This window comes from Hyphomonas sp. NPDC076881, assembly GCF_050269995.1.
GTDB lineage: Bacteria > Pseudomonadota > Alphaproteobacteria > Caulobacterales > Hyphomonadaceae > Hyphomonas.
On record NZ_JBNNJJ010000007.1, the window covers coordinates 173,014 to 217,842 of the forward strand.

The 44,829-nt window shown below is 62.1% G+C and carries 46 protein-coding genes (1 of these 46 only partly in view); 25 read left to right on the forward strand and 21 right to left on the reverse strand.

What is annotated here, in order from left to right:
- Both ACQKI2_RS09650 and ACQKI2_RS09655 read left to right on the forward strand, forming a co-directional pair.
- Positions 1–1,238, forward strand: the 3' portion of a protein-coding gene (locus tag ACQKI2_RS09650; RefSeq protein ID WP_427379480.1) for a Tex family protein. It extends 1,078 nt beyond the left edge of the window; the window shows 1,238 of its 2,316 coding nt (coding positions 1,079–2,316); the start codon falls outside the window, past its left edge; its stop codon occupies positions 1,236–1,238.
- Between the two features lie 112 nt (positions 1,239–1,350).
- The gene (locus ACQKI2_RS09655) at positions 1,351–1,947 is read left to right on the forward strand and encodes a DedA family protein (protein ID WP_427379481.1); all 597 of its coding nucleotides are present in this window, start codon (positions 1,351–1,353) and stop codon (positions 1,945–1,947) included.
- Here the strand turns inward: ACQKI2_RS09655 and ACQKI2_RS09660 are convergent.
- Genes ACQKI2_RS09660 through ACQKI2_RS09680 form a run of 5 tightly spaced genes read right to left on the reverse strand, consistent with a single transcriptional unit; the run spans position 1,889 to position 7,158 of the window.
- The gene (locus ACQKI2_RS09660) at positions 1,889–3,166 is read right to left on the reverse strand and encodes a glycosyltransferase (protein WP_427379482.1); all 1,278 of its coding nucleotides are present in this window, start codon (positions 3,164–3,166) and stop codon (positions 1,889–1,891) included. The genes ACQKI2_RS09655 and ACQKI2_RS09660 overlap by 59 nt on opposite strands.
- Positions 3,163–4,428, reverse strand: a complete 1,266-nt coding sequence (locus ACQKI2_RS09665) for a F390 synthetase-related protein (RefSeq protein WP_427379483.1) — start codon at positions 4,426–4,428, stop codon at positions 3,163–3,165. The genes ACQKI2_RS09660 and ACQKI2_RS09665 overlap by 4 nt, the downstream gene beginning before the upstream one ends.
- A complete protein-coding gene (locus ACQKI2_RS09670; protein WP_427379484.1) occupies positions 4,425–5,201 on the reverse strand; it encodes an MBL fold metallo-hydrolase in 777 nt (258 codons plus the stop codon). The genes ACQKI2_RS09665 and ACQKI2_RS09670 overlap by 4 nt, the downstream gene beginning before the upstream one ends.
- Positions 5,198–6,166: an NAD-dependent epimerase/dehydratase family protein gene (locus ACQKI2_RS09675; RefSeq protein WP_427379485.1), complete on the reverse strand. Its 969-nt coding sequence runs from the start codon at positions 6,164–6,166 to the stop codon at positions 5,198–5,200. The genes ACQKI2_RS09670 and ACQKI2_RS09675 overlap by 4 nt, the downstream gene beginning before the upstream one ends.
- Complete coding sequence (locus ACQKI2_RS09680) at positions 6,163–7,158, reverse strand: 3-oxoacyl-ACP synthase III family protein (protein WP_427379486.1); 996 nt, start codon at positions 7,156–7,158, stop codon at positions 6,163–6,165. Before ACQKI2_RS09680 ends, ACQKI2_RS09675 begins: the two co-directional genes overlap by 4 nt.
- Positions 7,159–7,393: 235 nt before the next feature.
- On the opposite strand from ACQKI2_RS09680, the gene ACQKI2_RS09685 reads away from it, so the two are divergent.
- The 12 genes from ACQKI2_RS09685 to folK all read left to right on the forward strand — a co-directional run bounded on the left by ACQKI2_RS09685 (position 7,394) and on the right by folK (position 20,841).
- Positions 7,394–7,780 carry a hypothetical protein gene (locus tag ACQKI2_RS09685; protein ID WP_427379487.1) on the forward strand — a complete coding sequence of 129 codons (387 nt, stop codon included), beginning with the start codon at positions 7,394–7,396 and terminating at the stop codon, positions 7,778–7,780.
- A 301-nt stretch (positions 7,781–8,081) separates the two neighbouring features.
- Entirely contained in the window at positions 8,082–10,604 is a 2,523-nt protein-coding gene (gene secD, locus ACQKI2_RS09690) for a protein translocase subunit SecD (protein ID WP_427379488.1), read from the forward strand.
- 454 nt (positions 10,605–11,058) lie between these two features.
- Entirely contained in the window at positions 11,059–12,708 is a 1,650-nt protein-coding gene (locus tag ACQKI2_RS09695; RefSeq protein WP_427379489.1) for a glucan biosynthesis protein G, read from the forward strand.
- The gene (gene mdoH / locus ACQKI2_RS09700) at positions 12,705–14,879 is read left to right on the forward strand and encodes a glucans biosynthesis glucosyltransferase MdoH (RefSeq protein WP_427379490.1); all 2,175 of its coding nucleotides are present in this window, start codon (positions 12,705–12,707) and stop codon (positions 14,877–14,879) included. Before ACQKI2_RS09695 ends, mdoH begins: the two co-directional genes overlap by 4 nt.
- A gap of 163 nt (positions 14,880–15,042) precedes the next feature.
- On the forward strand, positions 15,043–15,438 hold the full coding sequence (locus ACQKI2_RS09705) for a RidA family protein (protein WP_427379491.1): 396 nt from the start codon (positions 15,043–15,045) through the stop codon (positions 15,436–15,438).
- A 43-nt stretch (positions 15,439–15,481) separates the two neighbouring features.
- The gene (locus ACQKI2_RS09710) at positions 15,482–16,231 is read left to right on the forward strand and encodes a TIGR00730 family Rossman fold protein (RefSeq protein WP_427379492.1); all 750 of its coding nucleotides are present in this window, start codon (positions 15,482–15,484) and stop codon (positions 16,229–16,231) included.
- 166 nt (positions 16,232–16,397) lie between these two features.
- A complete protein-coding gene (locus ACQKI2_RS09715; RefSeq protein WP_427379493.1) occupies positions 16,398–17,756 on the forward strand; it encodes an anthranilate synthase component I family protein in 1,359 nt (452 codons plus the stop codon).
- The gene (locus ACQKI2_RS09720) at positions 17,753–18,337 is read left to right on the forward strand and encodes an anthranilate synthase component II (protein ID WP_427379494.1); all 585 of its coding nucleotides are present in this window, start codon (positions 17,753–17,755) and stop codon (positions 18,335–18,337) included. Before ACQKI2_RS09715 ends, ACQKI2_RS09720 begins: the two co-directional genes overlap by 4 nt.
- Positions 18,334–19,161 (forward strand): aminotransferase class IV, encoded by an 828-nt coding sequence (locus tag ACQKI2_RS09725; RefSeq protein WP_427379495.1) that lies wholly within the window; start codon positions 18,334–18,336, stop codon positions 19,159–19,161. The genes ACQKI2_RS09720 and ACQKI2_RS09725 overlap by 4 nt, the downstream gene beginning before the upstream one ends.
- A complete protein-coding gene (gene folP, locus ACQKI2_RS09730; protein WP_427379496.1) occupies positions 19,154–19,987 on the forward strand; it encodes a dihydropteroate synthase in 834 nt (277 codons plus the stop codon). Before ACQKI2_RS09725 ends, folP begins: the two co-directional genes overlap by 8 nt.
- Entirely contained in the window at positions 19,977–20,342 is a 366-nt protein-coding gene (folB, locus tag ACQKI2_RS09735; protein ID WP_427379497.1) for a dihydroneopterin aldolase, read from the forward strand. The genes folP and folB overlap by 11 nt, the downstream gene beginning before the upstream one ends.
- The gene (gene folK / locus ACQKI2_RS09740; protein ID WP_427379498.1) at positions 20,335–20,841 is read left to right on the forward strand and encodes a 2-amino-4-hydroxy-6-hydroxymethyldihydropteridine diphosphokinase; all 507 of its coding nucleotides are present in this window, start codon (positions 20,335–20,337) and stop codon (positions 20,839–20,841) included. Before folB ends, folK begins: the two co-directional genes overlap by 8 nt.
- Here the strand turns inward: folK and ACQKI2_RS09745 are convergent.
- Genes ACQKI2_RS09745 through ACQKI2_RS09755 form a run of 3 tightly spaced genes read right to left on the reverse strand, consistent with a single transcriptional unit; the run spans position 20,830 to position 23,197 of the window.
- Entirely contained in the window at positions 20,830–22,152 is a 1,323-nt protein-coding gene (locus tag ACQKI2_RS09745; RefSeq protein WP_427379499.1) for an ATP-binding protein, read from the reverse strand. The genes folK and ACQKI2_RS09745 overlap by 12 nt on opposite strands.
- On the reverse strand, positions 22,149–22,811 hold the full coding sequence (locus ACQKI2_RS09750; protein WP_427379500.1) for a response regulator transcription factor: 663 nt from the start codon (positions 22,809–22,811) through the stop codon (positions 22,149–22,151). The genes ACQKI2_RS09745 and ACQKI2_RS09750 overlap by 4 nt, the downstream gene beginning before the upstream one ends.
- A complete protein-coding gene (locus tag ACQKI2_RS09755) occupies positions 22,811–23,197 on the reverse strand; it encodes a PepSY domain-containing protein (RefSeq protein WP_427379501.1) in 387 nt (128 codons plus the stop codon). The genes ACQKI2_RS09750 and ACQKI2_RS09755 overlap by 1 nt, the downstream gene beginning before the upstream one ends.
- Before the next feature lie 129 nt (positions 23,198–23,326).
- On the opposite strand from ACQKI2_RS09755, the gene ACQKI2_RS09760 reads away from it, so the two are divergent.
- A complete protein-coding gene (locus tag ACQKI2_RS09760) occupies positions 23,327–23,674 on the forward strand; it encodes a hypothetical protein (protein ID WP_427379502.1) in 348 nt (115 codons plus the stop codon).
- 9 nt (positions 23,675–23,683) lie between these two features.
- Here ACQKI2_RS09760 and ACQKI2_RS09765 read toward each other — a convergent pair whose 3' ends face one another.
- The 6 genes from ACQKI2_RS09765 to ACQKI2_RS09790 all read right to left on the reverse strand — a co-directional run bounded on the left by ACQKI2_RS09765 (position 23,684) and on the right by ACQKI2_RS09790 (position 31,008).
- Complete coding sequence (locus ACQKI2_RS09765) at positions 23,684–24,787, reverse strand: diguanylate cyclase (RefSeq protein ID WP_427379503.1); 1,104 nt, start codon at positions 24,785–24,787, stop codon at positions 23,684–23,686.
- Positions 24,788–24,967: 180 nt separating this feature from the next.
- Positions 24,968–26,137, reverse strand: coding sequence for a pyridoxal phosphate-dependent aminotransferase (locus ACQKI2_RS09770; protein ID WP_427379504.1), 1,170 nt, complete (start codon positions 26,135–26,137; stop codon positions 24,968–24,970).
- Positions 26,127–27,074 carry a sulfite exporter TauE/SafE family protein gene (locus ACQKI2_RS09775; protein ID WP_427379505.1) on the reverse strand — a complete coding sequence of 316 codons (948 nt, stop codon included), beginning with the start codon at positions 27,072–27,074 and terminating at the stop codon, positions 26,127–26,129. Before ACQKI2_RS09775 ends, ACQKI2_RS09770 begins: the two co-directional genes overlap by 11 nt.
- Before the next feature lie 31 nt (positions 27,075–27,105).
- Positions 27,106–29,475: a TonB-dependent receptor gene (locus tag ACQKI2_RS09780; RefSeq protein WP_427379506.1), complete on the reverse strand. Its 2,370-nt coding sequence runs from the start codon at positions 29,473–29,475 to the stop codon at positions 27,106–27,108.
- Positions 29,476–29,668: 193 nt separating this feature from the next.
- Positions 29,669–30,265: a 2-hydroxychromene-2-carboxylate isomerase gene (locus tag ACQKI2_RS09785; RefSeq protein WP_427379507.1), complete on the reverse strand. Its 597-nt coding sequence runs from the start codon at positions 30,263–30,265 to the stop codon at positions 29,669–29,671.
- A complete protein-coding gene (locus tag ACQKI2_RS09790) occupies positions 30,265–31,008 on the reverse strand; it encodes an SDR family NAD(P)-dependent oxidoreductase (protein ID WP_427379534.1) in 744 nt (247 codons plus the stop codon). Before ACQKI2_RS09790 ends, ACQKI2_RS09785 begins: the two co-directional genes overlap by 1 nt.
- An 83-nt stretch (positions 31,009–31,091) precedes the next feature.
- Here ACQKI2_RS09790 and ACQKI2_RS09795 point away from each other — a divergent pair, with 83 nt between their 5' ends.
- The 3 genes from ACQKI2_RS09795 (at position 31,092) to ACQKI2_RS09805 (ending at position 33,622) form a co-directional block, all read left to right on the forward strand.
- Positions 31,092–31,574, forward strand: a complete 483-nt coding sequence (locus tag ACQKI2_RS09795) for a winged helix-turn-helix transcriptional regulator (protein WP_427379508.1) — start codon at positions 31,092–31,094, stop codon at positions 31,572–31,574.
- 218 nt (positions 31,575–31,792) lie between these two features.
- Positions 31,793–32,179, forward strand: coding sequence for a nucleoside diphosphate kinase regulator (rnk, locus tag ACQKI2_RS09800; RefSeq protein ID WP_427379509.1), 387 nt, complete (start codon positions 31,793–31,795; stop codon positions 32,177–32,179).
- A gap of 408 nt (positions 32,180–32,587) precedes the next feature.
- Complete coding sequence (locus tag ACQKI2_RS09805) at positions 32,588–33,622, forward strand: sensor histidine kinase (RefSeq protein WP_427379510.1); 1,035 nt, start codon at positions 32,588–32,590, stop codon at positions 33,620–33,622.
- 160 nt (positions 33,623–33,782) lie between these two features.
- On the opposite strand, the gene ACQKI2_RS09810 is transcribed toward ACQKI2_RS09805, so the two are convergent.
- From ACQKI2_RS09810 to ACQKI2_RS09835, 6 genes are all read right to left on the reverse strand, one after another.
- Positions 33,783–33,977: a CsbD family protein gene (locus ACQKI2_RS09810; protein ID WP_427379511.1), complete on the reverse strand. Its 195-nt coding sequence runs from the start codon at positions 33,975–33,977 to the stop codon at positions 33,783–33,785.
- A 190-nt stretch (positions 33,978–34,167) separates the two neighbouring features.
- Positions 34,168–34,341 carry a DUF1328 domain-containing protein gene (locus ACQKI2_RS09815; protein WP_035596789.1) on the reverse strand — a complete coding sequence of 58 codons (174 nt, stop codon included), beginning with the start codon at positions 34,339–34,341 and terminating at the stop codon, positions 34,168–34,170.
- A 99-nt stretch (positions 34,342–34,440) separates the two neighbouring features.
- Positions 34,441–36,276: an SLC13 family permease gene (locus tag ACQKI2_RS09820; protein ID WP_427379512.1), complete on the reverse strand. Its 1,836-nt coding sequence runs from the start codon at positions 36,274–36,276 to the stop codon at positions 34,441–34,443.
- 26 nt (positions 36,277–36,302) lie between these two features.
- Positions 36,303–36,737: a hypothetical protein gene (locus ACQKI2_RS09825; RefSeq protein ID WP_427379513.1), complete on the reverse strand. Its 435-nt coding sequence runs from the start codon at positions 36,735–36,737 to the stop codon at positions 36,303–36,305.
- Positions 36,738–36,739: 2 nt separating this feature from the next.
- The gene (locus ACQKI2_RS09830; RefSeq protein ID WP_427379514.1) at positions 36,740–37,087 is read right to left on the reverse strand and encodes a hypothetical protein; all 348 of its coding nucleotides are present in this window, start codon (positions 37,085–37,087) and stop codon (positions 36,740–36,742) included.
- Between the two features lie 66 nt (positions 37,088–37,153).
- On the reverse strand, positions 37,154–37,942 hold the full coding sequence (locus ACQKI2_RS09835) for a response regulator (protein ID WP_427379515.1): 789 nt from the start codon (positions 37,940–37,942) through the stop codon (positions 37,154–37,156).
- Positions 37,943–38,134: 192 nt separating this feature from the next.
- On the opposite strand from ACQKI2_RS09835, the gene ACQKI2_RS09840 reads away from it, so the two are divergent.
- The 3 genes from ACQKI2_RS09840 to ACQKI2_RS09850 all read left to right on the forward strand — a co-directional run bounded on the left by ACQKI2_RS09840 (position 38,135) and on the right by ACQKI2_RS09850 (position 40,631).
- The gene (locus ACQKI2_RS09840; RefSeq protein WP_427379535.1) at positions 38,135–38,344 is read left to right on the forward strand and encodes a NepR family anti-sigma factor; all 210 of its coding nucleotides are present in this window, start codon (positions 38,135–38,137) and stop codon (positions 38,342–38,344) included.
- The gene (locus ACQKI2_RS09845) at positions 38,341–38,946 is read left to right on the forward strand and encodes a sigma-70 family RNA polymerase sigma factor (RefSeq protein WP_427379516.1); all 606 of its coding nucleotides are present in this window, start codon (positions 38,341–38,343) and stop codon (positions 38,944–38,946) included. The genes ACQKI2_RS09840 and ACQKI2_RS09845 overlap by 4 nt, the downstream gene beginning before the upstream one ends.
- Before the next feature lie 68 nt (positions 38,947–39,014).
- Positions 39,015–40,631: a sensor histidine kinase gene (locus ACQKI2_RS09850; RefSeq protein WP_427379517.1), complete on the forward strand. Its 1,617-nt coding sequence runs from the start codon at positions 39,015–39,017 to the stop codon at positions 40,629–40,631.
- A gap of 86 nt (positions 40,632–40,717) precedes the next feature.
- Here ACQKI2_RS09850 and ACQKI2_RS09855 read toward each other — a convergent pair whose 3' ends face one another.
- Positions 40,718–40,858, reverse strand: coding sequence for an entericidin A/B family lipoprotein (locus tag ACQKI2_RS09855; RefSeq protein ID WP_427379518.1), 141 nt, complete (start codon positions 40,856–40,858; stop codon positions 40,718–40,720).
- 155 nt (positions 40,859–41,013) lie between these two features.
- On the opposite strand from ACQKI2_RS09855, the gene ACQKI2_RS09860 reads away from it, so the two are divergent.
- The 4 genes from ACQKI2_RS09860 to ACQKI2_RS09875 all read left to right on the forward strand — a co-directional run bounded on the left by ACQKI2_RS09860 (position 41,014) and on the right by ACQKI2_RS09875 (position 44,608).
- Positions 41,014–41,859 carry a diacylglycerol/lipid kinase family protein gene (locus tag ACQKI2_RS09860; protein WP_427379519.1) on the forward strand — a complete coding sequence of 282 codons (846 nt, stop codon included), beginning with the start codon at positions 41,014–41,016 and terminating at the stop codon, positions 41,857–41,859.
- The gene (locus ACQKI2_RS09865; RefSeq protein WP_427379520.1) at positions 41,856–42,659 is read left to right on the forward strand and encodes a metallophosphoesterase family protein; all 804 of its coding nucleotides are present in this window, start codon (positions 41,856–41,858) and stop codon (positions 42,657–42,659) included. The genes ACQKI2_RS09860 and ACQKI2_RS09865 overlap by 4 nt, the downstream gene beginning before the upstream one ends.
- 19 nt (positions 42,660–42,678) lie before the next feature.
- Positions 42,679–43,014: a hypothetical protein gene (locus ACQKI2_RS09870; protein ID WP_427379521.1), complete on the forward strand. Its 336-nt coding sequence runs from the start codon at positions 42,679–42,681 to the stop codon at positions 43,012–43,014.
- A 181-nt stretch (positions 43,015–43,195) separates the two neighbouring features.
- On the forward strand, positions 43,196–44,608 hold the full coding sequence (locus ACQKI2_RS09875) for an aldehyde dehydrogenase family protein (protein ID WP_427379522.1): 1,413 nt from the start codon (positions 43,196–43,198) through the stop codon (positions 44,606–44,608).
- Positions 44,609–44,829: the final 221 nt, after the last annotated feature.

Genomic DNA, 44,829 nt, shown 5'->3' on the forward strand with positions numbered 1-44,829 from the left:
AAACGGCCACCATCTATCCGCATGAGCCCAAGAAAGACTGGGCCGGATCGCTGATGACGCTGGCCACTCTCTGCAAGCGCCACAAGGTAGAACTGGTCAGCGTGGGCAATGGCACGGCGGGACGCGAGACCGAGAAGCTGGTGGGTGAGCTCAATACCAAGCTGCCCGACCTGAAGCTCACCAAGATCATGGTGTCGGAAGCAGGTGCGTCGGTGTATTCGGCTTCGGAACTGGCGGCGAAAGAATTCCCACAGCTGGATGTGAGCCTGCGCGGGGCGGTGTCGATTGCGCGGCGCCTGCAGGATCCGCTCGCGGAGCTTGTGAAGATCGAGCCCAAGGCGATTGGCGTGGGCCAGTATCAGCATGACGTGGACCAGACGGGCCTTGCCCGCTCGCTGGACGGCGTGGTTGAGGATTGCGTGAACGCGGTGGGCGTGGATGTGAACACGGCATCGGTGGCGCTGCTCTCCCGCGTGGCGGGCCTCAATGCGACGATTGCGGCAAACATCGTGGCCTACCGGGAGCAGAATGGCCCGTTCAAGGCGCGCACGGAACTCAAGAAGGTGCCCCGCTTCGGGCCGAAAGCGTTCGAGCAGGCCGCTGGCTTCCTGCGCATCATGAATGGCAAGAACCCGCTGGACGCTTCCGCGGTTCACCCGGAAGCCTATCCGGTGGTGGAGCGCATCGCCAAGGCGGCGGGCCGCAAGGTTGAGACGATTATTGGCGACAAGGGCTTTATCGCCAGGCTGAAACCGGAAGACTATGCCGATGAAACATTCGGTGTGCCGACGGTGAAGGATATCCTGAAAGAGCTGGAAAAGCCGGGACGTGACCCGCGCCCGGAATTCAAGACGGCAACCTTCCAGGAGGGCATCGAGAAGGTGACGGACCTCAAGCCGGGCATGCGCCTTGAGGGCGTGGTGACGAATGTGACAGCGTTTGGCGCGTTCGTGGATGTCGGCGTCAAACAGGATGGCCTGGTGCATATCTCCGAGATGTCGGACACGTTCATCAAGGACCCGCATGAGGTGGTGAAGACCGGGCAGGTCGTCAGCGTTGTGGTGATGGATGTGGACGTTGCGCGCAATCGGATCGGCCTCAGCATGAAGCAGGGCGGCAAGCGCCCCTCCGGCCCGGCGCCCAAAGGCGGGACTGCGCCCACCGCAAAGTCTGCGCCCGCGAAGGAGCAATCCAAGGCATCCGACAGCCCGTTCAGCGTCCTTTCGCGTCTCAAATAGGACAGATCGGGACAGTTAGGCGACAATCCGGGACAAATCCGGACAGGAATTGTAAACAGGCAAGGCCGCTGCGGGGACACGCGGCGGCCTTCGTTTATCTGCCGGGAATGCCATGTCGGTTTCGCTGCTTCTGACGCTCTTTCTCGGCGCCTTCCTGGACGCGACGCTGGGCTTTTGCTTCTTCGTGTTCGGGGAAGCCTTTTTCCTGATGGCGGGTGGTCTGCTGTTCACTGAACATGCGCTGTGGGCGGTCGCGGCGGTGCTGGCGGGGGCGTATGCAGCTGATCAGATGGGCTTTCTGATCGGGCGGCGGATGCGCCCCTGGTTTCACCGGTTCGTGCTGGCGCGCCGGTCACGCCGGGCGGTATTGCACAAGACGCGGCGGCTGCTGCGCCGCCATGGCATCAAGGCAGTGGCCGCCTCGCGGCTGCTGGGGCCGGTTGCGTGGTTCATGCCGCCGGTTTGCGGTAGCGCGGGCATGGCCTGGCGCCGCTTTGCTGCGGGGTCGGCGATCGGCGTGACGATGGGGGTCGGCATGTTTGTGGTGCTCGGCTATCTGATCGCCTGGGGCGCGGCGCGGGGTGATGTGGATGTCGAGGCCTATATCCGGGCCCACAAATGGGCGCTGCTGGCAGGCGGGCAGCTGGTGTTCATCCTGATGGGCGGGATCTCGCATTATGTTGGAAGCGCTCTGTTTCGGCGCGTGTGAAGGCGGCGAGTTCTTCGGCGCCGTTGCGGGCGCGGAGGGCGGGCGCAAGGGACCGGGCGCGGGCCGTCATTGCCGGACTGATGAGCGACACCAACCGGGTGGCCATCTCGTCTTCTGTGGTCTTGCCAGTGATATGGGGCGGGGTAACGCCGATCTCGCGCAGGCGGACGGCATGCCAGAACTGGTCCAGCCGGTCGGGCACAATCAGCTGCGGCACGCCCGCGCGCAGGGCGGTGTCCAGCGTGCCGGCGCCGCCATGATGGATAACCCCGGCGCAGAGCGGAAAAAGCGCTGGATGAGGCACGGGGCCGGCCACCAGATGGCCTTCGGTGAGGTTGGGTGGCAGCCTGCCTGCAAGGCCGGCGGAGAGGATCGCGCGCAGGCCCAGCCGCCGGATGGCGCGCATCAGGCGGGACATCTGCTCATGCTCGGCATCGCTCTCGAAGGAGCCGAGGCCGACATGGACCGGGGCTGTACCCCCGCGCAGGAAGTCCCTCAGGTCAGGCGGCAGAATCTCCGGCCCCTGAATATCCAGGGAGGGGTAGGGCATCAGATAATCGTTTGCCTTCCAGTCCGATGGCGGCGACGCCACGAGGGCGGGAGAGACGCTGGTGATACGGGACAAGGGCTGGCCCAGATGCCAGCTCGTGCCGCCTTTCGGGATGGGCGGCAGGCCGAGGGCGCGGCGATGGCCCTTGAGCGCGTGAAGCATCAGCCACTGGGCGAGGCCGACGGCGCCATAGGCCACGGGCGTCAACCAGTTGCCATGCCAGGGATGCCACATCATCGCGCAGGGCACCTGGCGGGTCGGGCTGAGGGCGGTCTGCTGCGCGCTGAGGATATAGGGAATGCCATAGGCCTCGGCGGCAACGCGCGCGGGCGCGCATATGCTGTTGCCCAGAACTATATCGGCGCCCTCTGCTGCCTCCAGGCAGTGGCGGGTAATGTCGTCCACATAGGGCACGATCATCTCGTTCCACTGGCTGAAGAACCTGACCGGATTGGTCAGTGTGCCGCGCTGCTCTGCCTCGGCGTTCCATTCGGTGAGGGAAAAGGCCGGCGCCCGCGCGGGCGTTACACCATGGGCGGCGATGGTGGCTGTATAGTCGCGCGGCGCCATCAGGGTCACGGCCGCGCCGCTGGCCATAAGGGCGCGCGCAGTGGTGATGTAGGGCATTACATCCCCCAGGCTGCCCAACGTCTGGATCGAGACTTTCATGCAATTTCCACCCGCACACGCCGCAGCTTGCGATCAGAGGGCGGGGTTAGCACGGTGGCAACCGGCTTGATCTCCGGCGCCGCGCCGCAGGTTGTGAATAGGGCGCGGAGGCTTGCCGCAGCGGCGGGCAGGCAATCAGCTTCTTCGGTTTTGAGTTCTACGCACACAACGTTCCGGTCTGTCTGGAGGACGCGGAAATCGGTGATGCGCTTGTCAGCCATCAGGACGGCATTGCGGATCACATCCGGAGTTATGCGGACGGGGCTGCCGAAGCTGGGCAGGGTGAAGATATCATCGCAGCGGCCATGCACCTGCTGGATGGCCCGGTGCGGCAGGCCGCAGGGGCAGGGAATGGGCGAAAGCTCCAGCACATCATTCATCCGGTAGCGGATCATAACCTGTGTTTCCCGAGAGAAATCAGTGATCAGGGGCGTGACAAGATTGCTGCTGCCTTCGATCGGCAGAAATTCGAATGCGACCTGATCTTCCAGAAGATGCAGCGTGCCATGCGGGCACGCGATGGCGAAGAGGCCCTCTGTGGCCATGTAGATTTCCCGCACGATGAGATCGAAGCGGCTTTCAACGATGCGGCGGTCTTCCTCGTCTAGCACTTCGGCGCCCGAGAAGATGCGCTGCGGAGCTATCTGCGTGTCGCTCTCTGCCAGGGCGCGCAGGAATTTCGGCGGGCCAACAATGACCGTAGGCTGAAATTCCACAAGCGGCGAAAACTGGGCCTCGATGCCAAGGCCAAGATCAAAGAAGCGCAATTGCAGGCGCCCGCTTTCATTGGCGGCGTCGTAGAGGCGGCTGTTGGCAGGCAGAACAATGGCCACCCGGTGGCGGCGCGAGAGGAAGTCCGGCAGTGCGCGCGACAGGATTGTGCCGAGCCAGCGATAGCGCTCGCGCTCTGACACGATATAGAGCCCGCGATTGCCGGAAGTGCCGGTGCTGGCGCCGATGGCGTAGCCTTTCGGGGCTGTGCCCGCTTCCAGATGCGCCCAGCCTTCGGCCGCGGAGAGCCCGAGGCCGTTATAGCTGGCGAAATCTGCCATCAGCGCAGCCTTGTCCATGATCGGCCAGTCCTGCAGGAAACGCCCTCGGATGCCTTCGAAGGCGGGCACCCTTCCGGCCTTGCGGCGCAGGAAGGAATAGAGCCGCCGTTCCTGCGCGCGCAGGAGGCCTTCGCGATCCTGATACAGCATCGGCCGGCGGCGCGCTTCAAGGAAGGCGGCCAGCGTGGAAAAGGCGGCAGCGGGTTTCATTCTGGCGCCTCCGGGTCATGACAGAGAACAAGCCTGCCGCCGAGGGACACAAAGTTCCGTATACGGGTTGCCGTTTGCGCTGCCGCTGCCGCGTCATCCAGGATCAACCGGGCGGGATAGCCCGGGGAGCGGTCTTCCAGAATGGCGCGGGCCAGCCAGTCTGCGTCGGCGGCATACAGAATGGGCGCGACAGGGTTTCTGAAGAGGAAGCCGGTATGGCCGCGCATATGACCGGGCAGGGGAACGGCCAGCACGCTGCCATCGCCAAAGATATCCGCTGCTTCACCAAGGCCCATGGGCGCTTCCTGGCGCGGAAGGGTCTCGAACCGGAGCACTTTTTCCTGAAGGCCTTCCGGCAGGAGTTCGCGGAAGCATCCCTTGTGTGTGCGTCCGATCCAGCTTCTTGAAAGGAAATGATCGAGTGCTTCGCCATCGGCGAAAATACGTGCTTCAGGATAATCCTTCAGGGCGCTGACATGATCGGCATGCAGATGGGAAAGCAGGATGACATTGATCACAGGATCAGCGCCGGGCAACGCGCGATCAGTCAACTTCGGGGCGAGGATTTTTGAATACAGCCACAGGGGCGCGCTGCGCCAGCGGGTGGTGACGCGCGGCGAATATCCGGTGTCGATCAGGCACCGCCCGAAAATGCGATGGTCAAAGCGGCCATAGCGCACCGGGATGCGCAGCTGCCGCCAGTCGCCGCCTTTCAGGACCAGCCTCTCCGGCGCTGTAACGAAAGCGCTGTTGGGGAATTCCGGTATAATCATGCGGTTACCTTCCGGAATGTTCGGGCCACGCCTTCGTCAAAGGAAACTCGCGGGCGCCAGCCAAGTTCCCGCGTGATACGCTCAAGGCTGAGCGTCTGGCGAAAGGCGAAGAGGCCCGCGCTATAGGCCGTTACCGGGGGTTCAGGCCGGCCAGGCAAAGCATTGCAGAGCGTTTCGCTGGCCCGCGCGGCGGCCAGAACAAGTGGCCAGGGCATATTCCGCCAGCGGACGGAAATGCCCGCCATGGCGCCCGCCTGTTCGGCAACCTTGCGGATGGAGAGGGCTTCTCCGCCGGATACGTTGTAGATGCGGGAAGGCGCGGCCGGGGCGCGCAGGGCCGTGATCGCGGCGTCGGCCACGTCGTCGATATAGGTAAGGTCTGTTGCTGCCATGCCCCCGCGCATCAGAGGCAAGGGGCGGCTGGCGGCTGCGCGCAGCAGGCGGGGCAAGAGGGCTGTGTCGCCAGGACCGTAAAGACCCCGCGGGCGCAGGATGACCGGAGAAAGCTCCGGCGCCGCCAGGACCAATGTTTCGCTCGCCGCTTTGGTGGCGGCATAGGCGTTGACGGGTGGCGGCAAGGGCGCGTCTTCGGGAACGCTTTCCTGATCGGCAAAGCGAAAATAGATGCTGGGCGAGGAAATATGAACAAGGCGGCAGGCGCCAGCCTGGTGGGCCAGCAGAATGGCGCGGCGTGTGCCGGTGATGTTGGCCCGCTCGAAGGCGGCGCGTGTGCCCCAGGGGGACGAGAGCGCGGCGCAGTGGATGAGACCGTTTGCGCGAAGCGGCGGGATCGGATCATCCGAGGAAAGATCAAGCGCGTAAACTTCCGCACCCAGTGTTTCCAGTGCCGCGAGTTTTGCCCGGTCGCGGCCAAGCGCGACGACTTGTTCACCCTCCTGCAAAAGACGGCGGGCAATCGCGCCGCCGAGAAACCCCGTGGCGCCGGTGATGATTATCCCGCTCATCCTTCCAGCGTTGCGCCTCCGATGGATACGCCAGCAGACGTGCCGATCAGCAGAACCTTGCCGCTGGAGGGGATGCGGCCTTCGCGGCGGGCAGTGTTGAGGGTCATCGGGATGGAGGCGGCAACGAGGTTTCCCGTCTGCTTGACGGTGGAGACCACGCGATCCCGCGCAAAACCGCATTTGCGCACCATATGCTCCAGCGCCAGCGGGCTGGCCTGGTGGGGGATAACGAGATCCACATCCTCCTGGTGCCAGCCTGTGCGGGCGAGCAGGCGGTCGATGAAATCCGGCAGGCGGGTGCGTGTCAGTTTGAACAGGGCGTGGCCATCCATGCGGAAGAAGGCGTTCTCCTCGAAGGCGGCGCGGTTGGTGTGAAAGTCATACCGTGTGCCGCCCGCGGGCAGGGCGCAATAGTCATAGCCTTCCGCCCAGGTTTCGATAGCCACCTCGCGGAGATGAAGGCCGGTTGACTGGGGCGGGCCGAGCACAATGGCCGCGGCGCCATCGCCGAACAGGGCGGCTGTGGCTGGATCCTCCGCCCACGGCAGAGCTCGGGTGGCAATCTCGCTGGCAACGATCAGCACATGCCGGGCCCGGCCTGCGCCGATATAGAGCGCGGCGACCTCCATCGCGGCCACCGCGCTGAGGCAGGTGGCGTTCACGTCATAAGCCGGGGATGCGCAGTGTGTCAGGCCCAACTCCCGCTTCAACAGTGTGGCGGTTGAGGGAATGGGTTGGCGGCCCACAGCAGAGGCGAACAGGAGAAGGTCGACCTGCGACGCATCAAGATTTGCCTCGGCCAGCGCCTGCTGCGCGGCGGCGAGGGCGAGGCTCTCCTGTGTTTCGCATTTGGCCAGCACGGGCCGGCAGACGACGCCGCTCGCGCTCTCCAGCCAGCCGGCGGGCTTGCCGAGGCGCGTGTCGATCTCTGCGGAGAGGAGGTGTTTGCCTCCGGCGCGGGCACCAGTGCCAAGAAGGGCTGCATTTAGCATGACGGGTCTCTGTCAGTCTTGCCTGTGTTTATAAGTGAGTATTTACTCACTAAGACCGTGCGCGTCAAGCGGCTTCGTTCGGCCGGGCGGTTTTGTGAGGAAGGTTCAACTTCGGGGGTGAGGAAGAGCGGCAGGCGTTTCATGACAGGCCCAGGAAAAAAGCGCGGGGCGATTCCAATTCCCAGGCTGACGTTTTTCTATGGCGGAGTCGCGGCGCAATGTCTAAGTAGGCTCGATGAGCCGCAGACTGACCCGCGCCAGACACCTGCACCCCAGAGGGCTGCTGATTGCAGTGCTTGGGCTCATGATGCTTGCCGCTGTGGCGATTTCGTCCGGCAATATGGCCACGCAACCTGTTATGTCTGTTGCAGAAGCCAGCAAGGGATCGGCAGAGATTGCCCACGCCGTTCTGCCCAAGGCAGACCGTGATGGGCGCCTTCGCTTGCAGGTGATGCCGTCTGATGGCGATGACATGCCCCCGGCCGTGCTTGCGGTGCTCGAGGGTTATTCTTTCCCGCCCGCGGCTCACGAATCGCTGCCTGATCCGCCGCGCGGCGCTGACGCTGCGCCGCATCTTTCCACTCGTTTTTCCGCGCCTCGCGCGCCTCCCGTTCCAGCCTGATGTACGGATCGCTGCGCCTGTAGCGCAGCCTGCCGTTCATCCCGATCAGTTGTGATCTGCCTTGCCTCCCTCCGAGGCAGATCCCAGGCCGGGGCGGAGATCAGACTCCTCATGCTCGTACCCCTGTCAGAGGCGCTGCTTCCCCAGCTGTCTCTGAGCCTGCGTGGATCTTCGTCCCGGCCAACCATCGGATGACCTGCAGCCCTGTCGCGCCGTCTGCGGACCTTTCTGTTCGCCCGGCGCCCATTACCGGCCGCCATGCTCGATGGCCTCCGGTTTCAGGCACCCTAAGGAATTCAGCATGCGCACCAGCCGGACCGCACTGGTCACCTATATTCTCATCATTGTCATAGGGCTGCTCGCGGCCTTGCCGAACGTGTTGTCACCCCAGCAGATCGCGGCGATGCCGGACTGGCTGCCCAAGAAGCAGATCACGCTGGGGCTGGACCTGCGCGGGGGCTCCCACCTTGTTCTGGAAGTGGACGCGCCTGCGCTGCAGGCAGACAGGCTGAAATCCCTCGCCGCCGAAACGCGCACCTTGATGAGCACCGAAGCGGTGCGCGGTAAGGTCCAGGTGGAGGGCGATACCGTGACGGCCCGGATTACCGATCCTGATGGCCGCGCGCGCATCCTTTCCCGGCTGCGCGAGCAGGTGACGCAGGTTCAGCAGGTGGGTCTCAAAGGCTCGGTGCCGGACATCGTGATCCAGGCCGGCGGTGATCTGATCACGCTGTCTCTGTCGGAAGCGGGTACGGCGGACCGGATCAACCAGGCAATCGGCCAGAGTGTCGAGATTGTCCGCCAGCGGGTGGATCAGGTGGGCGTGGCCGAGCCGACGATCCAGCGCGTGGGGACAGACCGTATCCTCGTTCAGCTGCCCGGCTTGCAAGACCCAACGCGCCTGCGCGAACTGCTCGGTTCCACGGCGCAGATGTCGTTCCATATGGTGGCGCCGGAAACCTATGGCGCGCCCCCGCCCGAAGGGGTCAGCCTGCTGCCGGATGCCAAGACCGGCGAGCCAATGCCAATCTATGACCGGGTTGCCCTCAGCGGGGAGCGCCTGTCGGACGCCCGTTCCGGCTTCGACCAGCAGACCAACCAGCCGATTGTCACCTTCCGTTTCGATGCTGTGGGCACCAAGCAGTTTGCTGACATCACCAAACAGAATGTGGGCAAGCCCTTTGCCATCGTGCTGGACGGCAAGGTGCTCACCGCGCCGGTCATCCAGGGGCCGATCCTTGGCGGATCGGGCCAGATCACCGGCAACTTCACGATTGAAGATACGGTTGTTCTCTCTGCGCTGCTGCGGGCAGGGGCCTTGCCGGCGCCGCTGACGGTGATCGAGGAACGCACGGTGGGGCCAGACCTTGGCGCCGACGTGATCAATATGGGCCTCTATACCGGTGTGATCGGCTTTGCGCTGGTGGTGGGTTTCATGACGCTGCTCTATCGCGGCTGGGGTATGATTGCCTCGCTCGCGCTGTTCCTCAACGTGGCGCTGACCATCGGTATCCTGACATTCCTGGGCGCAACGCTGACCCTGCCGGGCATCGCGGGCATTATCCTGGGCATTGGCATCGCGGTGGATGCTAACGTCCTGATCAACGAACGCATCCGGGAAGAAAGCCGCAAGGGCGTCAGCGCGCTCGCTGCGCTCGATCGAGGCTTCAAGATTGCCTATTCGACCATCCTTGACGCCAACATCACCACGTTGATCGCTACGGCCCTGCTATTCATGTTCGGCACTGGTCCGGTGAAAGGTTTTGCCGTGACTATGGTGATCGGCACAGCCGTTTCGATGTTCACGGCCATTACCGTGGTCCGTATCCTGATGACCTCCTGGGTGCGCTATCGCAAGATGAAGAAGATCAATATCGAGCCGCTGTTCCGGATTGTACCGGATGGCTCGAAAATCTCCTTCATGAAGGCGCGCTATTTCGGCATCGCCAGCTCCATCCTTCTCTCGCTTGTCTCCGTTGGCCTCTTCATGAAGCCCGGGCTGAATTACGGCATCGATTTCACTGGCGGCATCCAGGTGGAGATCGCCACGCCGCAGGCTGCCAACCTGGGGCAGCTTCGCTCGGAACTGGGTGGTCTCGGACTTGGCGAAGTGTCCTTGCAACAACTGGGCGGAAAGAACGAAGTGCTGATCCGTGTCCAGCGCCAGGAAGGTGGAGAGACAGCGCAGACCGCTGCCATCAATACCGTTCGCAAGACGCTGGCAGAGATCGATCCGGGCATTTCGGTGGAACGCACTGAGGTCGTCGGGCCGAAAGTCTCCGGCGAGCTTGCGCGCAACGGTGCCATTGCTGTCGGTCTCGCAAGCCTTGCGATGCTGCTCTACATCTGGTGGCGCTTCGAGTGGAACTTCGCCGTCGGCGCGATCCTGACACTGGCGCTCGATACCACCAAGATGATCGGCTTCTTCGTCATCATGGGGCTGGACTTCAACCTCACGGCCATCGCCGCCCTGCTGACCTTCATCGGGTATTCGGTGAACGACAAGGTGGTGGTCTATGACCGGATGCGGGAGAATATCCGCCTCGCCAAGCGCTATGACCTGCGAACGATCATCGACACCAGCATCAACCAGGTGCTGACGCGGTGTATATTTACCTCGGTGACGACCCTGCTGGCGATCGTGCCGATGGCCATCTGGGGTGGCACGGCCGTGGAAAACTTCGCCCTGCCGATGGTGTTCGGCGTACTCATCGCCACCGCCTCGTCGATCTTCATTGCGGCGCCGATTCTTCTGCTGCTGGGCAATCTCGCCCAGCGGCACCAGCATACCGGGACCATTCAGGTGGAGTCTTCTCCGTCCTGAAAATCCCCGGTTGGGAGCGCCGCACACTCTGCCTGTCCTCGCGGCGCTCCCTCTCTTTTTCCCTGGCTTGAGGCCCCGGCTATGGCTGGCGGCAGTGACCGGATTCTGGGCGTTCCTGCAGCCGGATCGTTCACGACACATCTGCGACAGGACCGCGGTGCATGGGTCACAAATCTGCCTTCGGTTTGCCGCAATGTCATGAAAAACGGGCCCTGTTTCCCTCCCATCTGACAACGTGCCCCATCTTCTTATCCTGCCTGTATTCCGATCAATGCCGCCCCGCCGGGCCGGCACAGTTCATGGGCAACCAATTGCGGCGGCGTTCGTTAGACAGGTTACGGGTATGTCGCGCCGCAACAAAGCGGCTCCCGGATCCTCGGGAAGGTGTTGGTAAAGGAGTGCGCGCTTGAGAGTGTTGTCGAGCGTCTCTGTCAGGATTGTGTGCGGCCTTGCGATGGCCGGTCTGCTCATTTCCAGCTGTTCTCCCTCTGCTGATCCGGCCCCCGAGGCTCCAGCAAAGCCTGCTCCGGCAGACCCTACCGCTCAAAGTGAGGCGCCGACTGAGCCGATGACGGCGGCGGCGCCTGAGGCCGTCGTCGAAACGCTCAGCCCGGAAGCGGCTGCCGCTCTGGCCGCCTCGGAGGAAGATCCCTCCGCAGCCCCCCCGCCGCCCGCCACGCCGGAATTTGACTTTGAGGACGTGCGCCGCAAGGCCGAAATCCTCGCCAGCCGTCCGTTCCAGACGCCCCCTGGCATCCCGAAAGAAGCTGGCGCTCTGGATTATGATGGCTATCGCCGCATCCAGTTGCGTCAGGAAGCTGCTTTCTGGAGGGACAGTTCGGACAAGTTCCGCATTCTGCCGGACCCGCGTGGCTATCTCTTCAACTATGCCGTCCGCCTCAATTTTGTTGAAGACGGCAAGGAAGTTGCCCGGCCCTATTCGGCCGAGGATTTCAATTTCTATGACCTGCCGCTGCCCAATGAGGCCAAGCGTCTGCTTGGGTTTGCCGGCTTCAGGGTTGTGACACCCCTGAATATCGCCGGCAAATGGGACGAGCTGATCAGCTTCCGCGGGGCCAGCTTCTTCCGGGCCCTGGGGGCTGGCAATCTTTATGGCGCCTCGGCGCGCGGCATCTCCATCGGCACGGCGTCGCCCGAAGGTGAGCAGTTCCCGTATTTCCGCGAATTCTGGCTGCAGAAACCCGCGCCGGGCTCTGACACGATCCGCATCTATGCGCTGCTCGACGGGGAAAGCATCACGGGCGCCTATGAATTCTCGGTGACCCCCGGCCTTGAAACGAAGATGCAGATCACGGCCACGCTGTTCCCGCGCAAGGCGCTGTCAACGGTTGGCATCTCGCCGCTCACCTCTATGTATTTCTTCTCGCCGCACGACATCCGCAAGCATCCGAATGATTTCCGCCCTGCGGTACATGATTCCGAGGGCCTTTCGATCCAGATGTACAATGGTGAGTGGGTCTGGCGGCCGCTGTTCAATCCGAAAGCTCTGCAGGTGTCGGTGTTGGCTGATCGCCCGCCCCTGGGTTTCGGCCTCGTCCAGCGCAAGCGTGATTTCGACGACTATTCTGACATCGAGGCCGGCTATCACCACCGCCCGACCGTCTGGGTTCAGCCCAAGGCCGGTTGGGGCGAGGGCGAGCTGACGCTGGTCGAAATCCCGACCGTCAACGAATACAACGACAACATCGTCGCCTACTGGAAGCCGAAAACCGCCTGGCAGCCGGGAACGGCCTACACCGTGTCCTATGACATGAAGTGGAGCCTCCTCACCTCGTCCGTGCCGGATGTGGCGACGGTGGCAGACACGTTCGCGGGCGTGAAGCCCGCCGCCACCCAGCAGCTGTTCGTGATCGATTACGAGCAGATCCCCGAGGCCTTGCTGAATGGGGTTGAAGCCGATGTCTCCACCTCGGCTGGGAAGATCCTCAATCCCGTTATCAAGACCAATCCCGAGACCGGAAAAGTCCGGCTCAGTTTCGAACTCGAAGCACAAAATATCGACGTGGCAGAGCTTCGCGCTCTGCTCACGAAGGGGGGGAAGCCTATCACTGAAACCTGGCTTTACCGTTGGCGGAAGGAATGACCTTGCTACGCGCACGTCCCACCGAGTTCCCGATTGAGATGCCGAGCCAGTCCCTGGCCGGCCCCGTTGCCGTGTCTGGCCGCCGTCCTGTCTCGGCGATCTGGCGGAAACTGTTCCTTCTGGTCTCGTCTCTTGGGCTGACGGCCTGGGCGACCCATGAGATGCACGAAGTGCTGTCGGTCTCAGGGCTGACGCTGCTGGAATGGGCGCTGCTGGCGATCTTTGCGATCAATATCGTCTGGGTTTGCTACGCCTTCATCAACGCAACCATGGGCTTCTTTTCGGCGATTGGTTCGCTGGTGAAAAAGCCGCGCGCCGATGCCGGGCCCGATCTGCGCAACACGCGCACGGTGATTGCCTTCCCGATCTATAATGAGAATGTCGAGCATATCTTCGGCACGGTGCTGGCCACTGCGCAGATGATGTCTGGCGCACCGGGCCGGTTTGATTGCTTCATCCTCAGCGACACGACCGATCCGGAGGTCGCCCTTGCCGAGGAGGCTGCCTTTGAGCGTATCCGCCAGCAGGGGCCGGGCGACGTCCGCATCTGGTATCGCCGCCGCACGATCAATCACCACCGCAAGGCGGGCAACATTCGCGATTTCCTCACCCGCTGGGGTGGGCGCTATGACTATATGATCGTCTATGATGCCGATTCCTATATGGAGCGCGACACGCTGATCGAGCTTGTGCGCCAGATGGAAGAAGCCCCGCGCACCGGCCTCATCCAGACCATTCCGCAACTCGTAGGCGGGGAAAGCCTGTTTGCCCGCATCCAGCAGTTCGCTGCCGCCCTTTATGGCCCGGTGCTTGGCCATGGCATTGCCTGGTGGGCGCAGAAGGAAGGTAATTTCTGGGGCCACAACGCCATCATCCGTGTGCAGGCAATGGCACAGGCGGCCGGCTTGCCGGAACTGCCGGGCCGCGCGCCGTTTGGTGGGCACATCCTCAGCCACGACTTCGTGGAGGCCGCGCTGCTGCGCCGCGCTGGCTGGAATGTGGAAATCAAGCCGGCGCTGAGCGGGTCCTATGAGCAGGGCCCGCCAACGATCATCGATCTGGTCATCCGCGACCGCCGCTGGTGTCAGGGCAACATGCAACACATGCTGGTGCTGCTGAAAACGCGCGGCCTCGCCTGGACCAGCCGGTTCCACCTGATCACGGGCATCTTCTCCTACCTGTCCTCGCCGCTCTGGCTCATCTTCATCACGGTCGGTATGGCCCTGTCGCTGCAGAACAGCTTCATGCGCCCGTCCTATTTCGGGGATGGTTTCTCGCTGTTTCCTACCTGGCCGGTGATCGACTCCGTGCGCGCGCTGAACCTCTTCATCGTGACGATGGTGATCCTCTTCGCGCCCAAGATTTACGGCCTCATCTATGGCCTGATCAGCCCGCTCTGGCGCAAGCAGGTCGGCATGTTCCGCACCACGCTGGGCGTTCTGACAGAGACATTCCTCTCGGTACTGATCGCGCCGATCATGATGGTCACCCAGACCAGCGCCGTCATCAGCGTGCTGACGGGGCGCGACTCCGGATGGTCGCCGCAGAAGCGCACCGAGGATGGCTATTCCCTGATGGCCACCCTGCGCCACAGCGCGCCGGCCATGACACTGGGCGTGGTGCTCACCGTGGCTGCCATGATCATCTCGCCGGTCTATGCCGCCTGGCTTGCGCCTGCCACGATCGGTCTCATCCTGTCGGTGCCGCTTTCCTACTGGACTGCCAAGCGCTCGGCCGGTCAGGCATTCCGCAAGGCAGGCGCGCTGGTCTCTCCGGCAGAAGTCGCCGTGCCGGCGTCGTTCGCCGCCGCGCAGGACGCCCAGGCTGCGTTCCGCGATCTGCGCCCGGCAGACCTCTACACCCTGCTGCTTGACCAGGTGAAACAGCAACGCCGCTGCGCCCTGGTCGACACCCACTGGTCGCTCGGCCGCCATGAGGTTCACACGCCGCTGGCCATTGCGAGGGCGCGTACGGAGACGGCCGAGTCCGCCGCCGAATACGTTGCCGCGCTCAGCAAGGGCGAGAAGATCGCGCTACTCAACTCCTGCCGCGATCTCGCCTCGGTCAGCGCCACCTTCTCCGCATCTGGCCGTCCGCTCAGCCGCGCCGTGTTGAATGGGGGCCACCTGTTGCCCTCAGGGGCTGCTGCCCAGGACCGCTCCGCCTCCTAGGCGCAGGGCCGGTCAGCCCTGCCATGGGGCTTTAAAAGCGCGCGGGCTCGCCGGGCGCTCACCGCCGCCTTGTGACGAATTAGGGTCGTATTGCGCCCGATCGATCCTACATGCCGTTGACCAACGCCGCGTCCAAGGCGCGCCCTCCTGAAAGGACAGCGACATGCCCCGAAACGAACCGGTATTTCCCAAGGACCGCCATGCCCTCTACGAACAGCACGGGTATTCGGCGGCGATCCGTTCCGGTGACCTGCTGTTTATCTCTGGCCAGGTAGGCAGCCGCCCGGATGGTTCCGCCGAGCCAGATTTCGCCAAGCAGGTGCAATTGGCCTTCGACAATCTCCAGGCTGTGCTTGACGCGGCGGGCTGCCGGTTGAGCGACATTGTCGATGTCACCACCTTTCACACCGATCCCGAGGCCCAGTTCGGAACGTTGATGGAGGTCAAGAACCGCGTTTTCCCTCATGCGCCCTATCCGAACTGGACCGCTGTCGGGGTCACATGGCTTTCAGGTTTCGACTTCGAGATCAAAGTGATTGCCCGCTGTCCTGAAGAATAGAATGCCCTAAAAGGGGGCCTTCAATTCCGGCAGGAGGGCTCGCATGGCCGAGGACAATTACAGCGATAACCCGGTCTACCGGCTGGCCGCGCTCGATCAGGATTTCGTGCTGGGCGATTCAATGCGCGGCGCGCGTTTCCTGATGGAATATAGCAAGGCCGAGGAGTTTCTCCGGCGCGAGCGCGTGCGTTCCACCGTCGTCGCCTTCGGCTCTGCCCGTATCCGCGAAGATGGCGGCGAGTGGCAGTCGCGCATCTATAATGCCGCGCGTACCTTCGGGCGCATCGCGTCCGAGCGGGGCGGCGCCCTCTGTGATGGACGGGAGTGGCGCGACAATGTCATCGCCACGGGCGGTGGCCCCGGCGTGATGGAAGCGGCCAATCGCGGCGCGCGCGATGCTGGCGCCGTCACCATCGGCTTCAATATCCAGCTGCCGCACGAGCAGTTTCCCAACCCGTACATCACACCCAACCTGAATTTCCAGTTCCACTATTTCGCCATGCGCAAGATGCACCTGGCCATGCGCGCCCGCGCGCTGGTGATCTTCCCCGGCGGCTTCGGCACAATGGACGAGCTTTTCGAACTCCTCACCCTCAGCCAGACCGGCAAGGGCCACCATATGCCCGTTGTGCTCTATGACCGGAATTTCTGGACACGGATCATCAACTTCGAGGCCTTCGCCGAGGCCGGCATGATCAGCCCGGAAGATCTGAAGCTGTTCGAGTTTGCCGACGATCCGGAGGAGGCGTGGGGCTGCCTCCTCCGTTGCGGCCTGGAAGTGCCGGACCGGTAACTTGGGGATCGCTGCAACCGGCGGCTGTGCGTCAAGCTCGGCGATTGCTCCCGCAAAGCTGGAAGCAGCGTAAAAGGCACTTTTGGGGCTGAAATGCCAAAGCTGCATCACTAATCCGACATATCTGCGTCTTTCCGCAGTTCCTTCGGCAGGCTAGATAAGCGCCATGCTGGCAGTCGCCCTATCGTCTTTTGATCCTGTTGCCGCCGCAATGGCTTTGCGGGGGGAAGAGGGGTTTATCTGGTTCGACAGCGCAGCGCCCGAGCATCCGGGGACGAGGTATTCCTATATCTGCGTCTGGCCAGTGGATCGATTACGACTGGAGACATCTGCTGAGGCCGTCGAAAAACTACGTGTCTGGATAACTAGGAGCGCCGTATCGTGGATTGAAGGCGGCGCGCCGTTTCAGGGCGGGGTTGCGGGCTATTTGTCCTACGACTTTGCGCCCGCCTTCATCGACCGGTTCCAGTCTCGCCACAGCGCCAGCCCGGCGCCCGCGTTGGAGTTTGGCCTCTATGACACCGTGATCGCTTTCGATCATGGCGCCGGAACGGCCCATATTTATTCTGCGGGGTTGCAGGCAGCAGATACGGCGCCGGACGAAAAACGGGCGAAGGAGAAAATCAGACGCCTGAAGGAGCGGCTGGCCGCGCCGGTCTCCCCGCTACCTCAGCCGGAAGCCCTCAACTGGACGCCGCACAGCGCGCCGGGCAGTTATCAGACCGGGGTTGCCCGTGTCCGGGAATATATTCGCGAGGGAGATATCTATCAGGCCAATATTTCCAGCCTGTGGACGGCCAAGCCGCTCTGCCCGGAGGCCGCATTTGTGCATTACCTTCAGGGCCGCGCCCGCTCGCCTGCGCCTTTTTCTGCGTTCGGCGTGTTTGAAGGGCGGGCCATCGCCAGTTTCTCGCCAGAGCGTCTGATCAGCGCCGATGGAGAGGGGCGGGTAAAGGCCGAACCCATTAAGGGCACTATCCGGCGCAGCGAAGATGTGGCCGAAGACGCTGCCGCCCGCGCGGCGCTGCTCGCCTCGGAGAAGGACCGCGCGGAGAATGTGATGATCGTGGACCTGCTACGCAACGATATTTCGCGGGTCTGCACTTCCGCCTCGGTTTCCGTTTCATCGCTCTGCCGGCTGGAGACCTTTGCAAATCTCCACCACCTTGTCTCGACGGTGGAGGGGCAACTGGCGCCGGGGCAGACGGCAGCAGACCTGCTGGCGGCCGTGTTTCCCGGCGGTTCTATCACCGGCGCGCCAAAGCTGCGGGCGATGGAGATCATTGATGAGCTGGAGCCAGCGGCGCGGGGCGTTTTCTGCGGCTCCCTGGGCTGGATAGGGCATGATGGCGCGATGGATTTTTCCATTCTGATCCGGACGCTGGAAGTGTTGCCGGGGGAAACACGGCTATGGGCGGGGGCGGGAATAACCCTTCTGTCTGATCCGGAGGCGGAGCATGCTGAAATCCGCCTGAAAGCAGAGCGGATCATCGGCGCGGCGGCAAATCCAGCGGGGGGATTATGATCCTTGTGCTGAACAATAGGGACAGCTTTGTCTTCAATCTGGCGCGCTATTTCCGTGAGCTTGGGTGCGAGATTGAGATAGTGGATAGTGACCGGATCACCGTTGCCGGGATCGCGGCGATGGCGCCGGAAGCCATGGTCGTCTCGCCGGGACCCTGCACACCAGCAGAGGCGGGTGTTTCTCTGGAGGCTATCGGCGCGTTTGGCGGGCGTGTGCCCATTCTCGGTGTCTGCCTCGGACATCAGGCGATCGCGGCGGCATTTGGGTGGCCCGTCACAAGAGCGAAATCGCCCGCGCATGGCCGCGCGGCCCGGATTAAACATACCGGGCTGCGGTTGTTCGAAGGGCTGCCGCCCGCTTTTGACGTGGGGCTCTACCATTCTCTCGTCGCCGAGGTCCCGGAAGCGGGAGGCGATCTGGTAATCGATGCTATCTCTCCGTCAGGTGAAGTGATGGCCCTCTCGCATAGCGAATTGCCGGTCTATGGCATCCAGTTCCATCCGGAATCCATCCTCACAGAGCATGGCCCCGCATTGCTGAGGAATTTTCTCAATCTCGCCCGCGCCTGGAGGCAGACATGATCCGGCTGAACCAATTCGTCTCTGCGCCTGAAAATGTTCAGCCCTTTGATCTGACCGATCGCGGGCTGCTGCTGGCAGATGGTGTTTTCGATACATCCCGTGTTGTGGGTGGGCAGATTATTCTGATGCGCGCACACCATGCCCGTCTGGTCACGGATGCGGCGGCGCTCGGGATTGGGGTTACCCCCGAAGAGTTGGAGGCGCTTGCCGGAGAAACCGTTCCTGATGGCGCAAATGGCGCGCTGCGGCTGACGGTTACGCGCGGTCCCGGCGCGCGCGGATTGGGTGGAGAGACGGCCGGCGCGCCCACTCTGATGGCGCGCTTTTCGCCGATGGAGAAGCTCTATCCAATGACGCCGGTTCGTCTTGGCATCAGCACAATCCGGCGGAACCCGACCTCGCCCACTGCGCGCCACAAGACCTTGTCCTATACGGACAATATCATGGCTCTGCGCGAGGTAGTAGCAGCGGGCGCGGATGAAGCGCTGATGCTGTCACCGGAAGGGAAGGTCGCCTGCGCGTCTGCGGCCAATGTGTTTGCGCAGTTTGGTAATCGTCTGGTGACCCCGCCCGTTTCGGAGGGCGCAATGCCGGGTATCGTGCGGGGTTGGCTGCTCAAGGCGGCGCTGGGCGCCGGGTTTGAAGCCGGCGAGGAAAGCCTGACGCCGCAACGCCTTGCAGAAGCAGATGGCATTTTCCTGACCAACAGCCTGCGGATATTCCAGCCTGTCAGCGCCTTTGCGGGTCGCAGCTTTGAAGCAGTTTTGCCGTCTGCGCTGATCGGGCTAGGCCAGATACTTCTGGAAGGAGGTTTCGATGATTGATGCGGAGCGGCGAGACCAGATTCTCGCGCGCGTGCGCGCTGAGCCGGTGATCATGGGCATCCTGAATGTTACGCCAGACAGTTTTTCCGATGGCGGGCGGCATAATACGCTCGATGCGGCAGAGGCGCAGGCCATGCGGATGCTCGCCGACGGCGCCGGCATCCTTGATATTGGCGGAGAGTCCACCCGGCCCGGCGCGGCGCCGGTATCTGCGGCGGAAGAACTCGTCCGCGTCATCCCCATAATCCGGCACCTTGCCGCGCGCGTCAGGACGCCGATCTCCATCGACACGGTAAAAGCTTCCGTTGCGCGCGCGGCGGTAGAGGCCGGGGCGGTGATCATCAATGATGTCACCGGCATGACCGGCGATCCGGAAATGGCTGCAACCGTTGCGGAAACCGGCGCAGCCATCGTCATCACCTATCATCGCGGAACGGCCGGCGACGCCGTGGACGCGGTGGCCGATATGCGCGGCTTCTTTGACCGGTCATTCGAGACGGCGGCGCGTCACGGCATCCCGAAGCAGCATATCTGGCTGGACCCTGGCGTGGGCTTTGCCAAGACGCCCCGGCAGAACCTTGAAGTGATCGCCGGGCTGGGCATGCTGGCGGCGTATGGCTGCCCTGTTCTGGTGGGGCTTTCCCGCAAGAGCTTTATCGGCCATGTCACTGGCCGGGCCGTAAATGATCGCCTTGCTGGCACGCTCACGGCTCATCTGATGGCGCTGCAGCGGGGCGCTCGCGTGCTGCGGGTTCATGATGTAGCTGAGCACACTGATATGTTGCGCCTGTATCAGGCGATCGAAGGGGCAGGGCATGAAGACTGAGATTATCATCCGCAATCTCCGCATCCACGGCTATCACGGCCTCAAGGAAGCAGAGAAGGCGCTCGGCCAGATTTTCGAGGTCGACATTACCTGCGACATGCATACGGACGTGCCGCCGCGCGATGTGATGGAAGATACCGTCTGCTATGGCGAGATCTGTGATCTGGTTGCCAGCGTTTCGGAGACAGAAGTATTCAACCTGATTGAAACGCTGGCGGAGCGGATAGCCTCTGCGATCTTTGCAAATTTCCCGCCCATCCAGAAAATCCGTGTCGAGATTCGCAAGCCCCGCGCGCCGATCCGCCATATCGTCAATCATGTCGGCATAGCCATAGAGCGGGAACGCCATGGCTGAAGCGGCGCTCGGTCTCGGTTCCAATCTTGGAGATCGCAAGGCGCATCTTTTGGGCGCCGTGCGGGCGCTGGAGACTTGGGACGGTATCCGGGTGGTGGCGGTGTCGTCTCTCTGGGAAACGCCGCCCTGGGGCATTGAGGACCAGCCGCATTTTCTCAATGCCTGCGTCCTGATCGACACGTCGCTTGCGCCCATGGAGGTGCTGGAAGCATGCCTTGCCATCGAGCGGGACCATGGCCGTGAACGCAGCCTGCGCTGGGGGCCGCGCACGCTGGATGTGGATGTTCTGTATTATGATGATGTGGAGATGGCCGGGGACCGGCTGATCCTGCCGCATCCGCGTATGCTTCTGCGGAGTTTCGTGCTGGCGCCGCTGGCTGAGATTGCGCCGGAGAAGGTGATTGGCGGCGCCACTATCCGCGAGAATTTGGCGCTTGCCGGCCTTGAGGCAGGTATGCGCCGCCTTGGCCCGATGCCGGAAGATCTATCACCAGACTAGCCGGGCCTTCAGCCCGCCCAAGGCAGATGTCCCCAGGTCCAGCCGGCCCTCTGTCGCCTCGGCAAGATCGTTGGCGATGGCAAGACCAAGGCCATGTCCGCCGGGCCGTTCATCGGCGCGCTGGCCGCGCAGGATAACCCGCTCCCGGTTTGCCGTGCCCAGGCCAGGGCCATCATCCTCGATCACCAGCTCCCGGGCGCGGGCCGCGACGCGAACGATGGAAGCGGCATACCGGGCGGCATTCTCCAGCAGCGGCCCGGCCATTTCCATCAGCTGATCAGCCGATACTGGAAGCGTGATGCTGGGCGGGCAATCTATTTCAAACGCAACGCGCTCCCCGCGATCTGTGCGGGAGAGAACGGAGACGAGCCGCTCGATGACAGCTGCAGGCGCCGTTGGGCCCCGGTCAAGGCTGGCCGCGGTGCGCGCGCGGGCGAGTTCGCGGTCTACTGCATCGGAGGCGGCGAGGATTGACTGTTCCAGCCCGTCGGCCATGTCGCCCTGTCCGGCCTCGCGCACGCGCCGGGCAACGGCGCGCAGCGCGGAGAGGGGCGTCTTCAGGCCGTGGGCAAGGTTTGCCGCGCGGTCGCGGGCGGCCCGAAGATCAGCCTCGCGTGCATCGGCCAGTTCGTTGATCTGGTCGACCAGAGGCGTCACTTCGGTTGCAAACCGGCCGGGAGAAAGCCGCGAGGCAGGGGAGGACTTCAGTTCACTGATGGATGACTGCACCGCCCGCAGCGGGATGAGGCCAATCGTTACCTGGAACCAGGCCGCCAGGCTGAGCGTGGCCCAGAGCAGCGTCAGGAAGATCGCCAGTTCGCGGGCAAATTCCTGGCGCGCATCAATCAGGCTGGCGCGGTCAGCGGCCACGATCAGGGTAACAGGCCTGGAGGTTTCGTCCTCCTGGATCGTGCGGGCAACGCGGACAAGATCCTGGCCGAAGGGGCCGGCTGCTGTGCCCCTGAGCCAATCCGTTCCATCCACGCCGGAGGGTATATCAAGGGCGTTATCCCACAGCGACCGGGAGCGTAGGATTTCGTCGCCGCGCGAGACCTGCCAGTAGAGGCCGCTGGCGGGCCGGTCAAAGCGCAGGTCGCTGGGCTGGTAGGTGTGTGCCGAGAAGCCGGCGGGAGAGAAGGTGAGCGCGCTGACGATGGCGCGGCCGTGGCGGATCAGGTCGTCTTCGGTGTTGCGCCGGATGTGACTGTCGAACAGGAGGACGAGTGTGAACCAGGAAATCAGCAGGGCCACCGCCACCGCCAGCGCGCCGCCAGCCAACAGGCGTAGCCGGATGGAGCGTAACGGTTTCACGCGCCCGCTTCGATGACATAGCCAAAGCCGCGCCGGGTGTTGATGACGCCGGGACCAAGCTTACGGCGCAGGCGCGAGACGATGGCTTCGATGGCGTTGGTGTCGCCGGTATCTTCCATGCCGTGGAGGTGTTCGGCGAGTTCGCCCGCAGAGACGGTGCGGTTCATGTTGTGGACGAGATAGTCCACGAGGCGGAACTCCAGAGGCGTGACGCGGACGGGCTGGCCGGCATAGGCGATGGTCATCCGGCGGGTATCCACCATCAGGTCGCCGGCCTGAAGGACAGGCTGGGCCATGCCTGCAGCGCGGCGGATGAGGGCGCGCAGACGGACGATAAGCTCAGCCATTTCAAAGGGCTTTGGCAGGTAGTCATCGGCGCCTGCCTCGATGCCATCGACGCGCTCCATCCAGCTGCCGCGGGCCGAGAGGATCAGGATAGGCGTAGCCATGCCGGCCGCGCGCCAGCGTTTCAGGACCGAGAGGCCGTCCATGCGGGGCAGGCCAAGGTCCAGGATGATGGCGTCATAGGATTCGGTATCGCCCTTGAACCAGGCGTCTTCGCCATCGCGGGCGAGATCCACGATAAAGCCAGCATCGCGCAGCGCGGCGGAAATATCGTCTGAAATCAGGGGTTCATCTTCAACGAGAAGGACGCGCATCAGTCGTCTTCCTCAATTTCGAGTATGCGGCCAGTGCGGGCATCCACTTCCATTTCCAACACAATTCCCCGGCGGGTGAGTATTTCTATCTCATAGATGAGCTGGCCGTCATCATCGTCCAGTTCCAGTTCCAGAACTTCGCCGGGATAGCGCTGCAGGATGGAGCCGAGGATCACTTCCAGCGGCAGGATTTCCCCGCTTTTGCGGGCATTCCAGACGATGTCCTGATCGCGGCTGGAACGGTCGTCATCATCATCGCCATCGTCCCAGTCCGCCAGGGCGGGCGCGGCAAGGGCCAGCAGAAAGCAGGCAACCAGCAGCCATTTCAGGACAAATCGGGACAACACGGGGACAGACAGCTCCATCGGGCGGACATTTCCGGACACATCCGGTCATATCCCGAACCCGCGCTGACAGAAACCTGACAGGAAGGGGCAGGTGCCTGTCAGCCAGCTTTCGGCAAATCGCAAACAGAGCCGCAAAGCGCGGCCAACCCTTTGCGAGAGGATCATCCGATGAAAAGCACCCCCTATGTTGTGGCCGCCCTTGTTCTGGGGATGATTGCCGCCGGAACCATTGGCGCAGGCAAGAGCGCCGCACAGACGGAAGCCGAGACTGAAGGCAGTGTGACGCCGACGCCGGCCAGGTATGCCATCGGCCACTCCGCCAGCCTTGACGAAGCGAGCCGGCAGCTGGCCGAGCAGGGGTTTGAGGTGATCGGCTATGAGACGGGTGGCCGGCGGATCGAGGTGACCGGGCTGACGGCGACGGGGCATTGTCTGGCGCTGAAATTCCACCCGTCCTCCGGCAAGGAGACCGGCCGCAAGCGCGATGATGATTGCAGCCCGCGCCGCGCCGACTGAGGCCGGGTGTCAGGCTGCGCCGGCTCTGCGGGCGAAGGGAAGTGGAATGATCTGGGCACCCTCCGGGCTGGCGGGCATCAACTCGGCACGGTCGCGGCCCAGGCGCTTGGCGCGGTAGAGTGCCTTGTCTGCCCGCTCCAGAGACGGGGTGATATCTGTCTCCCCCATCTCAGGCTGGCTCACGCCCATGCTGATGGTGATGTTGAAGCTGCCTTCGCTGCTCTTGAAGCTGAGGCCCCGGGCAGCCTCCCGCAGGCGGTTTGCCAGCAGGAGCGCAGCTTCAATACCGGTTTCCGGAAGGATGAGCCCGAACTCCTCGCCGCCGAGACGGCCGAGCAGGTCTGTGTCGCGGATGCTATCGGCCACCAGGCGCGACAACCGCACGATGACTTCATCGCCCGCTGCGTGACCGTGGACATCGTTTACCCGTTTGAAGTGGTCAATATCGAACATCAGGACACTGATGGGATGGTTGTGCCGATGGGCACGTTGCACTTCCCGCTCAGCGAAGCGGAAGAAGGCGCGGCGGTTCAGCGCTTTCGTCAGCGGATCGGTGACGGCGAGATCGTAGAGCGCACACCGGTCCTCCTCGGCATTGATCAGATCCTGCACCGCATAACGCCCGGCGCTGCAGACGCAGATGTCCTGGCTGACGATATGTGCCATGCTTTTCAGGAGGGTAATTTCTGCGTCCGTCAGCGTGCGTGGCCGGTTATCGATCAGGCAGAGTGTGCCAAACCGCTTTCCATCTGGATCACTTAGCGGGGCGCCCGCAAAGAAAACGACATGCGCCGCGCCCTTGACGGCGGGTTCGCGGGCGAAATAGGGCTCAAGCCGGGCATCGGCAACCGCGAAGGCTTCATCAGAGAGATTTGCGGAGGCACAGAATGTCTGCAGACTGTCGAACTTGCCCTTGGAAACGCCGTGAGCGGCGCGATACCAGTTGCGATATCGCTCGTTGAGGGCGGCGATCACGATGGGCGCGCCGAGCGCCAGGGAAGCTGCCCGCGCAATGTGGTCGGCATTGTGGACATCTTCGCTTCTCAGAATCCGGTAGCGCTGAAGCACTTCGGATTTTTGCTGTTCAAAGCGTGGTGGTGGATAGCTGAGCACGGAAAAAGCGTCCCCCCGGACATCTTGGTTACCGTGCCGTTATGCATACCCATCCTTGAATTCCGGATATCCCGGACCGATCAAATTTGATCGATCCGGGCAATTGGCGCACATTTCCGGATATGCGTTTCTTAAAATTCTGCGGGCAAATCGTAAATCCGCCCGCAGGCCAGCTTGCCCCTAGGCGCTGACCATACGGGGCAGGGCCTTGCAGAAGCGCTCCACATCTTCCAGCTTGCCGGTCGAAACGCGGCTCCAGGGCGTGTAGTCCATATACTGGCCGCGGATGGAGATCTGCTCGGCCGCCATGGCTTTCTGCAGATCATTGGCAGGCATACCGCTCTGGAAATAGACGAAGTTGGTCTGGGACTTCAGATAGGGCAGGCCGAGGGTATCCAGCGTAGCGGTGATCATTTCCCGCGCTTCGACAATCTTCGCTTTGGAACCGGCGATGAAGCTCTCATCATTGTAGCAGCCGATGGCGGCGGCGATGGATGTGCACGGGGTCCAGGACATTTGCGTGTAGCGGATCTTTGCGGCCGTTTCTGCCGAAGAGATGGTGTAGCCAACGCGGATGCCCGCCATGCCATAGATCTTCGAGAAGGTGCGGGTGACGATAACGTCCTTGCCTTCTTTGATCAGCGGAATGCAGGTCATCGAGGCTTCGTCATCCACAAGCTCGATATAGGCTTCATCGACAACCACTGTGGTTTTTGCTGCCATGCTGGAGGCAGCGGCCCGGATAACCGAGCCGGGCATGGCGATGCCGGTCGGGTTGTTCGGGTTGCACAACTGTACCATGCCGGTTTCCGGCGTGATGGCCGCTTCCATGGCCGGCAGGTCCATGTTCATGTCTTCCGTAAGCGGAATACGTGTGATTTCTGCCAGGCCGAGCTTGGCCGCATAGAGCGCGGTCGTATCCCAGAAGAGGCGCGGCGCCACGATGGGGCCTTTGGGGCCATAGATGAGGGCCAGCGCGCTGAGCGCTTCTCCTGAACCCGTGGTGATGACGATCTGCTCCGGCGAGACGCCGTGGCGTTCGGCAATCATGCCTGCCAGCGTCTTCGTGGCTTCTTCATTGGTGTAGTAGGCGCCCTTGCGGGCGGCTGCTTCGATCATCTTCAGAGCGGAGGGCGCCGGTCCGTAGGGGTTCTCATTGCGGGAGAGCAGCGCAAGGCCGGGTTCCGGGCCGAACAGGCTGGCCTCTTTCGGCTCCAGTGGAAACGCGCCGCGGGCTTCAGCGGCGGCCGAGGCCGTTGCCGAGGTGGTGGTTGCACAGCCCGCGAGGCCAACGGCGGCCGCGCCAGCGCCAGCCGAAAACAGGTTGCGGCGTGTAAGTCTATATCCCATGATCTTGCTCCAGATTTTGTACCGAAATGTCGGCGCTCATAGTGGACACCGCCGGAGCGGTTTCGACGTTAAACGGGGTGGCGCTGCGCGGAGGCGGCGAGAAGGCAGAGACCAGCATGATGCTGGACGTGACGAGCAGGTAAAGACCCAGCGCCCGGCGCAGGTGGGCTGCGTTGAGGTGGTGCGCCACGGTCACGCCCCACGGGGCGGTGATAACGCTCATCGATGTGATGGCGAGGGCGGCAATCACGTTGACATAGCCAAGCGACCCGAAAGGCAGGCCCGTCTGGCCGAAACCGGCGATGATACTGCCGATGGTTCCGGGCACGGCAATGATCGTTCCGAAACCGGCCGCAGTGGCCACCGCGCGGTGCATCGGCTGACCACTGAGGGTCATGATGAGAACGGCCGGCGTGCCCCCGCCAATGCCAAGCAGCGTGCAATAGCCGCCCAGCACGCTGCCGAGGCCGCCGCGCATCAATCCCTTCGGCATCTCCGTGGCGACCGGGCCGCGGCGCGTAAGCACCGGGAAGAGGAAGTGCCAGGACATGATGAAAACGCCGACGCCGAAGGTGACCTTCAGGGCGTGGCCATCCAGGTATTGCGCGACCAGCAGGCCCAGCACCACGCCGATCACCACCCAGGGTGTCCAGCTTCGCAATATCTCGAAATCGACGGCGCCGCGTTTGGCGTGCGCCTGGACCGAGCGCATTGAGGTGAAGATGATGGTGGCCAGCGATGTGCCGATGGCGACATGCATGATCTTGTCGGGCGCGATGGCATCCGACCCGGCGCTGAGAATGGTCAGCACCGAGGCGAGCGCGGGGACGACGACAAAGCCGCCCCCGATCCCGAACAAGCCAGCCACGAACCCCGCCAGCGCCCCCGCTGCCAGCATCGCCCCGATAAAGAGCAGTGTTTCAGGCGTTAGGATCATAAGAGAGAGATCCTTGATGATAGCAGCATAATCAGAACCTAGCCGTGAGCGTCACCTGAGCGGTGCGCGGATTGAGGGGGCGGAAGGTGGCCGCGCCGGAGCCCGTGGTGGTAAAGGTGAAGGCGAGGGTGTCTTCATCGAAGATGTTGTCGATGTTGAACCGCAGGCTGACATTTTCCGGGAGGCCGAAATTGTTCGGGCCGCCGAGATCCACATAGCCGCTCCAGATGAAGTAGCCTTCCATCTTGTTGCCGGGCGAGGAGGCGGCTTCGCGGAAGTCGGCATAGCGCTCGCCGGTGTATTTGGTGGACACGTTGGCGACGAGCCATTCGGTTGGCTCCCAGGTGACGCCGCCGGTGAACAGCCATTCCGGGCTGTCGGCCAGCAGGCTGCCGGCGGGGTTGCCGGCAAAGCCGTCATCAAGTTCGGCGTGGTTGTAGGTGAGGCTCACGTCGCCATAGAGCTTGTTGTCGAAGATTTCCGGCTGCCAGACACCCGAGAGTTCAACGCCGTAAGCGGTGGTGCCGCCGGCGTTGATATAGAAGGTCTCGTTCTCGAAGGTTTCCGGGTTCTGGACGTTGCCGGCAACCAGGCGGTTTTCAAAGCTCGTATAGAATAACGAGACGGCGCCGTTGAAGGTCGGCCGGTTGGTGCGGAAGCCAAGCTCGAAGTTTTCCGCTTCCTCTGCGGCCGGCTTGGGCGCGTCGAAGGTGACCGCCGTCGAGAAGATATCATCCGTACCGCGCGGCAGGGCGTAGTTCTGCGAGTAGGAGGCGAAGATCTGGTCGGTATTGTTGAGCGAGTAGACCGCGCCGATCATCGGCAGGGGATCACTCTTGTAGTTTGCAGAGATCGAGACCGGCGTGCCGGTGACTTCATAGTCGTAATAGTCGCGGAAGCCGTTCAGCGAATAGTCGATGTCCAGCATCTTCAGGCCAAGCTCCAGGGCGAGCTTGTCGTCGAGCAGGCGGACCGTGTCCTTGATATAATACTGGCGGGTTTCGCGCAGGGAGTCGTAGTCGCGGCGATAATAGGCGACCTCATCCCAGATCACGTCGCCATCGGCGGTGCCGCCGGTCTTGTTGAGGCGCAGCTGGGTGCGGTGATAATCGTCGGTCTCGGTCCAGCCGCCCACTTCGAGCGTATGATTGGCGATTTCCCAGCTCAGGCCAGCCACGATGCCCTTGCGGATGCCGCCGACGCCGGAGAGGCCATACTGAACGCCCCGCGGATGAACGACATCCAGGCCCGCCGCGAGCTGGCGGTTGTAGATGCTGAGGGTGTTGGAATAGCTGTCGGGAGATACTCCGTAGCCGTCCTTGTCTTCATAATAGGCGGTGGCAGTGAGGTTGATATTGTCGGTGAGGGACATGCCGCCGTTCAGCGAATAGAGCACGTCATCGCGGATGTTGATGCGGTCCTCGTAGTAGTTCATGCAGGAGCTCTGCGTAAAGACGGGCGTGAAGTCGCTACCGTCAATGACGCTGTCGCCGTTGAAATCATAGACGCCGGGCTGAGGCGAGATGCAGCTGTCGGGGATGTAGCCGATATAGCCATACTCGCGGCCCTCGGCTTCATACAGCGTGCGGCTCATCGACGGGGAGTCGTAGTCGAAGAAGTCGTTGCTGACATAGCCCAGCTGGAGGAAAGCGTCGTTCTGGAAGTCATAGCGCAGCTTGCCTTCCAGGTGTTCCCGGTCGATCGAGCCGGCGCCGCGCCAGAGGTCGCTATCGGTCTTGGAGCGGCTGAGATAGGCGGAAAAGCCGCCGATGCGGCCGGTTTCGAGTTTCAGGAATGTCCGCTGGAGATTGTCATCGCCGATGGTGATGGCGGCCATGCCGCCCATCTCTTCGCTGGGAGCGATGGAGTTATAGGACACGATCGGGCCGAGCGAGGCATAGCTGGGCAGGGAGACATCGCCGGCGCCGGGAGAGGCAACGACCGAGCCGAGGTTTTCGTTATCAACATAGCGGAAGATCGGACTGCCGCCGAAGGCGTCGGAGCGGCCCATGGGAACGCCGTCCAGCACGAAGCCGATCTGCTGAAGGTTGAAGGCGCGAACGGTCACCGAGTTACCAAACTCATAGAGACCCAGGGCGCCGTCCGTCTGTACGTTGAAACCGGGAAGGGTCTCCAGCATCTTCAGTCCGGAGATGCCGCCCGGCGCAGAGAGAAGTTCCTCGCGCGTCACGGCGACGGTGTTGGTTGCTTCGCCAACACCGATGGCAAGATCCGTCTGCGATACGCGGCGCCCCTCGACGACCACTGCCTCCATCACTGCCTGATCATCCGTGGCGGGAGCGGCTGAAACCTGGGCAAACGCTGGCCACATCCCCGCCGCGCTGATGAGTGCCAGAACGCTGATCTGAGATTTCATCGTGTTGCGGATCGTTTGCAGCATAGGGTCCCTCCATGCGATTCTGCAGAGCAGAGTCAGTGAGCGCCTGGCAGGGGCAGGCGCAAATCCTTAGGCGCCCATCTGTAGAGATTGTTGCGGTTCGGGCGGCGAATGCAGTTTCTTTGTGCGGCGCCGCAAAAAAAACGGGCAAGCCCCTGGCCTGCCCGTATCGTATTCCAATGAGGGCGCCCAAGACTCAGTCTGAAAGGCGCGCTTCCACCTCTGGCAGAGTGTTTTTCCCGAAATAGATGTCGCCGCCGACAAAGAAGGTCGGGCTGCCAAAGGCGCCGCGTTTGACGGCGGTCTCGGTGGTGGCCATCAGGCGCTGCTTCACGTCATCCTCCTGGGCGCGGGCCATCAGGCGGGGGGCGTCTATGCCGGCAGCGGAGAGATGTGTTGCCACGACATCAGGGTCGCCCATGTTCAACCCTTGCTCCCACATCAGGGGGAAGGTGGCATTGACCAGGTCCATCAGGCCGCCATCGATTGCGGCGGCGGTTGCCATGCGCATCATCAACAGCGTGTTGACCGGGAAGAACGGGTTCATCACGAAGGGGATCTTGTGGCGTGCAATGAAGCGGTCCATCTCCAGCCGCTCATAGGCGAGCTTGTTGGGGATGTTGGCATAAGCCTGCATGGGCGACTGGTTGTTCGTCAGCTTGAAGACACCGCCGAGCAGGACGGGCACATAGTCGAAGCGGGCGCCGGTGCGTGCCTCGATCTGGGGCGCGACCTTGTGGGCGAGATAGGCATTGGCGCTGCCGAAATCGAACTGAAATTCAACGGTCTTCATTACCAGGTCTCCTTGTAGGGGCGCAGGTCCATTTCGAAGGTCCATGCGTCACGTTTCTGCTGGTGCAGATACCAATAGGCATCCGCGATGGAGGCGGGGTCCATCAGGGTATCGGGCGGAAGGTTGCTGACGGCCTCTTCACCGCGTGATGATTTTATCCGCTCCCTGACGAAATCGGTATCCACGCCTGCATCGATGATGAGATGGGCGACGTGGATGTTCTGCGGGCCGAGTTCGCGGGCCATGGCCTGAGCCATCAGGCGCAGGCCGCCCTTGGCGCTGGCAAAGGCGGCATAGCCTATGCCGCCGCGCAGACTGGCGGTGGCGCCCGTGAAGAAGATGGATCCCTTGCCGCGCGCCAGCATCAGCCTGGCGGCTTCGCGCCCCGTCAGGAAGCCGGCCTTGCAGGCCATCTCCCACACCTTGAAGAAGACGCGCTCACTTGTTTCGAGCAGGGGAAAATAGACATTGGCGCCGGGATTGGAGATCACAATTTCCAGCGGCGCGTGGGCATCCGCCTCCTGAAGGAAGGCGGTAATGTCTTCCTCTTTCCGGGCATCCAGGCCGCGGGCGATACATTGGCCGCCGGCCGCCTCGATCTCCGTCTTCAGCTTTTCCAGCTTATCTGCCGTGCGCCGGCCCGCAAAGACGGTGTAGCCCTCAGCCGCAAATTTGCGCGCGATGGCAGACCCTATGAAGTCTCCCGCGCCGATGATGGCGCAGGTGGCGTTCCGCTCAGGTATTTTCTGGTCTGGCATCACAGCCTCCCTCTGTTAACGGATAAGTAAGTCTTGAATTAAGACCAAGTCAATGCTTAAAGTGGGGTATGAAGTGGCAGGATCTTGATCGGGAGAATTGTTCTCTGGCGCGCGCGATGGCGGTGGTCGGAGACCGCTGGACGTTGCTGGTGCTGCGGGAAGCTTTTCTCCGTGTGCGGCGGTTTGATGAGTTCCAGGCGCATCTGGGGATTGCCCGGCGTGTGCTGACCGAGCGGCTGAAGCATCTGGTGGATCACGGCGTTCTGGAGAAGGTGGCCTACAGCCAGACGCCGCTGCGCTATGAATACCGGCTGACGGAGAAGGGGCTTGGCCTCTATCCGGTGATCATCAGCCTCGTGCATTGGGGCGACGCGCACTATGCCGGAAAGAAGGGGCCCCCGCTGCTGCACCGGCACAAGGCCTGTGGGCACGACTTCCACAGCGTGCTGACCTGCTCCGAATGCGGCGAAGCGGTCAGCCCGCGAGATGTGGTGCCCCATCCCGGCCCCGGCGCCCGCAAGGGGGCGTGGGATGGCCGCCTCACTGACTGAACGGCTTGACTAGGCCGCCCGCGTGGCCATGTTGGCAGCCATGACGTTGAACACGGCTCTCCTTTTCATTTCCGCTGCGCGTGCTGCCGCACGCCGCTAGCCCCTGATTTTGCCTGTAACCTGGGCGCGATCAGGGGAGAGACCGGTCTTCACCCTTAAAATCATCAAACCGCTCCGCCCCTGCAGGCCGTGGCGCTTTCACGCATCTGGAATCTAAAATGTCCAAATTCAAACGCCCGCCCGTCTATGTGACGGATGAAGAACTCGAACGCCTGTCAGACCTTGCCCATGCCGTTCAGGGCCGCGAGCCTGCCGCTGATACCCTGATCGAAGAACTGACGCGGGCGCGGATTGCGCCTGGGGAAAACGTACCGCTTGATGTGGTGCGGATGCATGACCGGGTGCGCTTCAATTATGATGGCACCCTCTATGACGATTTCTCGCTGGTGTATCCCAACGAAGCGAACATTGCGGCCAGGCGGATTTCTGTGCTGACGCAGGTGGGGGCGATGCTGATCGGCCTGCGGGCGGGGGATACCATGGCGTGGCGCGGCGTGGACGGGCGCTCGCACGAGTTGGAGGTTCTCAGCGTTATGCGGGAGTAGGCGGCGCTTTTCTGTCTCCCAGGCGACAAAAGCTGGCCTCTGCAAAAATTCTTGCTGATTTGAAATCCGGTTCCCTGCCAGGTGCGTAAAAGCTTCCGTGCCTTTTTGTCTCCTGAGTTGGTCTCGAGATTCACGAAGCTCATCATGGGTTGAATCCGGGATAACAGGGGCTGTGTCATCAAAATCTGTATAGAGAACATTTTCGACCGGCTCCAGGGGCGTTCGCCCCGGAATCAGGCAGCGGGCGTGGTTGCTTCGCCTGGTTTTCGCGCTGTTAACCAAGCTGCTCCAATTGCGGCTGAACTAGCAACCAGGGCTTGCGCAAAACAAACATTTCCGCTTCTTTCTGGTGTGGGGGAAGTGCAAGAGGGCAATTCTGCCGTGGGACCGAGCGAGGAGTATGGTGCAATGCATCGCAGCCCGGCACCAGATGGCGCTTTGCGAGCCGTCTCTCAGAACGATCTTTCAGCGAGTCTTTCCGATCCCGTTCTCGCTGCTCTGCTCCAGAGCAGCCGCGATTGCATCAAGGTTCTCGATATCGAAGGCCGCATCCGCTACATGAACCCGGCAGGGTTGGTGGCGCGCCAGTTGAATGCCGAGATGGATGTGGCGGGCCGGCGCTGGTGGGATCTCTGGCCGGAGGACTCCCATCCAGTCGTGCAGGAAGCTACCGCCAAGGGCGCCCTTGGAGAGACCACAGATTTTCGCGGCTTTTGCCCGACGGCCCGCGGCCGGCCGAAATGGTGGGATGTGCGCGTCTCGCCGATCCAGGACGGTGATGGGGAGGTGACCGGTGTGCTGGTCGTTTCCAAGGACGTGACTGATGCAGTCACCAACCGGAAGATGTATGACACCATCGCCCTCGAAATGCGGCACCGGCTGAAGAACGCCTTTGCCGTGGCAAGCTCCATTGCCAAGATCAGCGCCCGGCAGGCGCCCGAGCATCAGCGTTTCGCCGAGGAACTGGTGGCCCGCTTCTCGTCGCTGGCTGTTGCGCAGGGAAAGCTGGTGGAGGCGTCGAGCGATTTCCCGCTGCGGTCTCTGGTGGCTGACCTTGTGGATGCAGCGGGCGTTTCGGAAGAAACGATTGATGTCTGCGGCATGCCTGATTGCCTGGTCGATGAGGCGCAGATGCGCGTGATCGCCGTGGTGATCGGAGAGCTGACGACGAACTCTCTGAAGTATGGCGCCCTGCGCAACGGGGACCAGATCCGTTGTGAAGGCCGCATTGAGGACGGATGGCTGCACCTTTCCTGGATCGAGCCGCTGGAGAATGTGCCGGACGTTGCGTCCGAAGTGTCTTCTTCCACGAGTACGGGCCTGACAGTCATCCAGCGAATTGTCAGTTCGGCTGGCGGGCAGGTGTCGCGCGTGATGAACGCGGACGGGCTGCGGGTTGATTTCTCGCTGGTTTACCAGCTGGGAGATGAGGCCGCCGATTGAAGGCGTCCCGCACCCCGCATTTTTTCAGAGATACTACCGCCAGAACGGAAACCGCCACCCAACCTTGGTTGGGTGGCGGAACAGGCGCCTCACGTGGGGGGTGGGGGGACGCTGACGCGGCGCCTGTAGTTCCTCCTTGTCCTGATCAGGACCTTCCGGATTACTTGCGGTTGTCGTCCGCCGATTTCTTGATCTTGTCTTCAACCTTGCCGGCGGCGCGTTGGGCATCGCCTTTCAGCTCCTGAAGGCGGCCTTCGGCTTCAAGCTTTTTGTTGCCGGAGACTTTCCCTGCTGCTTCCTTGGCATTGCCGGCAACCTGATTGCCAACGCCTTTAACAGTGTTCTTGTTAGTCATGGCGAGCTCCATTCGATGATCGAATTGTTTGTTTCGTACATCTAAGAAACGCGCCCAGATTGATTCAGTTCCAGGAAGGTTCGAAATAACCCGTGTTGCTCTTCCGGGGTCGTAAGGCAGCGACCGCTTTCATAAAAAAGGGCGCCCGAAGGCGCCCTTTGAGGTGCAGAGATGTTTTCACAGGGATGTGTCAGGTGATGCTACGGCCCCGCAGTGCGCGGGCAACAAAGGTCACCACGAGAAGCGCCAGGAAGACGAAGAACAGAATTTGCGCGATGCTCGCAGCGGCGCCAGCGATGCCACCGAAGCCAAGCAGGGCGGCGATGATTGCGAGGATAAAGAATGTCAGTGCCCAACCAAGCATGGAAGTCTCCTTTGTCAAATGACCACTCTTTCGGTCTGTGAAAAGGGAACGCGCCTGAGCCTCCGAGGTTCCGCTGCTTTATTCATCTTGGCACAGCTGTCAGAGAGGCCACACCCAGAGCAGCATGGGCGTGGCGGCGCAGATCACCACAATTTCCATAGGCAGGCCAAGGCGCCAGTAATCGCCAAAACGGAAGCCCCCCGGCCCCAGAATGAGGGCGTTGTTCTGGTGGCCAATCGGGGTGAGGAAAGCGCAGGACGCGCCCACCGCCACCGCCATGAGATAGGTATCCGGATTAACCTGAAGCTGGGCAGCGGCGCCCAGCGCGATGGGGCACATGACGGCTGCGGTGGCGGCATTGTTCATGAAATCGGAGAGCGTCATCGTAACGATCAGCAGAATGATCATGGTGTAGACCGGGTTGGCGCCGCCTGAGGCCGTGATGAGGCCCTGGGCCAGAAGATCAGCCGCGCCGGTGGTCGACATGGCGCCCGCAACAGGAATGAGCGCGCCAAGCAGCACAATTACCGGCCAGTCGATTGGCTCGTACAGCTTTCGCAGAGGCACGACCTTGAAAACGGCGACTGCCAGGACGCCGGCCGCGAAGGTGATCGCGGCAGGCAGGAGCCCGAAGGCTGCGCCGGCAATGGCAAACACCATGATTGCGGCGGCGAGGAATGCCTTGCGTGTGTTCGGGATTTTCAGCGGCCGCTCGGCGAGGGGCACGCAGCCATAACGGTTTGCAAATTCAAGGATCGCGTCAGGGTTTCCCTGAACCAGTAACACATCTCCGGAGCGGATGGGCGTAGAGTTCAGGCGCGCCATCGACTCCTTGCCGTCCCGCGACAGGGCAATCAGGTTTACACCGAACTCCCGCCGCAGCTCGATAAGCTTGATGGTGAGCCCCAGCAGAAGCGCGTTGGGGCGAACGGCCAGTTCCATCAGGATCACATCGCCAGATTGCAGCCGGCTTTCCTGTTGGGCTTCCTTTTCATCCTTGCTCGAACTTTCCGTGTTTTCTTTCTCTTCCCGCTTTTCTTCCTCGGCCTTCTCGATGGTATCAAGGCTCAAGCCCAGCTTGGAGAGGGCGTCGCCGATGGCCTTGGGATCTGCTTCGATTACCAGAATGTCGCCGCCGCGCACTTCGCGGTAGGGGCTGGGCGCCGATATGCGGCGGTCGTCCCGCAGCAGGCCCACGATCTGGGCATCGGTGGTGTCGAGCTGGTATTCTATGTCGCGCAGCGACTGGCCGATGATGGAAGAATCCTGCCTGATGCGCGCCTCGATTATGTAAGGCGCGGTTTCAAAGCTGGAGAGATCGGCGCGCTCTCGCGCCGGAACAAGCCTCCAGCCGATGGCGATCAGCAGAAGTCCGCCCACTGAAACAGCAAGCCCCACGGGCGCAAAGTCAAACATCGTGAAGGCCGTGCTGCCAGCCTGGCCGCTGAAGCCGGCAACGATCAGGTTTGGCGGCGTTCCGGTAAGGGTGGTCATGCCGCCCAGAATGGAGGCGAAGGAGACCGGCATCAGCACGCGCCCCGGCGCAACGCCCAGACGTCCGGCGGTCTTGATGGCAATGGGCATCAGCAGTGCCAGGGCGCCGACATTGTTCATGAAGGCAGAAAGCCCAGCGGCAAGCGCCGACAGGGCGATAATGGAGACCGTGCTGCCGGAACTGGAGGGCAGGACGCGCGCGGTCAATGTATCGACAACGCCTGTCGTCTGCAGCGCGAAACTCAGAATAAGGACGGATGCGACCGTGATGACCGCAGGATTTCCGAATCCGGAAAAGGCATCGCCGGGCTGCACGAGCCCGGCGAGTATACATGCGATCAACGCGCCGAGGGCGACAAGATCATGCCGCCATCTGCCCCAGATGAAGAGCAGGGCGGTCATGCCCAGAATGGCAAAGATGCCCGCTTGCGGAAGTGTCATTTTGGTTGCGCCCCAGATGTGTCCCGTCAGACCAGACGGGACAGCATGCGATCCACTATTCCAGCGCTCGTGTTCGGGGCGCGGGCCACAGCATAGGCGGCAACGCCTACGCCGAGCAATGTGAGCAGGGGGCGTTTCTCGACCATGTTACCCACCACATTGATGGACATGCCCGTCAATGTGTCGAGCGTATCGTCGCGGATGTACGCTGCTGTGTTCACCGCTGCAGCGGTTACGCCTGCAAATTCTTCTTCCATAGGAACGGCTGGGCGTGTTGCTTTCCACATGGCAAAGGCTGCCCCGATAAGCAGAAGCCCGCCGACAACAGCGCCCGCAATCGCCAGCCCCATATAGGGCGCTAGGGCAACAACTCCGGCCCAAGTGAGGGCGCCGGCACCGGCGAGCCCGATTACGGACCCGCCGGCCATCATAATGGCGCGAAGTTTTAGACTGGCAGCCATGTTTAGCGGCGAGACAGCAGCGCCAGAAGAATGCCTGCGCCAGCTGCGGCGCCAACTGCCATCAGCGGACGTTCACGGATCGTGTCTTCCAGCCGGTGGCGGGCATCGACAGCTCTTTCGGCAACCGTTTCGGCGCCATGCTGTGCCTTGACGACCTTTTCGCCAACGGCGCGGCCAAGATGCTCCGTGAAATGATTCGCCGAGGATTTAACCGCAGATACAAATGTCTCCGCAGCCTCCTGGGCAGTATGAAGATCGTTACGGGCGGCTGCGGCCGCAGCAACTGCTTTCTTGTCGTGACCGTTGGCGCGGCTGCGCGACCGGCGGCTTGAAGTTTGGGGGGTGGCCATCGCTTTCTCCTTTCAGTGTCCTTCAACGGATCAACGAAGGAGAAAGCGGTTGGTTCCAAGGGGCCGTCAGTTTTGCGGTTCGGGCTGAGTGTGGAAGAAGAGGGCCTGGCTGATGGCCGCCTTCACCGTATCGTCCTGGAACGGCTTGGTGATGAGATAGGTCGGCTCCGGCCGTTCGCCGGTCAGAAGCCGCTCCGGGAAGGCTGTGATGAAGATGACCGGCAGGTCGAAATCGGTCAGAATATCCTGCACGGCATCGATGCCGGAAGAATTATCCGCCAACTGAACATCACAGAGGATGAGGCCAGGTTTCACGCGGCGGGCAAGATCCACGGCTTGTTTGCGAGTGGCGGCGTTGCCGGCAAAGGTGTGTCCCAGATCCTCGACGAGGTTGGCAAGATCGGCAGCGATGATCGGTTCGTCCTCGATGATCAGAACGGAGGTGGACAATTGCTGCTCGATCTCCTGGTGGGCGGCATCGATAAGCTGTTCCAGCTCTGTCGCGTTCTTGTCGAGAATCTCACAGGCTTCCGGCCGGCTGAAGCCTTCCAGAGTGGTCAGAAGGAAGGCTTGCCGCTGGATCGGGGCCAACTTTCGCAGGCGGGCTTCCGGCGTGGAGCCGGCCGGCTTGCCCCCCGTTTCCAGCCTGGCGCCGGTGGTTGACCAGATCGCGTGGAAAAAGCGATACAGCGTCACGCGGGGAGACGAAGCCTCCTCCATCATGCCGGGGTCTTCGCTCAGGGCTTCCAGGCAGGCCCGGATATACGCATCACCACTCTCCTGAGCCCCTGTCAGGGCCCGCGCGTAGCGGCGGAGAAAAGGAAGATGGGGGCCGTATTGGGCGATCAGACTCATAATGGAACCTCTATGCTATCTGAGCGTTACAACGCACGGGACGCAGAATGGTTTCATATGCTGAAGAATTAATTCGCTAAGTACAGTGTGCCATGGAACCTATCCATGGTCGAGGCGTTTATGGCACGAATATGACCACTTGGCCCTTTTTGGCTTATCGGTCCGCGAGTGAATGGAATTTAAGGCTTGAAGATGAGTGAGTCCGGAAAAATAAACAATAAAGACCCCGACGGGCGGCGCGGTCAGCGCCGTCTTGGCAACCGCGCTATCGGTGAGCGTCTCCGAGAGATGTACGATGGGGTGGTGGGTGAGTCTGTTCCGGATGACTTCTTCAAACTGCTTGAGCAGGCCGAGGCGAAAGCCAAGGCGGGCGCCAAATCGCGACCCGATGGTGATGCATGACCGCCACCCAGGCACTGTCCCTTTCGGACTTCAAGGCGGCCCTCATGGAGGTGACGCCTCATCTGCGCGCTTTTGCGCGCAGCCTTTGCGGCGATCCGGTTCAAGCCGATGATCTTGTGCAGGATGCGCTGCTCAAGGCTTGGAATGCCCGGGAGAGCTATACCGAAAACACCAGTTTCAAGGCCTGGACGTTCACCATTCTGCGCAACTCCTTCTATTCGGAGAAGCGGCGCAGCTGGCGCTCGACAGGGCTGGAGCCCGGTGTGGCCGAGGCGACCCTGATAGCCTCCGACAATCCCGACAAGGGGCTTGAGCTGGTTGCCCTGCGGAACGCGCTCGAACATCTGCCCCAGGATCAGCGCGAAGCGATCATTCTGATCGGTGCGGGCGGAATGGCGTATGAGGAAGCAGCGGAAATCGTCGGGTGCGCGGTCGGAACGATCAAGAGCCGGGTCAGCCGGGCCCGGAAGGCCCTTGCCGAGCTGTTGAACGCAGATGACGGTGGGCCGGCCGGTGCCAGCGGCTCCAACGTCACTTCCGGTGAGGCGGCTTTCAACGATATCATGGACCAGGTTGACGTACTGAGCCGGCAGAACGGATGACGCAAGCGGGTGGGGACGGACGTGCCAAGCGGAAACGCCTGAGCCTCCGGCTACAGGTTATTTCCGCCATGGCTGTCGTTCTCAGCCCCCTGCTGATCATGGGCGCGATGAACGCCTGGAGCGAACAGCAATTTTCTCAGAGAATCCGGTTTCACGAGCTTCAGCAGACTGCCCAGGACCGCTTCCGGCAAATAGATACGATACTCGTGCGTACGCGCACGGCCCTGCGTATGATCACCGCAGAAAGTGCCGATTATTCCTGTAGCGAAATCACCCATCGCATGGCCGTTCTGGATCTGCCCCTGCGCAATACGGTTCGGTTTAATGCGGAGGGTATTGTCACCTGCAGTGAGGTCGGGGAAGGCGTGGTCGGTACGCCAATGTCGCAGCTGGAATGGAATGACCGGATGCGCAAGGGCGTCGAGGCCATTGAGGTCAGCGGTCAGCGCAGCAGGGTATTGGGCGATCCCGCCATCTTCATGTTGCGCCGGCTGAACGATCCGCAGGGAAATTTCGCGGGCTCCATCGGCCTCAGCATGTCGCTCGTGGATATTGCCGCGCGGTTGGCCGAGGCGACCGAATCGAGCTCGGCAACCACCGCTCTGGTTGTTCCAGGCGGTGAGGTGATCGGCTCGAATATCGTGGCCGGCGTGCCGATGGAATGGATCAGCGAAGGCGCCAGTCTTAACAGGCGGACATATCGTCTGACCCCGGATCAGGGCCCGCCGTTGGATATCGTGCTGCTGCCGCTGAGAACGGAAGGGCTTTGGCTGATGGTGGGGGCGCCCTCGCCGCCGCAGCGCGTGGAGGGCATTCTTGCTTTCCTCGTCCCAATCCTTGCCTATCTGGCTGCGCTTCTCGCTGCCAGCTGGATTGCTGACGCCATGGTGCTGCGTTGGCTGGAGCGTATCCGCATTCGCATCCAGGATATGCGCAGTTCGGCGCGCTACATGCCGCTTACGCCGGAGCTTTCCCGCGCGCCGCTGGAAATGCAACAGGTGGCCGAAGCCTTTGATGACCTCACCAGCCGCATAACCACGCATGAGTCGGATATGCAGCGCGCACTCCTGCAGATGAAAGCAGCCTTCCGGGAGGTGCATCACAGGGTGAAGAATAACCTTCAGGTCATGCTCAGTATGCTGAAACTTCAGGGGCGCGGTGAGCCGTTGCCGGAAACGCAGGCGGCCCTCAAGGTTGCGGCGCACCGGGTGGCCATGATGGCGGCGGTTCACCACACTCTGCTGAATGAAGGTAATCTGGATACGGTTGAGGCGCTGCATCTGTTTAATGCCATCTGCAACCAGGTAGACGAACAGAAGGGCTGGGTTGAAGGTGGCCGCAGCATCATTCCGGATGTTTCCCCCGGTCCGCTGCCAGCAGATTTGGCCGTGCCCCTGGGCATGTTCGTGCTGGAGGCAGTCGGGCTTCTATGTCCCAACGACGATGAGGCCGATGTCGTTTTGCATTTTGACCGGGACAACGGCAATTGCAGGCTGAAGCTCACTTGCGGCCGTGATGGTACAGGGGGCAATGGCGAGATCGACCGTGACACCAGCCTTTTCCTGTCGGCATTTGCCCGTCAGATTGGGGGCAGCGTGTCCGTGGATAACGGGGCTGAAACAGAGATCACTATTGAACTGGCATTTTCCGTCAGCCAGATGGTGCCCACCGAACGGCCGGCCTGAGCAGGTATTCTTTTTCGGGCAACTGAAAAGGCGCGCCCCTTGCGAGGCGCGCCCTGCGGATCAACGGGAGGGGTCATTTGGTCCGCTTATTCCGAAATTTCTTCCTGTGTGGCGCGCGCCGTGTCTTCGATGGCTTCACCACCTGCCTGCACGTCTTCGCCAACGCCTCTGACCGTATTGCAGGCCGCCAGGAAAACAGTGGCCAGAGCGAGAAGGGGGATACTCATCGACTTTTTCATTTTGCATTCCTTTATGAGCTGCAGATGTATCAAAAACGCATGGCCGCGCGGTGGGTTCCCGGTTCCTCAGGTATTATTTCTGACTGATCCGGAACCGGAACAATCCAAATATCCATGCGTTGGGTATCCGGGAGACCTGACAGATGAAACTCGGCATTGTCGTTAACGAAAAATCCGGCTCTGTTCCGGAAGATGGCCGCGAGCAGCTCGCGGCTTTCCTTGTGGAAGAGGGCCACGAGCCTGTTCTGCCGGTTGATGTCGGCGCACGCCTCGAAGATCAGGTTGCCGGTCTGGTGGCGGCTGGTTGTGAGGCCATCGCGGTGTGGGGCGGCGATGGCACGATCTGCGCCGTGCTCCAGTCTGCCAATGGGAGTGTGCCTGTTCTGGTTTTGCCGGGCGGCACAATGAACCTTCTGCCCAAGCGGCTTCACAATGGTGAACTCGATTGGAAGAAAATTGTTCAGGCCGTGTTGGCCAGTCCGCGCCCCAGCTGGATATCTGCCGGGGAGGTGGGTGGTCAGCGCTTTTATGTGGCAGCGCTGTTTGGTCAGTTGACGCATATTGGCGCTTCGCGCGAAGCAGTGAGGGAAGGGGCCATCCTTGAGGCCGTCAGTATTCTGACGGATCGGGATGCGCTGGATATTGAGAGCAATATCCAGGTGGAAGTGGACCAGCCCGATACAGTGAGAGAATGCCCGGCCACGGCGGTGGCTGTCATTCCGGCCGAACAGGACGGCCTCGAGATCGCGGTCATCGCGCCGGACAATCATCTCGATCTCGCGGCATCTGCCATGGACGCTTTGGCGCGCGGCTGGCGCGAAAGTGCGCATTTCCATGCCGAAGGCGCGATGGCCATACGGATGCGGCACACGGAGGGAAAAGCGATCCCCGCAACGATCGATGGTGAGCCCTGTGAACCAGGAGAGGCCCTGGCGATTTCCTATATCCCGAAGGCAGCCTGTGTTCTGGTGGCTGGAGGTGAGGCATGAAGATCGCCCACTTTGCGGACCTGCATTTCGGCCGCGAAGACAAAGAAGCCCTGAGCGTAGCCGGTGATCTGGTCCGGGAGCTGGATGTCAATGCGATTGTTGTTTCGGGTGATCTGACCCAGCGCGGCAAGCGGGAAGAGTTTGAGGCGGCGCAGGAATGGCTTTCCGGCTTTCGCGCACCTATCCTGTGTGTGCCGGGAAACCATGATACGCCTCTGCTTAACCTGCCCGCGCGCGCCTCGGATGCGTTTGGCCGGTATGACCGGTATTTCAGCGGCCGCGCAGGCCCGCTGGCGATTGAGGGTGTATCCATCCGGGGGCTGAATACATCTCGCGGATGGCAAACCCGTATGAACTGGGCCGAAGGGCGCGTCAATCTGGACGATCTGGACGCCGTGATTGCTCATTCCGGCGCGGAGGGGCTGCATATGATTGCCTGCCACCATCCCTTTGTATCTCCCGCCAAAGCCGGGCTTCAGACTGCAACCAAGCGCGGTGAGGAGGCGAGCCGGCGGCTTGCGGCAAGCCCGGTGCAGATATTGCTGACGGGCCATGTGCATACGCCGCATGCAGAGCTGATCCGGGAGGGTGAGGGCGCATATCTCGCTATCACCGCCGGCACATTGTCCACCCGGCTTCGGACGCAGCCGCCTGCCTTCAACATATTGGAAGTGCGGGACGATATCCTGACGCTGAATGTGCAGACCTTTCAGGATGGCCGCTTCCGCGAAGGAACGCATGGGAGCTGGGATGTCAATACGCTGGAACCGATCAGTACACCGCGCGTTGTTGCCATATAATCTTGGAAGGAGCGGAACAATGCGTAAAGCAGCACTTGGTATGAGCGTTGCCCTGTTTGCCGGCGTTGCCCTGGCCGCCTGCGGAAATGAGCCTGAACCCATCGGCCCGATTGAGCCGGCCTTTGACCGGACGACCGAGTCCACTGACACCGATGCGGCTGATCCTGCGGTTCCGGATACAACGTTTCCCGAAACCGAGGCTGTGCCGCCCGTCGGGTCTCAGCCGGGGGAAATCCCGGAAGTCATGGAACCGGAACCGACCCCCGGCATTCCTGGCGGCGACACGACGACGGGAACCGTGGACCCGGCTGTTCCGGCCGAAGAACCTACTGACGAGTACGGCACGCCACAGTAAGGGGAGTCAGGCTTCAACAGCCGGCTTTTGTGAGGGTGCCGGGCGCGGGAAGCTCGCTTCCCGCGCCTTTCCCTTTGAAGCGGGCTTTCCCTAAGGGGAACGTGGCAGATTTGGTCTTCGGTTTTGATTTTGTCTGGCTTAGCGTGCGCCAACAAGACACCAAACCGAGGAAACGAACCAGATGTCCCAGACTTTCACGATGACGATCAACAGCCAGGCGGTTTCGGGCAGCGAGACCTTTGGCGTTGAGAACCCGGCCACAGGCGCAGTCTTTGCCCAGGCCCCTGACTGTACGGAAGCGCAGCTTGATGAAGCGGTAGCGGCTGCGCGCGCGGCGCTGCCGGGCTGGAGGGCAACGCCCATCGGGAAACGCCGCGAGGCGCTGCAGGCGATTGCTGGCGTCATTGCGCAGAATGGCGAGGAGCTTGCGCGCCTGCTGACGCAGGAACAGGGCAAGCCGCATCCTGACGCCATGGGCGACGTCCTGGGCGGGGCGCACTGGCTGATGGAAACGGCGAAGCTGGATATTCCGGAGCATGTGTCTGAGGATTCGCCGGAGCGTCTGGCGGTGACCCGATATGGGCCGATTGGCGTGGTGGCGGCGATTGTGCCGTGGAACTTTCCGATCATCCTGATGATGTTCAAGCTGGCCCCGGCCCTGCTGGCGGGGAACACCGTGGTCGTGAAGCCGGCACCGACAACGCCGCTGACGACGCTGAAGATCGGCGAGCTGATCCGGGGCATTCTGCCGCCCGGCGTGGTCAACGTGATCTCCGGTTCCGACCGCCTTGGACCATGGCTGACGGCGCATAAGGACATCGACAAGGTGAGCTTCACCGGATCGACCGAGACCGGCAAGAAGGTGATGGCCAGCGCGGCGAAAGACCTGAAGAAGGTGACGCTGGAACTGGGCGGCAATGACGCGGCGATCGTGATGCCGGACGTGGATGTGGAGAAGGTGGCCGAGCAGCTGTTCTGGGCGGCCTTCCGCAATGCCGGGCAGATCTGCATCGCCACCAAGCGGATGTATATCCACAAGGACGTATACGAACCACTGAAGGCAGCGATTGTCGAGCATGCCAAAACCGTGAAAGTCGGTGATGGCTCGGAGCAGGGCACGCAGATTGGGCCGGTGCAGAACAAGGCGCAGTATGAGCGGGTGCTGGAGCTGATCCAGGATGCCAAGGACCAGGGCTACAAATTCCTGATCGGCGGCAATGCCTCGACTGCGCCGGGATATTTCGTGCCGGTGACAATCCTGGATAACCCGCCGGAAAATGCGCGGATCGTGCAGGAAGAACAGTTCGGGCCGGTGCTGCCGCTGATGTCGTTTGACAACATTGATGAAGTGGTCGGGCGCGCAAATGCGACGGTTTATGGCCTCGGCGCCTCGATCTGGACCAAGGATCTTGACCGGGCGCAGGCACTGGCCTCGCAGCTTCAGGCCGGCACGGTCTGGATCAATGAGAGCCAGCATCTTTCCCCGCACGCGGCCTTTGGCGGGCACAAACAGTCGGGCGTCGGCGTCGAAGGCGGGCAGGAGGGGCTGCTGGAATTCTGCCAGGCGCAGACGGTTTTCATGCGCCGGGCCTGATGCGCGCCATTGAGTGAACTATGAAACCCCTCCGGCAACGGAGGGGTTTTTGTTTGGGTGCAGCAGTGAGGGCCGGAACGCGCCTTTTTGAGGCGGCCGGTTTTGGGGAAAGGGCGGAGAGAAGGCCCCGGATAATCGCTTCGCGATTTCCGGGATGACTCGGATTTTTAGCTAGGAGGTGTCGGGGTGTGGGGCTCCCCCCTCCGCCCCTGCGGGGCACC

Excerpts from the sequence above, each read along its gene's own strand:
- folB (WP_427379497.1), top strand. The coding sequence starts at position 19,977 with ATGAAGACTGAGATTATCATCCGCAATCTCCGCATCCACGGCTATCAC.
- ACQKI2_RS09695 (WP_427379489.1), top strand. The coding sequence starts at position 11,059 with ATGGCCGGTCTGCTCATTTCCAGCTGTTCTCCCTCTGCTGATCCGGCC.
- ACQKI2_RS09830 (WP_427379514.1), bottom strand. The coding sequence starts at position 37,087 with ATGGCCACCCCCCAAACTTCAAGCCGCCGGTCGCGCAGCCGCGCCAAC.
- ACQKI2_RS09750 (WP_427379500.1), bottom strand. The coding sequence starts at position 22,811 with ATGCGCGTCCTTCTCGTTGAAGATGAACCCCTGATTTCAGACGATATT.
- ACQKI2_RS09675 (WP_427379485.1), bottom strand. The coding sequence starts at position 6,166 with ATGAGCGGGATAATCATCACCGGCGCCACGGGGTTTCTCGGCGGCGCG.
- ACQKI2_RS09780 (WP_427379506.1), bottom strand. The coding sequence starts at position 29,475 with ATGCTGCAAACGATCCGCAACACGATGAAATCTCAGATCAGCGTTCTG.
- ACQKI2_RS09685 (WP_427379487.1), top strand. The coding sequence starts at position 7,394 with ATGAGCCGCAGACTGACCCGCGCCAGACACCTGCACCCCAGAGGGCTG.
- ACQKI2_RS09670 (WP_427379484.1), bottom strand. The coding sequence starts at position 5,201 with ATGATTATACCGGAATTCCCCAACAGCGCTTTCGTTACAGCGCCGGAG.
- ACQKI2_RS09865 (WP_427379520.1), top strand. The coding sequence starts at position 41,856 with ATGAAGATCGCCCACTTTGCGGACCTGCATTTCGGCCGCGAAGACAAA.
- ACQKI2_RS09725 (WP_427379495.1), top strand. The coding sequence starts at position 18,334 with ATGATCCGGCTGAACCAATTCGTCTCTGCGCCTGAAAATGTTCAGCCC.
- ACQKI2_RS09665 (WP_427379483.1), bottom strand. The coding sequence starts at position 4,428 with ATGAAACCCGCTGCCGCCTTTTCCACGCTGGCCGCCTTCCTTGAAGCG.
- ACQKI2_RS09705 (WP_427379491.1), top strand. The coding sequence starts at position 15,043 with ATGCCCCGAAACGAACCGGTATTTCCCAAGGACCGCCATGCCCTCTAC.
- ACQKI2_RS09760 (WP_427379502.1), top strand. The coding sequence starts at position 23,327 with ATGAAAAGCACCCCCTATGTTGTGGCCGCCCTTGTTCTGGGGATGATT.
- ACQKI2_RS09875 (WP_427379522.1), top strand. The coding sequence starts at position 43,196 with ATGTCCCAGACTTTCACGATGACGATCAACAGCCAGGCGGTTTCGGGC.
- ACQKI2_RS09850 (WP_427379517.1), top strand. The coding sequence starts at position 39,015 with ATGGCTGTCGTTCTCAGCCCCCTGCTGATCATGGGCGCGATGAACGCC.
- ACQKI2_RS09785 (WP_427379507.1), bottom strand. The coding sequence starts at position 30,265 with ATGAAGACCGTTGAATTTCAGTTCGATTTCGGCAGCGCCAATGCCTAT.
- mdoH (WP_427379490.1), top strand. The coding sequence starts at position 12,705 with ATGACCTTGCTACGCGCACGTCCCACCGAGTTCCCGATTGAGATGCCG.
- ACQKI2_RS09715 (WP_427379493.1), top strand. The coding sequence starts at position 16,398 with ATGCTGGCAGTCGCCCTATCGTCTTTTGATCCTGTTGCCGCCGCAATG.
- ACQKI2_RS09805 (WP_427379510.1), top strand. The coding sequence starts at position 32,588 with ATGCATCGCAGCCCGGCACCAGATGGCGCTTTGCGAGCCGTCTCTCAG.
- rnk (WP_427379509.1), top strand. The coding sequence starts at position 31,793 with ATGTCCAAATTCAAACGCCCGCCCGTCTATGTGACGGATGAAGAACTC.
- ACQKI2_RS09820 (WP_427379512.1), bottom strand. The coding sequence starts at position 36,276 with ATGACACTTCCGCAAGCGGGCATCTTTGCCATTCTGGGCATGACCGCC.
- ACQKI2_RS09680 (WP_427379486.1), bottom strand. The coding sequence starts at position 7,158 with ATGCTAAATGCAGCCCTTCTTGGCACTGGTGCCCGCGCCGGAGGCAAA.
- ACQKI2_RS09855 (WP_427379518.1), bottom strand. The coding sequence starts at position 40,858 with ATGAGTATCCCCCTTCTCGCTCTGGCCACTGTTTTCCTGGCGGCCTGC.
- ACQKI2_RS09795 (WP_427379508.1), top strand. The coding sequence starts at position 31,092 with ATGAAGTGGCAGGATCTTGATCGGGAGAATTGTTCTCTGGCGCGCGCG.
- ACQKI2_RS09770 (WP_427379504.1), bottom strand. The coding sequence starts at position 26,137 with ATGGGATATAGACTTACACGCCGCAACCTGTTTTCGGCTGGCGCTGGC.
- ACQKI2_RS09710 (WP_427379492.1), top strand. The coding sequence starts at position 15,482 with ATGGCCGAGGACAATTACAGCGATAACCCGGTCTACCGGCTGGCCGCG.
- folK (WP_427379498.1), top strand. The coding sequence starts at position 20,335 with ATGGCTGAAGCGGCGCTCGGTCTCGGTTCCAATCTTGGAGATCGCAAG.
- secD (WP_427379488.1), top strand. The coding sequence starts at position 8,082 with ATGCGCACCAGCCGGACCGCACTGGTCACCTATATTCTCATCATTGTC.
- folP (WP_427379496.1), top strand. The coding sequence starts at position 19,154 with ATGATTGATGCGGAGCGGCGAGACCAGATTCTCGCGCGCGTGCGCGCT.
- ACQKI2_RS09845 (WP_427379516.1), top strand. The coding sequence starts at position 38,341 with ATGACCGCCACCCAGGCACTGTCCCTTTCGGACTTCAAGGCGGCCCTC.
- ACQKI2_RS09660 (WP_427379482.1), bottom strand. The coding sequence starts at position 3,166 with ATGAAAGTCTCGATCCAGACGTTGGGCAGCCTGGGGGATGTAATGCCC.
- ACQKI2_RS09720 (WP_427379494.1), top strand. The coding sequence starts at position 17,753 with ATGATCCTTGTGCTGAACAATAGGGACAGCTTTGTCTTCAATCTGGCG.
- ACQKI2_RS09825 (WP_427379513.1), bottom strand. The coding sequence starts at position 36,737 with ATGGCTGCCAGTCTAAAACTTCGCGCCATTATGATGGCCGGCGGGTCC.
- ACQKI2_RS09775 (WP_427379505.1), bottom strand. The coding sequence starts at position 27,074 with ATGATCCTAACGCCTGAAACACTGCTCTTTATCGGGGCGATGCTGGCA.
- ACQKI2_RS09655 (WP_427379481.1), top strand. The coding sequence starts at position 1,351 with ATGTCGGTTTCGCTGCTTCTGACGCTCTTTCTCGGCGCCTTCCTGGAC.
- ACQKI2_RS09835 (WP_427379515.1), bottom strand. The coding sequence starts at position 37,942 with ATGAGTCTGATCGCCCAATACGGCCCCCATCTTCCTTTTCTCCGCCGC.
- ACQKI2_RS09860 (WP_427379519.1), top strand. The coding sequence starts at position 41,014 with ATGAAACTCGGCATTGTCGTTAACGAAAAATCCGGCTCTGTTCCGGAA.
- ACQKI2_RS09840 (WP_427379535.1), top strand. The coding sequence starts at position 38,135 with ATGAGTGAGTCCGGAAAAATAAACAATAAAGACCCCGACGGGCGGCGC.
- ACQKI2_RS09815 (WP_035596789.1), bottom strand. The coding sequence starts at position 34,341 with ATGCTTGGTTGGGCACTGACATTCTTTATCCTCGCAATCATCGCCGCC.
- ACQKI2_RS09810 (WP_427379511.1), bottom strand. The coding sequence starts at position 33,977 with ATGACTAACAAGAACACTGTTAAAGGCGTTGGCAATCAGGTTGCCGGC.
- ACQKI2_RS09870 (WP_427379521.1), top strand. The coding sequence starts at position 42,679 with ATGCGTAAAGCAGCACTTGGTATGAGCGTTGCCCTGTTTGCCGGCGTT.